Below are 55,008 nucleotides of genomic sequence, written 5' to 3' on the forward strand. Positions count from 1 at the left end.
CGAAGACATCCCACGGATCACAGCCAGCGGCTCGCCGGTCGCGGCGATCATGCACGATCAGTTCGGTCCGGTGATGGAGAGAGTGCTACTGGTTGCGATCGCCTTCGCGTTCTTCGGCGCCGGGATGGTGGTGATGACCGCGTGCTCGCGGATCGTTTTCGCGATGTCGCGCGACTCACGCTTCCCTGCCCACCGGCTGATGCGACGGGTCAACCCCCGCACGCATACACCGGTCCCGGCGACGATCCTGATCTTCGTCGTGGGAGTCGTCCTGATGGTCGCGTTGCCGGGTGCCGCACTGCTGAAGCTGATCACGGCGTCGACGATCCTCCCGGCGATCATCTACGGCGCGACGATTGTCCTCTACCTGGCGGTGCGCCGACGGCTGGACCGCAAAAAGGGCGCGTTCGACCTCGGGCGCTTCGAGTTGCCGGTCGCGATCTGCGCGCTGGTGTGGTCGGTCGTCTCGCTGTTTGTGCTGGTGGCGCCGGCGGAGGCGCTCGTCCCCGTGCTGATCGTGGTCGGTTTGCTTCTCGCGGGCGGGCTGTTCTTCCTCGGCCTGCTGATCTTCGACCGTGGGGCGCTGGAGACCGAGCCCGGCGACGTGAGCGTCTTCAGACACTGAGTTTTTCAGCGTTGCCGCTCCAGAGTGAGGCCGGCGGCATCGGCTGCTGAGAGGTGAGGCGGCTGCGCGGGCCGTCGCCCCTCGGGGCGACGGCCCCGGTCGCACCGACGCCTCCCCCAACGGTTGATTGGTGACAGCGCCGTTCGCCGCTACTTACCAGTGCGAACGTTCCTGAGTACCGCGCCCGGCCATTCGCTGCGGAGCATCCCGAACAGCACCCTGTCGTACCGCTCTCCCGCTACCAGAACCGCGTCCCGGCGTCGGCCCTCCTCGCGGAAGCCGGCGTGGGCAAAGGCACGCAGGGCGCGTTCATTGCCGCTCCAGGTGTCGAGCTCGATCCGGTGCAGCCCGAGAGTTCCGAACAAGTGGTTCACCAACAGCCGCAGTGCGTCCGAGCCGTGGCCCTTGCCCCAACGGTCACGCTCTCCGACGGTCAACCCGACCGTGGCCACCCGGGCGAACGGGTCCAGGTCGCGGTAGTCGGCCATGCCGATCGGTGTCCCGTCGGTCAGGTCCTCGATCGTGAAGACGGCCGACTCCCGCGGGTTCAGCGCCAGCATCACGTCAAATCCGAGCCCCACGGCCTCGGCCGTGACCGGCCCGAACGCCGGATCTCCCGCGGCGGCCCAGTGGGCCACCTCCAGGTCGTTACGCCATCGCACATGATGTTCCAGGTCCTGCGCGCGCAGTGCCCGCAGCCTCACCAGTTCGCCGTTGATCATGAACTGATAGTAGGCGCGGCTGTAAGCCGTCAACCGGCCGCGAGGCGGTGAAGCCGTAGTGGGCCACGGGGACGGTGCGTGGGCAGCCAGCGTGCCGGGGTGCGCTGCTGTGAACGGCCCAGCGGCAGGCCCGCACCCGGGGATCGGGGGCCGGTGTCACGGGTACGGCTACCTCGCCGCCAAGGCCACCGCGTGCCGACGCCGGCGCCGACTCCAGGAGTACGAGGACTGGCGCACCCAACCGGCCCGCGACAAGAGCCGGCCGCGACGAACGTGGAACGTTGCCCGGAGATCACTGATGCGCCACGCCGGGGCTATGGCCGGCGGCGAGGCTTGCCGCGCTTGCCTGCCTTGGGGCCGCCGGAACCGCTCCGTGGGTTCTTGCCGGCCGACTTGCCGGTTGCCGGCTTCCGCTGTGCGCCGCCCGCGTCGGGGCGCTTGCGCTTCGGCTGTGGCGGGGTCGGGGGGCGGCCCCGCGAGCTGTTGACGGTCCGCCCGCGGACAATCCCGATGAACTGCTCCACCAGGTCGGTGGTTTCGTCCTCCGGCCACGACAGTGCGATGCGCGACTCGGGGGCGTCCGAGACCGGCCGGTACGTGAGGTCCTTGCGGTGGTGCAGACGCGCGAGTGACTGCGGGACGACAAGCAGTCCCACTCCCGCTGCCACCAGCTCGACGGCATCCGCCGTCGTGGCCGGGCGCTCGTTCGCGGGCCGTCCCGGCCGACGCTCCCAGTCGAGGGTGTCGTCGAGGGGATGCAGCACGATGTCGTCGGCCAGATCCTCGGCGGACACCTCGTCGGCCGCGGCCACGAGGTGATCCTTCGGGACCACGACGACCGTCGTCTCGGTGTAGAGGGGGATCGCGCTGAGATCCGTCCGGTCGATCGGCAACCGCAGGAAACCCGCGTCGGCGCCACCGTCCCGCAGCACGTCGGATGCTTCGGCGGCGGATACCGGGATGAGGGTCAGCGGGACGTCGGGCAGGCGCTCGTTCCAGATCCGCACCCACTTGGAGGGCGTCACTCCCGGGACATACGCGAGCCGGAACGAAGGGGATACTTCCGAGCCTGTCACTGCGCCAGGCTACCCGTCGTGGTCGGAGGTAGCGCACATGCTCGATACTCTTGACACCATGACGTCGCACCAGACCACCCAGACAATGAAGCCCGCAACGGCGGCGAAGAAGCTGGGTGTGTACCTCGAGGCCACCCCCGCCGAGTTCCAGGAAGGCGTCGTCTCGCGTGCCGAGCTGAGTGCCCTGCAGGCCGATCCGCCCCAGTGGCTGCTGGAGCTGCGACGCGACGGCCCGCATCCCCGGCCGGTGGTCGCGGCGAAGCTGGGCATCTCCATCTCAGGTCTCGCACGCGGCGGAGTCACGGAGGCCCTCACCACCGAGCAGATCGACGCGTTGAAGGCCGAGAGTCCCGAGTGGCTGCAGAAGGAACGCGCCACCCAGGCCGAGGTCCGGAAAGAAGCGGTACGCATCAAGGAGAAGAACGCGGAGCAAGGCGACGAACCCCGCCGACCGCGTTCCTGACCGCTTCCCCCAGGCGATGCCGAGTCGTCGGCCGAGGCAGCCCGGACCGCCTCGCTCGCGCCGTCGACGTCACGTTCGAGGACCCGCACGCGGAGCAGCGCGGCCGGGCGTCGGTTCACTCGCGTCACCGGCCCGCCGGTCCTGTCGACACATACGTTCAGGCCCCGGGCCGGACTCCTCACGGAGCGCTCCTGCCTGCTCAGGGGGCGCGAGAACGTACACACCCGTCCTCGCGGGATTCGTCGATCGGCTCGCTGTCGAACGGGGTGCCGTGCCCCGGCCGGGCACGCCGCCCTCCCTGCCGTCTCTCACTCCCTAGCGGTGAACTGCCGGTCGACGCTGCTGCTGGCATGGCAGCCGGGGCCGCCGTTCTCCGGCGCCTCGCCGGACTGCTCCTGCTCCTGGGTGCCTGCGGACGTCCCCTGGTCGGGGGCGTTCTCATCGACCTGGGACCGAGGTGTCGATCCGGCCGGAAGCCGTTCGTATAGAGGGTGGGAGCCGGCACCGCGCCGGCCACGAACGCCAAGGGGAGACGCCATGAAGCACTACCTGCTCAGCGTGATCCAGCCGTCGTCCGCGGAGAAGCCCGCGCCCGAGGTTGCTGGCGGAGATCAGGCGCGACCTCGAGGTCTTCCATCAGGAACTGAAGGCCGCCGGCGCATGGGTCTTCGCCGGCGGGCTGCACGGCCCGAGCACAGCCACGGTGGTCCGGGTCAAGGACGGGGACACTCTCATGACCGACGGTCCGTTCGCCGAGGGCAAGGAGCACATCGGGGGGCTGTGCATCGTCAAGGCGCCCGATCTGGACTCCGCGCTCGAATGGGGCCGCAAGGCCGCCCGAGCGACCACGCTGCCGATCGAGGTACGGCCGTTCCTGGGCGAAGACGCGGAGTGACCTCCGGTATGCCTGGCGGCACCGTCGCGGAGGTCGAGCGCGTGTTCCGTGCGGAGTACGGGCGCGCGGTAGCCGTCCTGGTCCGCCGCTTCGGCGACATCGAAATCGCCGAGGAGGCGGTCCAGGACGCGTTCGCCGCGGCGGTGGAGCGGTGGCCGGCCACCGGAGTGCCGCCGAGCCCGGCCGGCTGGATCATCACCACGGCCCGCAACCGGGTGATCGACCGCCTCCGCCGGGAAGCGTCCCGCGAGGACCGGTACGCCCAGGCCGCTCTGCTGCACGCCGCCGAGGAACCGGCCGAGGAGGATCCTGTGCACGACGACCGACTGCGCCTGATCTTCACCTGCTGCCACCCCGCGCTCGCCCCTGCCTCCCAGGTCGCTCTGACGCTGCGGCTGCTGGGCGGGCTCACCACCACGGAGATCGCGGGCGCGTTCCTGGTGACCGAGCCGGCCATGGCGCAGCGGCTCGTCCGGGCCAAGGGCAAGATCCGCGACGCGCGGATCCCCTACCGGGTCCCGAAGGACGCCGATCTCCCGGACCGGCTCAAGCCGGTGCTGTCCGTCGTCTACCTCATTTTCAACGAGGGCTACACGGCCAGCTCGGGCGAGCGGCTGATACGGGAGGACCTCTGCGCGGAGGCTGTCCGGCTCGGGCGCCTCCTGGCCGAGCTCATGCCCGACGAGCCCGAGGTCAAAGGGCTGCTCGCGCTCATGCTGCTCACCGAGTCGCGCCGGGCCGCCCGCACCACGCGGGACGGCGACCTGGTGCTGCTGGCCGACCAGGACCGCGGTCTGTGGGACCACGATCTCGTCGCCGAGGGCCAGGCCCTTGTCCGGCAGTGTCTGAGGCACGGTCGGCCCGGCCCGTACCAGATCCAGGCGGCGATCAACGCAGTACACAGCGACGCACCGGTGGCGGCCGCCACGGACTGGTCGCAGATCCTGCGGTTGTACGACCAGCTGCTCGCGCTCGCCCCGAGCCCGGTCGTGGCCCTCAACCGCGCCGTCGCGGTGGCGGAGGTCGAAGGCCCGGGGGCGGGACTCGCCCTCGTCGACAGCCTCGATCTCGGCGGCTTCCATCTCTTCCACGCCGTCCGGGCCGATCTGCTGCGGCGCCTGGGTCGCGACAGCGAGGCGGCACTCGCGTACGAGGCGGCGATCGCCCGCACCGAGAACGCGGCCGAGCGTGACTTCCTGCGGCGCGGTCTCCAGTCGCTGAACCGCGCCTGACCGCCCTGCCCGGCTCGATGACTGCCCCGGAACCGGCTCGCGAGCGGGCACCTCACGTGGCTACGCTCCGGCCATGTCAGTCTCGCTCGGCGCGGCGGCGCGCAAGCTACGTGCGCGCGGCAGCGCGGCGCCGGTTCGGGGCCGTCCCCGACCCGGAGGACGCCGCGGTGCCGGCGGGGTCATGGGGGCGCCTCCAGGCGCAGGCTCCAGCGGCCCGCCAGGCCGGTCAGGGTGACGGTCGACAGCGGGCGGACGTCCACATTCCAGTACGTGGAGGGCGGCGCCTTCAGCGCGTACACCAGCGCCGCCCGTACGACGGCCGGCTCGGCGACGGCGACGATGGCGCCCACGTCCTCGGCAGGCCGGGTGTCGAGCCAGTTACCTATCCGCGAGATGAACGCGATCAGCGGCTCACCGCCGTGCGGCGCGGAGCGCGGGTCGGCGAGCCAGGCGTTCACGGCCTCCGGCTCCCTGGCGGTCACCTCCGCGAGGGTGTAACCGCGCCAGCGGCCCATGTCGCAGTCGCGCAGTGCCGGCTGGACGAGCGGCGCGAAGCCGAAGGCCTCGCCGGTCGCACGGCTGCGGGCGGTCGGCGAGCAGTAGCGCAGCTCGGCGACGTTCAGCGGCACGAGAGCGTGCGCGGCGAGCTGCATCTCGTGCCAGCCGGCCTGGTCGAGCGGCCGGTCGTCGTCGAAGCGCTCGGCAAGCAGGGCTGAGCTGCGGGCGGCAGCGACCAACGTGATCCGGACACTCATGGCGTGATCGTGGTTGCGAAAGCCGCGCAGGTCAAGAGGTCACTGAAGGCCGAGCGCCATCCACTTCCCGGGGTGCTCGAGGGTCTGGAAGCCGATCTTCTCGTAGACGCCGTGGGCATCCTCGGTGGCGAGGAGGATGCGGCGCAGCCCGCACGGGGCGAGGTGATCACGGACGGCGGCGACCAGCGCGGTGCCCAGCCCCTCGCCGCGGACGGCTCGGTCGACGTACACATCGCAGAGCCAGGCGAAGGTGGAGTGGTCGGTGACGATACGGGCGTACGCGACGAGCTCGCCCGAAGTCGTGTCGTACGCCCCGAAGTTCAGCGAACCGGCGATGGCCAGGTCCTGCTTCTCACGGCTGCGGCCGAGCGCCCAGTAGGCATCGGTGGAGAGCCAGTGGTGGATGCGGGCGGCGTCCAGCCGGGCGGGGTCGGTGGAAATCGTGTACATGCCGAAGGCCGTGTCGTTCATAGCGGGAGGTTCGCAGGCCCGGGCCGCTGGGTCGAGCCGTTTTTACGGGCGCGGCCGGGGCGTTGTCAGTGGCGGCTGCGATGCTCGGACCATGACCGGGACGACGGCAGCGACCCCGACGGCCTCCTCGGCACCATGCGGAAAGCGGGCTTCGACCTCAGCGAAGGAGGCGGCCGCGACTACGCATTGCACACCGAGGCCACGTTCGCGCCGGCCGAGCGGATCACGGGGGTGCTGCTGACGCCGGAGCTGCTTCGGACGTCGGAGTTCGTGTGCGGGACGGTGCCGATACCGGACCACTGACGGTCGCTCAGCCCCGGCCCGGCACCAGCACCTCGTCGCACGCGGCCCGCAGCCGCCGGACGCCCTCGGCGATCTCGGCCGGGCCCGCCACGCCCGCGAAGCTCAACCGCATGTGTCCCGCAGGGGGTTCGGCACAGAAGTAGGGGCGGCCGGGTGCGAGGGCGACGCCCGCGCGCAGGGCCGCTGAGAGCAGCGCCGCCTCGTCCGCGCCGTCGGGAAGCCGCAGCCAGAGGTGGTAGCCGCCGGACGGGATGTGCGGCAGGGCCAGTTCGGGCAGATCCCGCAGCAGCGCGGCGGTCATGGTGTCCCTGCGGGCTTTCAACTCCGCGGCCACGGTGCGCAGATGACGGTTCCAGGCGGGTGCGCCGACCAGTTCCAGGGCTGCTTCCTGGAGCGGGCGGGGTACGAAGAAGTTGTCGACGACATGGATGGCACGCAGCCGTTCCAGGACGGGACCGCGGGCCGCCAGCATCCCCACCCGCAGGCTCGGCGAGGTCGCCTTGGTGAGCGAGCTCACATGGACGACGACGCCGTCGTGATCGTCCGCGGCGAGCGGCCTGGGCAGCGGGCCCGCGTCCTCGTGGACCAGGCGGCGCGCGAAGTCGTCCTCGACGACGAAGGCGCCCGCCGCGCGTGCGATGCGGAGCACTTCGGGGCGGCGCTCGGGCGAGAGCACCGCTCCGGTCGGGTTCTGGAACAGCGGCTGGCACACAAAGACCCGGGCACCCGTGGCCCGGAAGGCCGCGGCGAGCAGTTCCGTGCGTACGCCCCGGGCGTCCATCGGGACCGGCACGGGCCGCAGCCCGGCGGCGCGGGCGATCGCCAGCATGCCCGGGTAGGTGGGGGACTCGACGAGAACGGGGGCTCCGGGCGGGGCGAGCGCACGCAGGGCCGTGGTCAGTGCGGACTGGCCACCCGCCGTGATCAGTACGTCGGCGGCTGCTGAGGTGTCGCCGAGACCGCGGGCGAACCACTCGCGCAGTTCGGGCAGTCCGTCGATGGGCGGCCTGCCCCAGGCCCCGGGCCGCCGCCCGGCCCGTGCCAGCGCGGCGGCCATCGCCTGCTCCGGCTGGAGGCTGGAATGCAGATAGCCGCCGTTGAACTCCACGACACCGGGCGCCGGCGCGGCGAGGGTGGCCAGGACGCCGGAGGCGTCGACGGCTCGCGGCACCGGCTCGGTGGCGGCGTCGGCGCTGAGGGCGACCTCCTGCCAGGAGGTGTCACGGGACGGCGGGGTGCCCGTGCGGGGCTCCGCACGGAAGGCTCCCGCGCCGGGCCGGGTGACGACCAGGCCCTCGGCGGCGAGCTGGGCGAGTGCGCGCGACACAGTCACCGGAGAGACCCGGTAGCGCTCCACGAGCGCCCGGCTCGATGGCAGCTTCCCACCTGGTGAGTAGCGATCGAGCTCGCTCTTCAGGGAATTCGCCAATTCGGCGACACTGCTACGCTCATTCATGACAGCACAGGATAGCGCTACTCCCGCCACCTCGATAGCGGTCAGCAGCGGCACCCTCCTCGCCGCGCTGGGCGTCCTCGCCTTCTCGCTCACCTTTCCGTCCACCGCCTGGGGCCTGGAGAGCTTCGGCCCCTGGTCCCTCGTCGCTGTACGCAGCGTGCTCGCCGCACTCGTCGCGGGAGGTTTTCTGCGGGCGATGCGCGTGCCGCTCCCCGACCGCCGCCACTGGGCGGGGCTGGCAGTGGTGGCCGGCGGTGTGGTCGTGGGCTTCCCGCTGCTGACCACGCTCGCCCTGCAGACCGCCACCACCTCGCACGCCGCCGTGGTGGTGGGACTGCTGCCGCTGACCACCGCGGCCTTCGCGGCCGTGCGCACCGGCCGCCGCCCCTCCCGCACCTTCTGGCTTGCGGCGCTCGCCGGGGCCGCCGTGGTCATCGCGTTCACCGTGCAGCAGAGCGGTGGCGCGCTCAGGACCGGCGATCTGTACCTCTTCGGCGCCCTGCTGGTCTGCGCCGCCGGTTACACCGAGGGCGGCCGCCTGGCCCGGGAGCTGCCGGGCTGGCAGGTGATCGGATGGGCGCTGATGCTCTGCCTACCGCTGACACTCACCGGATCGGCCGTCGCCCTGGCCTTCGAACCGGTGCGGCTGACGGCCCACGGTGTGATCGGGCTGCTCTGGGTTGCCGCCGGTTCGACGTTCTTCGGCCTGTACGTCTGGTACCGGGGCATGGCCTCGATCGGTATCGCCAAGGCCAGCCAGCTCCAGCTCGCGCAACCGCTTCTCACTCTGGTCTGGTCGGTGTCCCTGCTGGACGAGCGGCTCTCGCCCGCCGCCCCGGTGGCCGCGGTCGCCGTCCTGGTCTGCATCGCGGTCACCCAGCGCGCCCGCAGCTGAGAGGGTGCAACTCTCGCCGCCGGTCGTAAACTCGAAGCACCGGAAACACCGCCTTCGAGGAGGTCACTCCCGATGCAAGCGAACGTGGGCGACACCCTGCTGGTGCACGGCAGGACCGTGGGTCAGCACGACAAGCGCGCCGAAGTGGTCGAGGTGCTGGGGGCCAAGGGCACCCCGCCGTACCGCGTCCGTTTCGACGACGGGCACGAGGCGCTGATGTCTCCTGGCCCCGACACCGTTGTGCGCCACCACAAGGAGGCCTGACTCAGGCCGGCGGCCGCACCCTGGTCGGATAGTGATCGGCCACCACCCTGGCCATCGCACCGATCGGATCCGTCATGACCTCTTTCGCCGAGAAGAAGCAGTGGCCGCGGACCTCGGCGTATGCGCACGCCAGCGTGAGGTGGCGGGAGAGTTCGGCGGGGTCCTGCCAGGGCGCCGGCTGAGCTGGATCGCCCGCCTTGTAGAGAGCCTCACCGACGTAGAGATGGACGCCCGTGCCCTGTACGACGCTGTGCCACCAGGGCAGCAGCTTGGCGTAATCGGCGACGGCGAAGCCGATGTTCCAGTAGATCTGGGGGACGATGTAGTCGATCCAGCCCTGCTTCACCCATGTGCGGGTGTCGGCGTGCAGATCGTCGTAGGTCTGCACGCCGGCCCGGGTGTCGGAACCGAGCGGGTCGGTCGCGGCGTTGCGCCATACGCCGAAGGGGCTGATGCCGAAGCGGACGTTCTTCTTGGCCTTCTTGATCCTTTGGGCCATCTCGCGGACCAGCCGGTCGATGTTGTCGCGACGCCAGGCGGCCCTGTCCGGAAAACCGGCGCCGTAGCGGGCGTAGGTGGCGTCGTCGTCGAAGACCTGGCCGGCGACCGGATACGGATAGAAGTAGTCGTCGAAGTGGACGGCGTCGATGTCGTAGCGGCGGACGGCGTCCATCATCGCGCGCTGGACGAAGGCGCGGACCTCCGGGATGCCGGGGTTGTAGTAGAGCTTCCCGCCGTACGGAAGGACCCAGTCGGGGTGCACCCGGGCCGGGTGGTTCGCGACAAGCCTGGACGGATCGGTGTGATTCGCGACGCGGTACGGGTTGAACCAGGCGTGCAGCTCCAGACCGCGCCGGTGGGCTTCGCGCACGGCAGTGCCGAGCGGATCCCAGCCGGGGTCCTGTCCCTGGACGCCGGTCAGGTACTGGGCCCAGGGCTCGTACGGTGAGGGCCACAGGGCGTCAGCGGTCGGCCTGACCTGGAAGACCACGACATTCAGCCGGCGGGCCACGGCGGAGTCGAGGTGGGCGAGGAGTTCGGCGCGCTGCTCGGCTGCGGTGAGGCCCGGCCGGGAAGGCCAGTCGCGGTTGGCGACGCTCGCGAGCCACATGCCGCGGAACTCCCGGCTCGGCCCGTGCCGTCGCCTGCCCCGGCCGGAGGCCGGCGCGGCCGCCGCGTCCCCGGCCGCCGTCAGCGCGGCCAGCACTCCGGCCGCCGCCACGACGATCCCTCTTCTGCCGATCTGCCCCATTTTTCGCCCCCCGCGCCATCGGTGCCGACCGCCGTATGCGCACAGCATGCCCGCCCCTGACGGTCATGCACACCCGCATCCGGAGTAACGTCGTGGGGTCGAGGCGGTCGCCGGAATCACACGGCGGACCTGTCGCCCGGCCACCGGCCGGGAAGACCCCCGGACACAAGATCAGCGAAAGGCACGAGGTGACGGACTCAATGGCCGACATTGCACGCGTCGGAGTGGTGGGTTGCGGCCAGATGGGCGCGGGCATCGCGGAGGTGTGCGCCCGCAGCGGCCTCGAGGTGATGGTCGCCGAGACCACGGGCGAGGCTCTGGAGATCGGTCGCACCCGGCTCTACAACTCTCTCTCGAAGGCCGCCGAACGCGGCAAGATCACCGAGGAGGAGCGCGACACGACGCTGGAGCGGCTCAGCTTCACCACCGACCTCGGAGAGTTCGCCGACCGCGATCTCGTCATCGAGGCCGTCGTGGAGAACGAGCAGGTCAAGACCGAGATCTTCCAGGTGCTCGACCAGGTGGTGACCCGCCAGGACGCGATCCTCGCCTCCAACACCTCGTCCATCCCGCTGGTGAAGCTCGCCGTCGCGACCTCCCGTCCGGACCAGGTCATCGGCATCCACTTCTTCAACCCGGCTCCGGTGCAGAAGCTCGTCGAGCTGATCCCGGCACTGACCACTTCCGAGGAGACGATCAAGCGCTCCGAGGCCGTCGTCCAGAATGTGCTGGACAAGCACGCGATCCGCGCCCAGGACCGCTCGGGCTTCGTGGTGAACGCCCTCCTCATCCCGTATCTGCTCTCCGCGATCCGGATGTTCGAGTCGGGCATCGCGAGCCGTGAGGACATCGACAACGGCATGGAGCTCGGCTGCGCCCACCCGATGGGCCCGCTGAAGCTCTCCGACCTGATCGGTCTGGACACCGTCGCCTCGGTGGCGGACTCGATGTACGCCGAGTACAAGGAGCCGCTGTACGCCGCTCCCCCGCTGCTGCAGCGGATGGTGGACGCGGGGCGGCTCGGCCGCAAGACGGGCTCGGGCTTCTACCCGTACTCATGACGGGACGGCCTCGCCACACCCGTGATGGGGTCGAACTCCACATTCACACGGAGTGTGCGGGGCGTGCCCGCATATGCCGTGCGCACACGCTCCCGCCCTCCGACCAGGGAGAGTTGACTCGGTTCCGCTCAGTCAAGGGTCCGCTGCACAACTTCCCGTAGAGGAGCCGTTCCGTGACCAACGACCCTGATCATTTAGTGGTCGTCGAAGAGTTCGCCGAGATACGCCGCAGCCTCGACGTCGGCCTCGCCCGGATAGACGGACATCTGGCGCTGCTCGCGCAGCGCAACGGCCAGATCGACCGGGAGCTGACCGATCTGGCCGCGCGCGTCGGGGCACTCGAGCACGCCAGGTGGCCGTTGCCCGCCGTTGCCGCGCTGACCGCGCTCGGAGCGCTGGCGGTAACGGTGTGGCAGGCCGTGGGCCGGTAGCCGCCGGGCGTCAGCCCAGCCGCAGATGGTGAAGCATCAGCAGCCCGGCCGCCATATTGGCGGCCGGGACCTCACCGCGGGCGATCATGTCGGGCACCAGCTTCAGCGGTATCCACTCGCGGCGCGAGGACTCGAAGTCGTCCTCCGGATGCCCGATGTACGTCGCGTCCTCGGACCAGTAGAGATGATGCCGGGCGTCGGTGAGGCCGTTGGACGGTTCGACGGTCAGGAGGTGCTGGAGAGGACCCGGACGCCAGCCGGTCTCCTCCTCCATCTCCCTGGCGGCCGCGGCCGCGATGTCCTCGCCGTCCTCGACGACGCCGGCGGCGAGCTCCCAGCCCCAGCTGTTGGTGATGAAGCGGTGCCGCCAGAGCATCAGCACCTCGTTGGCCCTGTTGACCGCAGTCGCGACGGCGACCGGGCGGAGCCGGATGAGGAAGTGGTCCAGGTGCCGGCCGTCGGGGAGCTCGACATCGGCCAGGTTGACCCTGAACCAACGGTTTTCATACACAGTTTGTTCGCTTAATTTCGTCCACTGCACTTTTCTGCCACCTTCCGACAAGTAGATGGCAATATCGCAGCAGGAGCTCGGTCAGAGGGGAACGCGCAGTGCCCCGTCGATGAGTTCGGCGGCCTCGTCGGCGTTGGTGCAACCGCTCGCCACGAGATGCTCGCGTACCGCCCGCAGCCGGTCCCGGAGCCGCTGCGACTCCATCCCCTTGGCCCGCTCCACCATCTCCGCCGCCGTCTTCGCCGCCCGGTCCACCTCGCCCTGACGCAGCTCGATCTGGCTGAGCATGGCGAGCCGGTGCACCCGGCCGCGGTCGTGCGCCGGAGTGTCGACGGCCGCCGCGGCATGCTCCCGTGCCGCCGTCAGATCCCCCAGGCTGAGCAGGGCCTCCGCCACCTGGACATTCACCAGGCCCGGCTGGACATAACCGGTCTCGTCCGGCTCGCACCCCGGACGGATCCGCTCCGCCTCCAGCTCCGCGCGCCGGATGCACCGCAAGGCGCTGCGGCCGTCGCCGAGATGGGCGTACGCCTTCGCCTGCATCGCGTACAGATCGGCGGCCAGCGCCGGAGTGAGCTGCGCTCCCGCGGCACGCAGCGCCGCCTCCGCGAAGGCCACCGCCTGCCGGTGCTCCGCCATGAACAGCGACTGGTTGACCAGGAGCGCGATCACATATGCGCCAAGTCCCCGGTCCCCGCTGGCCTTTGCCAGCCGCAGCGCCTGGTGGAAGTAGCGCTGGGCGAGGCCGTGCGCGTTGGAGTCGTAGGCGCAGATGCCGGCGACGGACACCAGACCGCCCGTCGCCCGGTGCAGTTGGCGGCCGAGTGCGTCGCTGTAGCCACCGCGGAGCAGCGGCGCGGTCTCGGCGTTGAGGAAGCCGACGATGCGGGCGCGGGTCGCGATGCCGCCCGCCTTCCGGTACATCAGCTCGTAGTGCGCACGGGCGGCGCGCAGCATCTTTATGTCGGCCATGCTGACGCGCGTCTGTCCCGAGCGCGAGACATCCGAATCCTCCGGCGGGTTCTCCCACTCCCATACGGGCATGACGGCGGGGGTGCCGGTGACCGCGGGCGCCTCGATGATGTGCCGCCGCTGCTGTTCGTCGGAGCGCCACATCGCGGTGGCCCGCTCCACGAAACCGGAGAGCGGCGAGCCGAGTTGTGTCACGGACTCGCCCGGCACGCCGAGGCCGATGTCGCCGAGGACTATCGCCCGGTGCAGCCGGCCGGCGAGCACCTCGCAGATCAGGTCGGGCACCTGGCCGCGCGGGCGCTGGCCCTTCAGCCAGCGGGCCACGGCCGTGTGTTCGTAGCGCAGTTCCAGACCTCTTGCCCGGCCGGCCTGGTTGACCCTGGCGGCGAGGCCCGCGTTGGAGATGCCCGCCTCGTCGAGCAGGGCGTCGAGCAGGGTATTGGGCTGCATGTGCCCCTCCGGTGGCTCGGTGGGCTCAGCGTAGTGGAGGGCGATTCGCACGGGGTGTGAACCAAGTGCCCTCATCTGTGCCCCGCGCGCTCTGCCGCCACGCCGGCCGCGCCGGTTGACTGGGGTGCCTCTCACAGAGGCGGCCGGGCCGTCGGCTCCCCCTCGTACAGTGCGACGGCCCTAGATTGCGTCGTCTGCCCTGCTGATCTGCCCGACACTCCGCGGCAGGGCGGGCGGCGCCGGCCGCACGGCAATCCCTTGGTTGCCGATCGCTGCACATGGCCGCGGATGAAGCTAGCGATTGGAGGGTTCCGGCCGGGTACGGCGCAGGGCGGCATCTCCGGACTGCGCCGGTACCCGCGCGCGGTCGTTGCGCAGCACCAGCAGCGCCACATCGTCGGCGAGACGACCGCCGGTGTGACGCAGCAACTGCGAGCGAACGGTGGCGATCACGGCAGCGGGCGAAACCGGCGAGCCGAGCGCGGCCTCGTCGAGAACGGCCTCCAGACCGAAGAACGTCCCCGACGCGTCACGGGCGTCCGCAGCCCCGTCCGTGTGCAGGAACAGCGCCTCGCCGGAGCGCAGCCGGGCGCACCGGTGGAGGGGCAGCTCGGCCGGGAGCGGGAACAGACCGAGCGGTGGCAGCGGGTCCGCGCAGGCCAGCGGTTCGGCCCGGCGGCAGAGCCGGTACGGCCATGGATGACCGCAGTTGAGCGCCAGTACGCCGCCGTCCTGCCCGATCTCCAGCAGCAGCACGGTGACGAAATCCTCCGCCGCCGGACAGTCCGGCTCTCCCCCGCCGGCGGCCGGATGCTCCTCCCGCGCCCGCTCCCGCAGATGCCGCTGGATCGACCGGTCCAACCTCCGCAGTACGCCGTCCAGTTCGGGCTCGTCGTACGCGGCCTCCCGGAAGCTGCCGAGAACCGCGGCCGCCGCCCCTATCGCGGGCAGCCCGTGCCCGCGGGCGTCGCCGATGACAATCCGCACGCCGTACGGGGTGGCCACGGCCTCGTACAGATCGCCCCCGACCGCGGCGCCACGGCTCACCGAGAGCTGGCTCGCGGCGAGGGTGAGTCCGTCGAGACGGTCCGGCAGCGGCCGCAGCAGCACCCGATGGGCGGCTTCGGCGATTTCGCTCATCCGTCTGAGCTCACGGTTCAGCCCGTGCCGGACACCGAGGACAAGACCGGTGCCGACCGAGAGGAAAACGACGCCGGTCGCCACCCGCTGCCCGAGGCTCTCCGGCTGGGGGGACGGACAGGCGATCTTCCAGGTGATCGCGGCGGAGCCGCAGACGGCGGGAAGGACCAGAGGAAGCAGTCGCCGTACCCGCGAATGGTCGGCGCGCGCGGACCTCACCCACCGCGAGGCCGGAAAGGGACCTCCACCGGACCTGCTGATACGGATCATGCGGTGGTCCCCTCATAGGCCCTGTCCGGCACGCAGGCAGGCCCCCACGGCCAGGACGATTCTTTCGATCGACCCAGCCCGGAAGGGACAACGCCCCACGTTCTCACCCAAATGAGTGAGGGGCGCGCCCGGTGTCCGGGCGCGCCCCTCAACAGGCCGGGAGCGGTCAGGCTCCGCGCAGTACCGCCCCGGTGCGCTCGGCGGCGAGCGCCACCGCCGCGTCGCGGGCGGCCGAGGCTTCCTCGACCGTCAGCGTCCGGTCGGAGGCACGGAACCGCAGCGCGTACGCCAGCGACTTCTTGCCCTCGCCGATCTGCGACCCGACAAATACATCGAACAGCCGGATGGACTCCAGCAGTTCACCCGCGCCCTCGGTCAGCACCTGCTCGACCTCCGCGGCCGGCACCCGCTCGTCGACCACGAGCGCGACGTCCTGGGTCGCCACCGGGAACGTGGAGATCCGCGGCGCCTGAAGCGCGCCCTGCGAGGCCTGCTCCAGCAGATCCAGGTTCAGCTCCATCGCGCAGCTGCGCGCGGGCAGATGCAGTGCCTTCACCACGCGCGGGTGCAGCTCACCGGCGTATCCGACGGTCTGCTCCGCTCCGTCGATCACCACGGCGAGCTCGGCGCACCGGCCCGGGTGCCACGGTCCGTACTGGCCCTGGCGGACGATCAGTTCGGCCCCGGCCTCGCTCGCGACCGTGCGGGCGGATTCGACCGCGTCGGCCCAGTCGGCCGGCCGGTCCTTGCCCCACCAGCCGGCCTGCTCACGCGCACCGGCGAGCACGACCGCGACATGGCGTGGCTGCACCGGCAGCACCCCGGTCAGTCCGGCGATCTCCTCGTCGGTCGGACGGCGGTGGACGGGCAGCCGCACCGCGATGCCCTCCTGCGTGGGGGCCTGGAAGACCAGGCCGGTCTCGAAGAGGGCCAGGTCGTGGCTGCCGCGGCCGTCATTGCGGCGCAGCGCGCCGAGCAGTCCCGGCAGCAGCGTGGTGCGCAGCGCGGGCTCCTCGTCGGAGAGCGGGTTGACCAGCTTGACCAGCCGGCGGCTGGTGTCGTCCGCCGGGATCGCGAGCTGATCGAGGATCTGTTCGCCGATGAACGGGTAGTTCAGCGCCTCGACATAGCCGGCGCCGGCCAGCGCGCGGCCGACGCGGCGGTACAGCCGCTGCCGTGGGGTGAGCCCACGGCCGGGCGGCGGTGTGGGCAGCGTCGACGGCAGGTTCTGGTAGCCCTCGAGCCGGATGACCTCTTCGGCGAGGTCGTTCGGCTCGCTCAGGTCGGGACGCCAGGACGGGACGGCGACGACCAGTTCGTCCTGTCCGTAGACGTCCGCACCGACCTCCTGGAGGCGGCGTACGACAGTCTCGCGTCCGTAGTCGACGCCCGCGACGCGGTCCGGGTGATCCGCCGGCATCGAGATCGTACGAGGCACGGACGGCGCGACGACCTCGGTGACGCCTGCCTCGGCGGTGCCACCCGCGAGCAGCACCAGCAGGTCGACGGTCCGCTGCGCGGCGGCGGCCGCGGCCTGCGGGTCGACGCCCCGCTCGAAGCGCTTGGACGCCTCGGAGGCCAGCTTGTGGCGGCGCGCGGTACGGGCGATGGTGATCGCGTCGAAGTGCGCGGCCTCGATGACGACCTCGGTGGTGCCCCGGATCTGACCGGTCTCGGGGTCGGCCGCGGCGTCGGCGATCTCGGTGTTGGCGCCGCCCATGACACCCGCGAGGCCGATCGGCCCGCGGTTGTCGGTGATGACCAGGTCTTCGGAGTCCAGGACGCGCGTGACGCCGTCGAGGGTGGTCAGCTTCTCGCCGTGCTCGGCGCGGCGCACTCCGATCGGTCCGTCGAGACGGGAGCGGTCGTAGGCGTGCAGCGGCTGGCCGAGCTCGAGCATCACGTAGTTGGTGACGTCGACAGCGAGCGAGATCGGGCGCATCCCGGCTTTCTGCAACCGGCGCTGCAGCCAGATCGGGGAGCGGCCCTCGGGCTCCAGGCCGACGACCGTACGCGCGGTGAAGCGGTCGCAGCCCTTCGGGTCGGCGACCTTCACCACGTGGCCGAAGGAGTTCGGGGCGGGGACGTCGAGCAGCGCAGGGTCGCGCAGCGGCAGGCCGTACGCGATGGCGGTCTCGCGGGCGACGCCGCGCATCGAGAGGCAGTATCCGCGGTCCGGCGTGACGGCGATGTCGAGGACCTCGTCGACGAGCTCCAGAAGCTCGACGGCGTCGGTGCCGGCCTCGTACTCCGGCGGCAGCACGATGATGCCGTGCGAGCCGTCGTCGCCCATGCCCAGCTCATCGCCGGAGCAGATCATGCCGTGCGAGGTCTTGCCGTACGTCTCGCGCGCCGCGATCGCGAAGTCACCCGGCAGCACGGCGCCCGGCAGGACCACGACGACCTTGTCGCCGACCGAGAAGTTGCGCGCGCCGCAGACGATCTCCTGCGGCGCACCGGTGCCATTGGCCATGCCGACGTCGACGGTGCAGAAGCGGATGGGCTTCTTGAACTCCGTCAGCTCCTCGATGGTCAGCACCTGTCCGACGACGAGGGGGCCCTTGAGCCCGGCGCCGAGCTGCTCGACGGTCTCGACCTCGAGGCCGGCGGAAACGAGCTTGGCCTGGACGTCACGGCCGGTCTCCGTCGCCGGCAGGTCGACGTACTCCCGCAGCCAGGAAAGCGGGACCCGCATCAGATCTCCATCCCGAACGGCCGGGTGAACCGGACGTCACCCTCGACCATGTCTCGCATGTCTTCGACGTTGTGGCGGAACATCAGCATCCGTTCGATGCCGAACCCGAAGGCGAATCCGCTGTACTTCTCGGGGTCGACGCCGCAGGCGATGAGCACCTTGGGGTTGACCATGCCGCAGCCGCCGAGCTCGATCCAGCCCTCGCTGCCGCAGGTGCGGCACGGCCGGTCCGGATTGCCGACGGACTCGCCGCGGCACACGTAGCAGACCATGTCCATCTCGGCGGACGGCTCGGTGAACGGGAAGAAGTTCGGGCGCAGCCGGGTCTTCATGTCCCGGCCGAAGAGTGCCTGGACCATGTGGTCCAGGGTGCCCTTCAGGTCGGCCATGGTCAGGCCCTCGTCAACGGCGAGCAGCTCGATCTGGTGGAAGACCGGGGTGTGCGTCGCGTCCAGTTCGTCGGTGCGGTACACGCGGCCGGGCACGACGACATAGACAGGCGGCTCGCGGTCGAGCAGGGTGCGGGCCTGGACCGGCGAGGTGTGCGTACGCAGCACGATGCCGGACTCGTCGTCCGTGGTGCCCTTGGGCCCCTGGACGAAGAAGGTGTCCTGCATCTGGCGCGCCGGGTGGTCGGGCACGAAGTTCAGGGCGTCGAAGTTGAACCACTCCGCCTCGACCTCGGGGCCCTCGGCGACCTCGTACCCCATGGATACGAAGATGTCCTCGAGCCGCTCCATGAGCGTGGTGAGCGGGTGGCGGGCGCCGGCCGGGATCCGGTCGTGGGGCAGCGTGACATCCACTGCCTCCTCGACGAGCACCCGGGCGTCGCGCTCGGCCTCGAGCTCGGTCTGGCGGGCGGCGAGGGCCTTGCTCACGGCGCCGCGGGCCTGGCCCACGCGCTTGCCGGCCTCGGCCTTTGCCTGCGGCGGCAGCGCGCCGATCTCCCGGTTGGCAAGCGCGAGCGGCGAGGCGCCACCGGTGTGCGCGACCTTCGCGTGGGCGAGAGCCTCGAGGTCGCCCGCGGCGGCGAAGGCGGCGAGCGCCTCGTCCCGCATGCGCTCGATCTCTTCCGGTTTCAGTGCCTCGACCTCAACAGGGTCGTACGACTTATTGGGTGCGGACATCTCTTCCCGTACTTCCGATGGGCTGGCTGGGGCCCCCGCTCGACGACCGAGGACGCAAAGGTGCCAAAGGACGAGTCTAACGGGGTATGGAGAGGCGAATGAGCCCGCGGGCTGCTCAGGCCAGGTAGGCCGGGGCGCCGACGGGCAGAATAAATCGGAACTCGGCGCCGCCGCCGGGTCCGCGGCCGACGGTGATCGTGCCACCGTGCGCCTCGACGATGCCCTTGACGATGTAGAGACCGAGCCCGGTACCACCGCGCTTGCTTCCCCGCCAGAAGCGGGTGAAGACACGGCCCATCGACTCCTCGGGGATGCCGGGGCCTTCGTCGCTCACGGTGACGGCCGTTCCCTTCTCGTCGTCCTTCGCGGATGCCGGTGCCACCTCGATGGTGACGGTTCCCTCGCCGTGGCGCACGGCATTTTCCAGCAGATTGCCGAGCACCTGGTCGATCTTGTCAGGATCGGCCCACATGTCGGGCAGCTGCCGCTGGATACGTACGAAGAACCGGTCCGGCCGCTGGCCGCTGGCTATGTGTGCCTGGATGTGCCGCCCGACGGCCGCCGCGATGTCGACGGGCTGGCGGCGCACTTCGAGCCGCCCGGAGTCGATACGGGAGATGTCGAGCAGCTCGGCGATCAACCGGGTGACGCGGTTCGCGTCGGCGTCGACGGTCTCGAGCATCAGCCGCTTCTGGTCGTCGGTGAAGCGCTCCCACTTGGCGAGCAGCGTCGCCGTGAAGCCCTTGACGGAGGTGAGCGGGGAGCGCAGTTCATGGGCGACGGTGGCGATCAGCTCGGCATGGCTGCGTTCGGTACGGCGCCGTGCCTCGGTGCCGCGCAGGCTGATGACCAGCCTGCGCAGGGGACCGGTCGGGCGCTCGCGCACATAGCGGGCGGAGACGAGGACTTCACGGCCGCCGGGGAGCAGGAGATTGCGCTCGGGCTGGCCGACGCGGGTGGCGAGTCCGCCGTACGGATCGGTCAGCGTCCACCAGCGGCGGCCCTTGAGGTCCTCCAGCGGCAGCGCGCGCTCCAGCGGCAGGCCCAGCGCATCGGCCTTGGACACGGCGGTGATCCGTACGGCCGCGTCGTTGAAGCAGATCACCCGGCCGGTCTCGTCGGCGACGACCAGTCCGTCGGGAAGATCGTCGGGGTCGATTCCGAACATGTCGGGGCCCTCGGAATGACACAGCAACGCCCCGTGTGTCCCCGCGGGCCTGCTCGTCCCGACAGCCATCCCCGTACCCCACCTCTCCGCCGGTGCAGTGGGCCCCCGAGCCCGTCACCCTACTAGCTGGAAGTGACGGAGCGGACCCCCTGAGCGAGTACTCCTGGTCAGCGAGCACTGCCTGTGCGCTGTGCACGCGCCGAGGCATAGAGACATACGGCTGCGGCGGTCGCGAGGTTCAGGCTCTCGGCCTTTCCATGGATCGGGACGCGCACCACCGCGTCCGCGAGCGCTCGGGTCTCCTCCGGCAGGCCCCAGGCCTCATTGCCGAAGATCCAGGCGGTGGGGCCGCCCATGGTGCCCGCGTCGAGTTCGTCGTCCAGGTCGTCGTCGCCCGCGCCGTCGGCGGCCAGTACGCGCACTCCGGCGTCGCGCAGCCCCTGGACGGCCTGCTCTACAGGCACGCCGACCGCGACGGGCAGGTGGAAGTGCGAACCGACCGACGCCCGTACCGACTTGGGGTTGTAGAGGTCCACGGAGGCATCGGTGAGGACGACGGCGTCGGCGCCCGCGGCGTCCGCGCAGCGCAGTACCGTGCCGGCGTTGCCCGGGTCGCGTACGTGCGCGAGGACCGCGACGAGCCTGGGCCGGGCCGCGAGGATGTCCTCGAACGGCGAGTCCAGGAAGCGGCAGACCCCGACCAGGCCTTGCGGGGTGACGGTCTGGGACACCTCGGCGAGCACCGCGTCGGAGGCGTGGTGCACCCGGACCCCGGCGGCACGGGCGGCGCCGACGATGTCCGCGTACCGCTCGGCGGCATCGACGGTGGTGAAGAGCTCGACCAGGGTGGGCTCACCGCCGGGGCCGCGGTGGGCGACGGCCTCGCGCACGGCCTGCGGCCCCTCGGCGATGAACAGCCGCTCCTTGCCGCGGAAGGCGCGCTTGGCAAGCCGCCGGGCGGCGGTGACGCGCGGGGAACGCGGGGAGATCAGCTCGGGGGTGCCCATGTCGCCTGCGGCTCTCTGATTCGGGTTCCGGGGTCGGCCCGGACGGACCTGTGCGATGTCCCCGCCCGGGAGCCGGCGGGGGTTCGGGGCCACCCCCGAAACAACTCCAAACACACCGGACCCGCAGGCCAAAGGCCTGCGGGTCCGGTCGGCTCGACGGGGCCGTCAGGCCGCCGACTCGGCCTTCGGGGCGTTGACGTCGCTCGGAAGCGCCTTCTGGGCGACCTCGACGAGCGCGGCGAACGCGTTGGCGTCGTTGACCGCGAGCTCGGCCAGGATCTTGCGGTCCACCTCGATGTTGGCGGCCTTCAGACCCTGGATGAGGCGGTTGTACGTCATGCCGTTCTGGCGGGCAGCGGCGTTGATGCGCTGGATCCACAGCTGACGGAAGTCGCCCTTGCGCTTCTTGCGGTCGTTGTAGTTGTAGACCAGGGAGTGGGTGACCTGCTCCTTGGCCTTGCGGTACAGGCGGGAACGCTGACCGCGGTAACCGCTGGCGGCCTCGAGAATTGCCCGGCGCTTCTTGTGGGCGTTGACTGCCCGCTTGACGCGTGCCACTTGTTAACTCCTTGTAGCGGGGCTGGGATTGAGAGTTCGACTCACCCCGGCCCGGAAACGAATTGGTCCCGGTCTCGGCTCGTGTCCCCGGGGACCGGGGACACGAGCGTCACTTGCCGAGAAGCTTCTTGATGGTCTTCGAGTCACCCGGGGCCATCTCGGCGTTGCCGGTGAGGCGACGCGTCAGCCTCGACGACTTGTGCTCGAGCAGGTGGCGCTTGCCGGCACGCTCACGGAGCACCTTGCCGGAGCCGGTGATCTTGAAGCGCTTCTTGGCACCGCTGTGCGTCTTGTTCTTCGGCATCGCGCCGTTATCTCCTCGTCAGTGGCGCTCCCCCGGTGCGGACACCGGACAACAGGAGCGTCAGATCTTGGTTTGTGGGTTTCCGGGCGGGACCCGGGGCCGCCTGGGTGGCAGCCCCCTGGATCACGCCTCGGAGGGCGTCTCGGAAGGCGTCTCGGAGGGTGCTTCGGCCGGAGCCTTCGCAGCCTCGTCCGCCGACTCCTCGTGCGTGTAACCCTGACGCTCCGCCTTGCGGGCGGCCTGGGCCTCACGCGCCTCGGCCATGGCCTCGGTCTTCTTCTTGTGCGGGCCGAGAACCATGATCATGTTCCGGCCGTCCTGCTTCGGGTTGGACTCGATGAAGCCGAGGTCCTCGACGTCCGAAGCGAGACGCTGCAGCAGGCGGAAGCCAAGCTCGGGGCGGGACTGCTCACGACCACGGAACATGATCGTGATCTTGACCTTGTCACCCTGCTTGAGGAACCGGACGACGTGACCCTTCTTGGTGTCATAGTCGTGCGGGTCGATCTTCGGCCGGAGCTTCATCTCCTTGATGACCGTGTGCGCCTGGTTCTTGCGCGCCTCACGGGCCTTCATGGCCGACTCGTACTTGAACTTCCCGTAGTCCATGAGCTTGCACACGGGCGGCCGGGCGGTTGCCGCGACCTCGACCAGGTCGAGGTCGTATTCCTGCGCAAGCTCGAGGGCCTTGGCAAGCGGAACAATCCCGACCTGCTCGCCGCTGGGACCGACAAGTCGCACTTCGGGAACGCGAATCCGGTCGTTGATGCGGGGCTCGGCGCTGATGGATCCTCCTAGGTAGCACCACACGGATGTCTGGCAGGCAGCCGCGTAACGTCTGTTTTGTAAGACCAACCGCACCGGGTCATCAAAAACGCCCCGGACGGGACACAGGCGGCAGCTCCTCGAATACCGGAGCACCGCCGCGGTCAACCGCGGGGCGCACATCGGGCGACTTCCATCGTCCGTACGGAACGATGGGCGCCACCTGACCGGTGACCCGCCGCCCAGAAGGGCGGCCAGGTGGGAGATCGGAGCCTCCACTTGTGGGCCGGGCACACACGTGTCCGGCCGGTCGTTACACAAGGTTAGCAGCTTCGGCCGAACACGGCTAATTGGGGTCAGCGGCCGGACGCGGCCGGCCGGGGCCTATCGTGTGCGTCATGAGTGACGCGACCCCCAATGAATCTCCCGGCTTCGACGACATGACCCGCGACATCGCGGAGGTCCCCGCCGTCGAGGTGATCGTCACGGTCGCGGTGAACCTGATGAGCGCCGCCGCCGTCAAGCTCGGTCTGACCGAGGACGGCGCGGACCACAAGGACCTGGACGAGGCCCGCAAGCTGGTGCATGCGCTGGCCGGTCTGATGGACGCGAGCGCGACCGAGATCAGCTCCTTCCACGCGGCACCGCTGCGTGACGGGCTGAAGTCGCTGCAGCTGGCGTTCCGCGAGGCGTCGCTGGTGCCGGACGAGCCCGGCCAGGGCCCGGGAGAGAAGTACACCGGACCCGTTTACGGCTAGCCGCTACTCACGTACGAACAGGGGCTCGCCCGAAGGCGTGGCCTCGGCCGGCAGCAGCGCCAGGTCGAGGCCCCGCACCAGGCGGGCCCTCAGTGCGTCGTCCGCCGCCAGTGCCTCGGCGACGCGCCGGGCCGTCTCGGCGGGGGCCGCGTCCCGGGCGAGGATCAGGGCCAGGGTGCCGTCCGCGCCGCCCGGGCCGAGATGGGCCCGGAGCACCGCGGGCTCGGCGGCGACCGCGGCCGTCACCGCGGCGATGACCGTGGGGTCCTGGAGCGGGTCGGGATTCGTACGCCCCTCGGCGAGGGCGAGCAGTGCAGGGCCGGTCAGCTGGTACGGGACGGGGCCCGCCAGATCGAGCACCACCGTGTCGGCCTTTTCGTGGGCCGCCGCCTGCAGCGCCTGGTGGAGCGGTACGGCGACGGGACGGGCCTCGGGGTTCCAGCGGGCGAGCGACGCGATCGAGGTGAAGGCCGGCAGGGCGCGGCGGTCGCCCGCGGTCAGCGTCGGCACCGCCATATCGCTGGTCTTCTCGCGGCGCAGTCCCTTCTCGTCCTCCTCGACCTCGCCCAGCACGGCGACGACGGGGACCAGCAGCCGGGCGGTGCGGAGGGCTTCGAGGACCGGCCGTACGGCGGTTCCGTCGTCCGCCCAGGCGGCGAGGGCCGCCGTCAGCGCGGGATCGGCCGCGCCGTCGTCGTCGGAGAATCCGGGGTCCGGGATGTTCTTGAGCGCCACAGGTCGACCCTAACCTCCCTGGTATGAGTGCCAGTGTCCCGGTAGCCGTCTCGGTCGCCCTGCCAGGCCGCTCCTACGGCGAGCAGCGGACCTATCCCTCGGCGAGCATCGTGAAGGTCTCGATCCTGGCCGCGCTGCTGCAGCGGGGGCGTGCGCTGACCACGCGGGAGCGGGCGCTCGCCCGCGCCATGATCGTGCGGAGCGACAACGACGCGGCGTCGGTGCTGTGGGAGACGATCGGCGGCGCGGCCGGGCTGGACGTCGCACACGAACGGCTCGGGCTCACCGGGACCCGGGCGGAGTCGGCGTGGGGGCTGACCCGGACCACCGCACGGGATCAGCTCACCCTGATGCGGGCTGTGTTCGGCGGGCCCTACGCGTGTCTGCGCTCCTTGATGGAGCAGGTGGTCGACGGCCAGAACTGGGGGGTGTCGGCCGCGGGCGGTGAGTGGGCGCTGAAGAACGGCTGGATGCCGATGCGCGACACCGGGCTGTGGGTCGTCCACTCCGTCGGGCGGGCCGGTGGCCGTCCGATCGCGGTGCTCTCCGACGGGCATCCGACGATGGAGGCGGGTATCGCGCGCGTCGAGGAAGCCGTGCGGGAGGCGGTCAGTCCCTGCTGACCCGGCCGCCGCGCCAGAGCACCACGGCTCCCGCCAGAAGCAGGGCGCCGACTCCGCCGGCCAGCGGGGCGAGCCAGCCCGCCGGTTCCGCGTCCTCCTTCACGGCGACGGGACCGGAGCCGAAGTACTGCTTGCCGTAGCCGGCAGTGGCCGCCTTCGGATCCGCGGGGCGCAGCTTCGCCGCCGCCTTGATCGCGGCGACCGGATCGACCATGCCGTAGCCCTTGGAGTCGTCGCGGGCGCTCTTGTGCCCGCTCCGGGCCGTGTCGGTGAGGAGCTTCTTGATCTGGGCGGGAGCCAGGCCCGGGTGGGCGGCCCGCACCAGGGCGACCGCGCCGGAGACGAACGCGGACGCGGCGCTGGTGCCCCAGCCCTGGTAGTACTTCCGGTCGGGATCGGCGATGACGATGTCGACGCCGGGGGCGCTGACGGTGGCGTACCAGCGGCGGGTGGAGAAGGCGGCGTGGGTGCCGAAGCGGTCGACGGCCGTCACGGCGATCACGCCGGGGTAGGCGGCGGGGTACGAGATGTGATCGCCCTTCTCGCCGCCGTTGCCCGCCGAGGCGACGACGACGGAGCCTTTGGCGAGTGCGTACTGCACTGCGGCGTCCTCGCCCGCCTCGGGGTGCGCGGACTCGCTGTCGTCGCCGAGGGAGAGGTTGATGACGTCGGCGCCCTGGTCGGCGGCCCAGCGGATGCCCTGGGCGAGCGCGGTGCCGCGGGAGCTGCGGGCCTTGTCGCGGGCCTTGTCGGTGCCTTCGAGGATGACCCGGACCGGGAGGATCTTCGCCTCGGGAGCGATGCCGATGACGCCGTCCTCGCGGCCGGAACCATGGCCATGAGCGGCGATGATGCCGGCCATCGCGGTGCCGTGGCGGGCCCAGGCCCGTGAGCCGTGCTGCGCGCCGAAGCCGATGAAGTCCTTGCCGGGGAGAACGGTGCCCGCGAGGTCCGGGTGGCTGTCGTCCACGCCGGTGTCTAGGACGGCGACCGTGATGCCGCTTCCCTTGGTGATGTCCCAGGCCTGGTCGGTCTTCATGGCGTCGAGCGCCCACTGCTGGGCCCGTATGGCATCCGCGTGCGCGGGAGTCGCCGGCAGCAGTACGAAGGCGGCGGCCGCGCAGGCGGCGCCGAGGCGATGGCGGCGGCGTGTCATTCGGGCTTCTCCGTGGCCGTGCGGACGGTCTTGCGCAGACCGGCCTCTATACGGTCGGCGATCCCCTTGGCCTCGTGACCGAGGCCGGCCTGGGCCGGCGCGGAGGTCGCGCCTTCGGCCCTCGCCTCGTCGGCGGGCTGGGGGTCGGTGACGGCACGCCCGTCGGCGAAGCCGGACACGGCGTAGACGATGACGGGCGCGTCGGTCAGCACGCTCACGGTCCAGCTCGCGCGCTGGCCGTTGCCGAACCCGGCGGCGACGGTGTTCTTGGCCGGGAGGGTGCGGGGCATCAGATCGGGGCGCTCGTCGAGCCCCTCCGAGGTGAAGCGGGCGTCCAGCGCGCTCATCGCATCCACGTCGGCCTCGGTGAAGATCATGCCGACGGTGGTGACGCTGCTGGTGGTGGCGTCGGTGTAGGTGGCGCGCAGCACCCGCACGCAGCCGACCGGCCGGAGGGTCTTGAGCAGCAGCGGATCGAGGGCGATCGCGCAGGCGCCGTCCGGCGCGAGGGCGATCCGGGTCCACACCCGGTCCGCGCGGCCGGGCCCGGCGCCGACGCCGTTGAGGGTGCGCGGGAACAGCGTGTCCACGGGGACGCTGTGCCAGAGGGTGCGCGCCTCGGTGTAGCCGGTACGGGCGGTGGGGTCCGCGCTCGAGTCGCCGGTGAGCCAGGTGCCGGTGGCCGCACCGCCGATCAGTCCGAGCCCGAGTACGACACACGCGAGGGCGCCGAGGGTGCGGCCCGGGCGCCGGGTGCGCACCGGGCGCAGCCGGGTGGTCATCTCGACGGGCGTCTCCGGTGGTGCCCAGGAGCGGGGGCCGGGAACCGCGTGGCCCCCGGGCTGCCCGGCACCGTGCCGCGGCGTGAGGTCGACCGCCCCGACGGGCCTGCGCCGGGTGGGGGCGGCGGTGGGCCGGGGCGGCGCCTGGGGCGGCAGGGGCGCGGAGACGGGCGGGGGCACGGGCGCGCGTCGGGGCGCGGAGACGGCCCGCAGCCTGGTGGTGGTCTCGACGGCGGGGACGCCGGTCTCGTCCGGGGCCGCAGCGGGGCTCGGCGGCATGTGTCGCTCGGCGGAGGCGGCTGTTCCGGGCCGGGGCGTACCAGGGCGCGGCGGGAGACCGGGCAGCGGCGGCCCGGCGGCGGGCGCGCGCGGCGTGGGCGGGGAGGCGAACGGCCGGCCGCTGCCACCTGGGGCAGGACGGCCCGCGGCGGCTCCACCGGACGGCTCCGGGACGGTGGCACCCTCGCCGCCGGGCCGGGCGGCGGGCCCGGCCGTCGTGGACGGATGCCGGTCCGGCCCGCCGGGGGCACCGTGACGCTCGGGTTCCGTCGCCGAAGAGGCATCGGAACGGGCGGGCGGCGGATCCGCCGGCAGGAATTGCGTGATGCCGGAGGCGCGCAGCGCCCTCGGCGCCGTCTCCGGCGGAACCAGGGCATCAGTGATACGCGAGGTGCCGGGCGCCGTCTCCCCGTCGTCCGGCCGGGGCGAGTGCGGGCCGGGAGGTCGCTGCGCCTCCGTGCTCATCCCGCCCCCTGTTTCTCGTCCACGGACACCGACGGTTCGCCTTTCCGGGCAGGCCCGTTCGTCACCGCGTGTCCGTCACTCTACGGGCTGGAACGAGCCCGGCGGCAACGAGGCCGGGGGTCCGGGGGGATCTGCCCAGAACATCCCCCTACCCTGCGGTAATCCGGTCTGGCAAGCTCGGGCCATGACTCCCCGAGCCGCTGACCGGGCCCGCTACGACAGGGCCACCGCCCAGCTCGACGCACCGCTCGCCGTCGTCGATCTCGACGCGTTCGACGCCAACGCCGACGATCTGGTGCGCAGAGCGGGCGGCAAGCCGATCCGGGTGGCGAGCAAGTCCGTACGCTGCCGGGCGCTGCTGGAGCGGGTGCTGGAGCGGGACGGGTTCGCCGGGATCATGTCCTTCACGCTGGCCGAGTCCCTGTGGCTGGCCAGGTCGGGCTTCGACGATGTGCTGCTCGCGTACCCGTCCGCGGACCGGGCCGGTTTCGCGGAGCTGGCCGCTGACCCGAAGCTCGCCGCCGCGGTGACCGTGATGGTCGACGATCCGGCTCAGCTGGAGCTGATCGACCGCGCCCGTGACGGCGGCACGGAGGAGGTCCGGATCTGTCTGGAGCTGGACACGTCGTTGAAGTTGCTCGGCGGGCGGGTGCGGATCGGCGCGCTGCGCTCCCCGCTGCGCGATCCGGTCCAGCTGGCCGAGCTGGCCCGGACGATCGCGCGTCGCCCCGGCTTCCGGCTGGTGGGGCTGATGGCGTACGAGGGGCATGTCGCGGGTGTGGGCGACTCCCTCGCCGGGCGCCCGGTGCGCTCCCGCGCCATCCGGCTGATGCAGGGCGCCGCGCGCCGGGAGCTGGCGGCACGGCGGGCTGCGGTGGTGCGCGCGGTACGGGCGGTGACCCCGGACCTGGAATTCGTCAATGGCGGCGGCACCGGCAGTGTCCAGCACACCGCGGCCGAGGAGGCGGTCACGGAGATCGCCGCCGGTTCCGGGCTGTACGTACCGCGGCTGTTCGACAACTACACGTCGTTCACGGGGCGTCCGGCCGCACTCTTCGCCCAGCCGGTGGTGCGCAGGCCGGGCGTGGGCGTGGTCACGGTGCTCGGCGGCGGCTACCCGGCCTCCGGCGCGGCGGGTGCGGACCGGCTGCCGGTGCCGTATCTCCCGGAAGGTCTTCGCTACGACCCGCAGGAGGGGCCGGGCGAGGTGCAGACCCCGCTGCTCGGCGCGCCCGCCGACGATCTGCTGATCGGCGACAAGGTGTGGTTCCGGCATGCCAAGGCCGGGGAGATGTGTGAGCGCTTCGACACTCTGCAGTTGATCGAGGGGGACCGGGTGACCGGCACGGCGCCGACGTACCGGGGCGAGGGTCGCACCTTCCTCTAGGGCCGCACGTCCCTCTGAGCAGGGGGAAGACATTCGGCCGGGTACGAGGCGTTCAGCGAGGGCCGCCCCGGCCGCCGGTTTCGTCATCGATCGCCGGACGGCCCGATGTGCTCGACCGCCGGGCGGCCCGATGTGCTCGACCGCCGGAGGGCCCGATGTCCTGGGTCGCCGGAGGGCCTGATGACCTAGCCCGGGCCGATGCTGCTGCCGACTCCGCCGCTCGTGGAGTCGCCGATCGGGCGGATGCTCGCGGCGATCCTGTCCATGTCGGTGAGCTTGGGCCCCTGCGGACCCGCGTCGAAGGCGAAGCGCACGACGACCATTGCCTCGCTTCCCACGGTCGAGGGGAAGACCAGCGACTGGACGTAGCCGCCGGGACCGGCTCCGGTGGTGACCCGCCAGCGCACGAGGTAGCCGGCCCGTCCGGCGACCGCGACGGACTGCGACTTGAGCACCGTATGGGACTTGATGCCGCCGTGGATCCGGCTGCCGACGGCGTCCTCCTCGTACGCGTCGTCCGCCGCCGTCACGATGTCCTTCCTGGCCAGCGCCGCCACGGAGGTCTCACCGGTCTGCGTGGCCGTGATGGACGAGACCCGGCCGTGCCGGCAGAGCGACGAGCCGCCGGCGGGGCACTCGTACGTCTCGTCGGTCACCATCGTCGTGCCCTCGTCGAGGGAGCTGTCGGACTTCTCCCAGCCGGCCGGGATGGGCATGGAGATGCCGTTGAGCTGGTCGGTCAGAAGGGCGGAGTCGTCGGAGCCGGCGGTCGCCGACGGGGCGGCGGCGGGGCTGTTGCCGGGGCCGGTCGTGGTGGGGACCGGTTCGCTGACGGTCGGCGCGGACTCGGGCTTCGCGGACCCGTCGTCCCTGCCGAGCAGTACGGCGCCGGTGGCGACCGCGCCGACGAGCACGAGGCCCGCGGTGACAAGTGCGACGACACGGCCCCTGCCGCCGCCGTTCCCGCCGCGTGTGAGGGACGGCTGATGCATCGGCACGGTCTGCGGGCCGAAGCCCGGAACCGGGGCGGCCGTGGCCTGCGCCTGGACCGTGCGTGTGTGCGCGGTCCAGGCGGTCCCGTCCCACCAGCGTTCGGTGCCGGGCGCGTTCGGGTCCGGGTACCAGCCAGCGGGTGTCGTCATGCTCATCCGGCCACCCTAGGGGGCCGGTTCAGGCCGGGTACAGCGCGGGCCACCACCCGGCGGCCGTGCTCCGGGCCGGGCTACAGAGGCGTGACGTACGCGCCCGAGATTCCGCCGTCGACCAGGAAGTCGGTGGCGTTGATGAACGACGAGTCGTCGCTGGCGAGGAAGGCCACGGCGGCGGCGAGCTCGTCCGCCTCCGCGAACCGTCCGGCCGGGATGTGGACGAGCCGGCGCGCGGCGCGCTCCGGGTCCTTGGCGAACAGCTCCTGCAGAAGCGGGGTGTTGACCGGCCCCGGACAGAGCGCGTTCACCCGGATTCCCTCCCGGGCGAACTGCACGCCGAGCTCGCGCGACATGGCGAGCACACCGCCCTTGGACGCGGTGTAGGAGATCTGGGAGGTCGCCGCGCCCATGATCGCCACGAACGACGCGGTGTTGATGATGGAGCCGCGGCCCTGGCGCTGCATATAGGGGATGACGGCCTTGCAGCAGAGGTACACGGAGGTGAGGTTGACCTCCTGGACGCGCCGCCAGGCCTCGAGTCCGGTGGTGAGGATGGAGTCGTCGTCGGGCGGTGAGATGCCCGCGTTGTTGAAGGCGATGTCGACGCTGCCGTAGGTGTCGTACGCGGTCTTGAAGAGGGCATCGACCTGCTCGGCATTGGTGACGTCGACCCGTACGAAGGTGCCGCCGACCTCTTCGGCCGCCGCCTTGCCCGCGATCTCGTCGATGTCGCCGCAGACGACGTTGGCTCCCTCGGAGGCCAGCCGGCGCGCGGTGGCCCGGCCGATGCCGCTGCCCGCGCCGGTGATGACGGCGGTACGGCCGATCAGGCGGCGGCAGATGGGGGTTGCGTCGGTCATGGTGCTCAGGCCTCCGTGCTGATGAAGACGTTCTTGGTTTCGGTGAAAGCGGTGAGGGCGTCCGGGCCCAGTTCGCGGCCGACTCCGGACTGCTTGTAGCCGCCGAACGGGGTCCAGTAGCGGACACTGCTGTGGGAGTTGACCGAGAGGTTGCCGGCGGCGACGGCACGCGAGACGCGGATCGCGCGGCCGACGTCGCGGGTCCAGATCGAGCCGGACAGGCCGTACTCGGTGGCGTTGGCGAGCCGGATCGCGTCGGCCTCGTCCTCGAAGGGGAGGACGACGGCGACCGGGCCGAAGACTTCCTCGCAGGCGGCCGGGGCGTCCGGGTCGAGGTCGGTGAGGACCGTCGGCGGGAACCAGAAGCCGGGGCCTTCGGGGGCGGTGCCGCGGATCCCCTTCAGCTCTTCGGGTGCGTAACCACGCACCCTCTCCAGCTGAGCCTGCGAAATCAGTGGACCCATCTGGGTCTTCTCGTCGAACGGATCACCAACGACGACGGACTCGATCCCGGGGGTGAGGAGTTCGAGGAAGCGGTCGTACACGGAACGCTGCACCAGCACACGGCTGCGTGCGCAGCAGTCCTGTCCCGAGTTGTCCAGAAAGGACATGGGGGTTGCGGCGACCGCGGCCTCGAGGTCGGAGTCGGCGAAGACGATGTTGGGGCTCTTACCGCCGAGTTCGAGCGTCACGCGCTTCAGGCGATCGGCGCTCTTGGCCATGATCTGCTTGCCGACCCGGGTGGACCCGGTGAAGACGATCTTCGCGACGCCGGGGTGTTCGACCAACGCGTTGCCCGTGACATCGCCCGCGCCCGGGAGCACCTGGAAGAGATGCTCCGGAAGGCCCGCCTCCAGGGCGAGTTCGGCGAGCCGCAGCGCGGTCAGCGGGGTCGTCTCGGCCGGCTTGAGAAGGACGGCGTTGCCCGCGGCGAGGGCCGGGGCCGTACCCCAGGCGGCGATCGGCATGGGGAAGTTCCAGGGCGCGATCACGCCGATGACGCCGAGAGGTTCGAGGATCGTGATGTCGAGTCCGCCGGCGACAGGGATCTGGCGGCCGTTGAGCCGCTCCACTCCCCCGGCCGCGAAGTCGAGGAGATCGCGGACGTTACCGGCCTCCCAGCGGGCGTTGCCGATCGTGTGCCCGGCCTCGCGGACCTCCAACCGGGCCAGTTCCTCTAGGTGTTCGTCGACGACCGCGGCGAACCGGCGCAGCGCTCTGGCCCGGTCCGCGGGGGCTGCGGCCGCCCAGCCCTGCTGGGCCTTCGCCGCCCGCGCGACGGCGGCGTCGACCTCGGCCGCCGTCGTCGCCGGGACGGTCTCGATGACCTGCCCGGTGGCGGGGTTGAGCACCTCGTGGTGCGTGTACGACACAGCGTGCCTCACAGACGTTCGAAGGAGCGGCGGAGCTCCCAGTCGGTCACCGCGGCATCGAAGGCTTCCAGCTCGACCCGCGCCATGTTGCGGTAGTGCGCGACGACCTCGTCGCCGAAGGCCGCCTTGGCGATGGGGCTGTTCTCCCAGAGCTCGGCGGCTTCGCGCAGTGTGGTGGGGACCTGCGCGTATCCGGCGGTGTACGCGTTGCCCGTGCACTCCTGCGGCAGTTCCAGCTGCTGCTCGATGCCGTACAGACCGGCGGCGACCAGACCTGCGACGGCCAGGTGCGGGTTGACGTCGCCGCCCGGCAGCCGGTTCTCGAAGCGCATCGAGCGGCCGTGACCGACCACGCGGAGCGCGCAGGTGCGGTTGTCGTAGCCCCAGGCGACGGCGGTCGGCGCGAAGGAGCCTGGCTGGAAGCGCTTGTACGAGTTGATGTTGGGCGCGTACAACAGCGAGAACTCACGCAGCGCAGCCAGCTGCCCGGCCAGGAAGTACCGCATGACCTGCGACATTCCGCCGGGGCCATCGCCCGCCATGACATTGGTGCCGTGCTCGTCCTGGAGCGAGAGGTGGATATGACAGGAGTTGCCCTCGCGCTCGTTGTACTTGGCCATGAAGGTGAGCGAGACACCTTCCTGGGAGGCGATCTCCTTCGCGCCGGTCTTGTAGACGGCGTGCTGGTCGCAAGTGACCACGGCCTCGTCGTACTTGAAGGCGATCTCGTGCTGGCCGGGGTTGCACTCACCCTTGGCGGACTCGACGGTCAGGCCGGCCGCGGCCATCTCGTTGCGGATCCGGCGCAGCAGCGGTTCGATACGGCCGGTACCGAGAACCGAGTAGTCGATGTTGTACTGGTTGGCCGGGACGAGGTCGCGGTAGTCGCGGTCCCAGGCCTCCTCGTAGGTGTCCCTGAAGACGATGAACTCGAGCTCGGTGCCCACATGCGCGGTGAAGCCGTGCTCGGCGAGGCGGTCCAGCTGACGGCGGAGCACCTGGCGGGGTGCGGCGACAACGGGTGAGCCGTCGTTCCAGGCGAGGTCGGCGACGAGCAGCGCCGTGCCCTCGTTCCAGGGGATGTGGCGCAGTGTGGTGAGGTCGGGGTGCATGGCGAAGTCGCCGTAACCCCGCTCCCAGGAGGACATCTCGTAGCCGTCGACGGTGTTCATCTCGGTGTCGACGGCGAGGAGGTAGTTGCAGCCCTCGGTGCCGTGTTCCAGAACCTCGTCGAGGAAGAAAGGCGCGGCGAACCGCTTGCCCTGGAGCCGTCCTTGCATATCGGGGAAGGCCAGGACGACTGTGTCGATCTCACCGCTCGCGACGAGGGCACGAAGCTCCTCGACCCCGAGCGGGGCTTTGCGGTCTGCCACGGGATTACGCCTCCTTGGGTCAGCCGGAAGCCTTAAGGTATTACCGAGGACCATTATCTGGGAAGAGGAAACGGCGACGTGGTGAAGATGAGTGAACCGGCCGACCGGCTGACACCCGTGCTGCGTCCCGTGCGCGCGGGCAACGGCTTCGAGGAAGCGCTGGAACAGATTCTTCAGCTGCTGCGGCTCGGACTGGTCCCCGGCGGCGGGCGGCTGCCCGCGGAGCGCGAGCTCGCGGAGCGGATGGGGATCAGCCGGGTCACGCTGCGCGAGGTGCTGAAGGTCCTGGGCGACCAGGGGCTGGTGGAGAGCCGGCGCGGCCGGTACGGCGGAACGTTTGTGCTGCAGCGGCCCGACAGCCAGGGCGAGGACGAGCTGCGCCGGCGCGTGGCGGCCGTGGACGTCGAGGACACGCTGCGTTTCCGGGAGGTGCTCGAGGTGGGGGCGGCCGGTCTCTGCGCCGCTCACGGCCTGACCGACGAGGGCGCGGACCGGCTGCGTACGGCACTGTCCGCGACGCACGACGCCCCGCTCGCCGAGTACCGGAGGCAGGACACGCTGCTGCATCTCACCCTCGCCGAGCTCTCCGGCTCCCCCACGCTGACCGCGCAGTACGCCGCGGTGCGGGCGACGCTGAACGATCTGCTGGACTGCATTCCGCTGCTCGTACGCAATCTCGAGCACTCGCAGCATCAGCACACAGCCCTGGTCGAGGCGGTGCTGGACGCGGACTCGGATGCGGCCCGCGAGGTGATGCGGGAGCACTGCGAGGGGACGGCGGCGCTGCTGCGCGGCTTCCTGTCCTGACCCCTCACCTCAACCTCACGTCAACCGATCCGTAACCACGGCTTTACGCGCGGGGCTTGCGCATCCATGACGGCGACCGCAAAGGTGTGCGCACAAACCTTTGACTCAGCCAGGAGCGACTCATGGCCGAAGACACCACCACGCGCCCGCCATCACCGGCCGACGACACCTATCTGAACCGGCGCACCCTGCGCAGGGGCAGCGCCGGCTGGCTGCTGCTCACCGGCCTCGGCGTCGCGTACGTCGTCTCCGGGGACTTCTCCGGCTGGAACATCGGCCTGTCCAAGGGCGGCTTCGGAGGACTCGCGATAGCCACGCTGCTGATGGGCGCGATGTACGCCTGCCTGGTCTTCGCGCTCGCCGAACTGTCCGCGATCCTGCCGACGGCGGGCGGCGGCTACGGCTTCGCCCGCCGCGCGCTCGGGACCTGGGGCGGGTTCCTGACCGGTACCGCGATCCTCATCGAGTACATTCTCGCGCCGGCCGCGATCTCCATCTTCATCGGCGACTACGTCGAATCGCTCGGCCTCTTCGGCCTGGAGTCCGGCTGGCCGGTCTATCTCGCCTGCTTCGCGATCTTCATCGGCATCCATCTGTGGGGCGTCGGCGAGGCGCTGCGCTTCAGCCTGGTGGTGACGGCGATCGCGGTCGCGGCACTGCTGATCTTCGCGGTCGGCGCGCTCACCGACTTCAGCGTGGGCGGGCTCGACGACATCCCCGTCGACAAGGACGCGCTCGGCTCGGGCTCCTGGCTGCCGTTCGGACTGCTGGGCATCTGGGCGGCGTTCCCGTTCGGCATGTGGTTCTTCCTCGGCGTCGAGGGCGTACCGCTGGCGGCGGAGGAGGCGAAGGACCCGGTGCGCTCCATGCCGCGGGCGCTCTCGATCTCCATGGGCATCCTGGTGCTGCTGGCCGTGCTGACCTTCTTCGCCTCGACCGGCGCGCGCGGCTCGAACGCCATCCAGGAGGCCGGAAACCCGTTGGTGGTGGCGTTGCAGGGAGACGGCGACCCGACGCCGCTGAGCCGCTTCGTCAACTACGCGGGTCTGGCCGGCCTGGTCGCGTCCTTCTTCTCCCTCATCTACGCGGGCTCGCGCCAGCTCTTCGCGCTCTCGCGGGCCGGCTATCTGCCGCGCTTCCTCTCGCTGACCAGCCGCCGGAAGTCGCCGTATCTCGGACTCCTGATCCCGGGAGCGATCGGCTTCGCACTGGCGGCGGGGACGGGCAACGGGGCGCGGATGCTGAACATCGCGGTCTTCGGCGCGACGATCTCGTACGCGCTGATGGCTCTCTCCCACATTGTGCTGAGGCGCCGCGAGCCCGAACTCCACCGCCCGTACCGCACGCCCGGCGGCATCCTCACCTCGTCCGTCGCCTTCGTGCTCGCGCTGTCCGCGCTGGTGGCGACGTTCCTGGTGGACAAGGACGCGGCGTTCATCGCGCTCGGCGTCTACGCCGTCGCTCTCGCCTACTTCGCGATCTACAGTCGGCACCATCTGGTCGCGCGGGCGCCGGAGGAGGAGTTCGCGGCACTGGCGGCGGCCGAGGCCGAACTCGAACGGGACTGAGCAGAACGCGCACGAGGCGGAGCGAAAGCCGAACAAAGCTGAAGGGAGTCACTGTGTCCAAGCCGCTGATCGGCGTCACGACCTATCTGGAACCCGCCAAATGGGGCGTGTGGGAGATGCCCGCGGCGCTGGTGCCCGCCGGATATCCGCGCCTGGTCCAGTCGGCGGGCGGCCTCGCCGCGCTGCTCCCACCGGATGACCCGGCCCTGGCCGAGTCGGTCGTGTCCCGCCTGGACGGGCTCGTCATCGCGGGCGGCGCGGATGTCGAGCCCGTACGGTACGGGGCCGAACCCGATCCCCGCACCGGCCCGCCGGCGCGGGACCGGGACGCGTGGGAACTCGCCCTGATCCGGGCGGCGTTGGAGTCCGGCACACCCCTGCTGGGGATCTGCCGGGGCCTGCAGCTGCTGAACGTGGCGCTCGGCGGGACGCTGGTCCAGCACCTGGACGGGCATGTCGGAGGTGTGGGTGTCTTCGGCCGGCACACGGTGAAGCCCGTGCCCGGGACGCGGTACGCGGAGATCGTGCCGGAGGAGTCGTCGGTCCCGACGTACCACCACCAGTCGGTGGACCGCCTGGCGGACGCGCTGGTGGCGAGCGCGCACGCGGAGGACGGCACGGTGGAGGCGGTGGAACTGCCGGGTGCGGGGTGGGCGCTGGCGGTGCAGTGGCATCCGGAGGCGGGCGAGGACGAGAGGGTGATGTCGGCGCTGGTACGTGCGGCGGGCTGAGGGGACGGGGTCCTGACCTGGGCAGCTCTCCCGGTCCGGGCTTGCCCCGGACCGGGGCACCACCGGGCCGGGCCGGGCCGGAACGGGGCACTCCTGGTGAGCGCCCCCGCGCAAGTCCTCGTCACCCCGCCGCCGGGCCCCTCCGGGTCAGCGTCAGCAAATCGCGGGCCGGGCCCGCCGGACGGTGGGAGGTGGGCCAGACAGCGCGGAGGTCGCGGTGCAGCTGGACCTTCTCCACCGGGATCTCCACCAGGCGGCGCGACGTCAGCTCGTCCGTCAAAGCCAGTTCGCTCAGGACCGCCGGGCCCGCCCCGCTCAGCGCCGCCGCCTTCACCGCCGTCGTCGACGCGAGCTCCAGGAGCGGGTCCGCGAGGCCCCCGTACTCGCTGAGCGCCGAGTCGAGGACCTGGCGCGTGCCCGAGCCCCGTTCGCGCAGGATCAGCGGTGTGGCCGCGAGTTCCGCCGACGACAGCGGCGTACGGCGGCGGGCCCACGCATGGCTCGGGGCCGCGACCACGACGAGCCGGTCGTGGCCGATGGCCGTCCCGTCCAGCCCCTCGGGGACGGCCAGGCCCTCCACGAAGCCCAGATCCGCCTCGCCCGCGAGCAGACGCCGGGCCACCATCGCCGAGTTTCCGGCCAGCAGCGAGACCGCCGTACCGGGGCGCTCGGCACGGAGCGCGATCAGCCAGCCCGGCAGCAGGTACTCCGCGATGGTCATCGAAGCCGCCACCCGCAGCCGTGAGTCACGCCGCCCCCGCAGCGCCTGCGCCCCGGCGTCGAATGCCTCCGCCGCCTCCACCACCCGTCGCGCCCAGTCCGTGACGAGCGCACCCGCGTCGGTGAGCCGGGAGCCGCGCGGCGACCGGTCGACGAGGGCCACGCCCAGCTGCCGTTCCATCGAGCGGATCCGGCTGCTCGCGGCCGGCTGCGTGATCCCGAGCTCGCGCGCCGCACGCCCCAGGCTGCCGTGCCGGGCGACGGCGAGCAGCAGCTCCAGCGCACCCAGGTCCGGCACCCGGTGCGCGAGCGGCACCCGGCCCTCGTCCTCCTCGCTCATAGATCCAGCTTATGGGGCCATAGGGCAGTGGTCCCTGGTGGGGCTCCGCATTCCGCGTGAGAGTGAAGACATGGTCATCGCCGTGCAGCCCCGTTCCCGCACCGCCGCCGACGCGCTCGGTGCCGTACGGCTGTACTCGTTCCGCCACTTCGGCCCCAACTGGTACGCGACCGTCATGGGCACGGCCATCGTCGCGAACGCCGGAGTCGCCCTCCCTGTCGACGTCCCGGGGCTGCGGACGGCCTGCGTCGCCGTGTGGGCGCTCTCCGCCGTGCTGCTGGCCCTCGTCCTGGCAGCGCGCGCCACGCACTGGATCCACCACCGCGACCAGGCCCGCGCCCACCTCGTCGACCCGGCGATCGCGCCCTTCTACGGCTGTCTGTCCATGGCGCTGCTGGCCGTCGGAATCGGCACGCTGACCGTGGGCCGGGACGTCATCGGCGAGAGCGCGGCCGTCGCGGCCGCAGCCGTGCTCTTCGGCATCGGCACCCTCATCGGACTCTGCGCCGCCGTCGTCGTCCCGTACCTGATGGTCGTCCGCCATCTGGTGACGCCCGGCACCGCCTCACCGGTCTGGCTGCTCCCCGTCGTCTCCCCCATGGTCTCCGCGTCGCTCGGTCCCCTGCTGGTACCTCATCTGCCGGCCGGTCAGTGGCGGGAGGCCATGCTCCTCGGGAGCTATGCGATGTTCGGGATCAGTCTGCTGGCGACCTTCGTCATCCTGCCGACGGTCTTCGCCCGGCTCCTGCACCATGGCCCGCTGCCGCTCGCGCTCACCCCCGCCCTCCTCCTGGTCCTCGGCCCGCTCGGCCAGTCGACCACCGCCGTCAGCAAGCTCGCGGACGTGGCTCCCGGCGCGATCGCGGCTCCGTACGCCACCGGCCTCGGCGCCTTCGCGGTGATCTATGGCGTCCCTGTGATGGGTTTCGCGCTGATGTGGCTGGCGCTCGCGGGCTCGATGGTGGTGCGCGCCGCACGCCAGGGCATGCCCTTCACGATGACCTGGTGGGCCTTCACCTTCCCGCTCGGCACCTGTGTCACCGGCGCGGAGGGGCTGGCGGGCCGTACGGGGCTGGTCGCGCTCGAGTGGCTGGCGGTCGGCCTGTTCGCCGTCCTTGTCACGGCGTGGGCCGTGACCGGAGTGCGTACCCTGCGGGGTCTGTTCAACGGAGCGCTGCTCGCAGCGCCTCTGCAGAAGTAGCCTTTCCGCGCCGATCAGCGCTACGCGCCTCACAAGGCCCAACAAGGCCCAAGGCGGGAAGCGATCTCCCTGCGCCCAAGTACACGGCACCGGATTCCATAAATGGGCCGCGTCCCGTCACCACAACTACGGCGGGCGAGCATTTCACGAGCAACGCCATTGTGGTTTCGGATCGTCGCGCTGCGCGGGGCGTTCTGATGGTCAGGAAGAATTCGCGGCGGGCCGGACAATTCCCGCACCCGCGGATTGCCGGCCGGAACCGGGCCCACTTGACACCCCATGACAACGCGGAGACAGGCCGATCCCCTGATCAACGGGCCGCCTGTGCCCTCCCGAAGGGCTAGCTTGCGAGACGTCGGAGATAGGCGGAAGCTGGACTTGTGGGTAACCAGCCCATGGGCGTCAAGCCGCTCACACCCTGAAGTCCGCTCAGGACTCATAGGACGCCGGACATCCACAGATGAGGAATCATCATGTCCAGAATATTCGGACGTCGAATCCCCGGCTTCGTAGGTGCATCTCTCCTGGCCTCCGCGCTTGCCTTTTCAGCCGCAGCCCCAATTGCCGCCGCAGCGCCCAAGGCCTCCGCCGTGACCGCATCAGCGGAATCTGCCATGACGCAGTCGCAGAAACAAACCCTGCCGACCAATAGCAGGTCGTGCGATCCATTCTCGAACCGCTACGGCTACTACGGCTACTCGTCGGATTGTTTCAGGGACAATAGGGGTTACCGCGACTGCTTCCCCTTCTACGGGCTGGTGTACGACCCGTTTATCGGTGCGTACGTTCAGACCAACGTAGGAAGGTGCCGCTAGGAGCAGGTGCCGATGCGCCGCTCGACGCCGACACCGTGAGTTCTTGCGGTAAGCCACTGACAGGGTTTGGCAGTTGGCGCCGGTCCCAGGTCCACACCCAACTGCTTGAAGACTGCCCACGTCTTAGGCCAGTCGCTGCCGCGCCGCTCGTCGCAGCGACTGGCCGAGCACCGTCGGCGCCTCGGCCAGTGAGGGCCCGTACCACGTCAGATGACGACCGCTGACCAGCGCGGCGGGCAGTCCGGGAAAGGCCTCGGGCCCGTCGTCGGCCGCGAAGCGGTACGGCTCGTCGGGCAGGACCACCATCTGGGCGCCGCCTTCCCGCAGCTCCTCCAGCGGGATACGCGGATAGCGCTCGGCGTGCCCCGCGTACACATTCCTGACGCCGAGCCGGGCCAGCAGATCACCGGCGAAGGTGTCGCGGCCGAGCACCATCCACGGCCGCCGCCAGACCGGCACCACCGCCCGCCACGCCATCGTGGGCGCGACCGCGGCCCATGCCGACTCCGCCTCGTCCAGCCAGCGCGGCCGTGCCACGCCGCACCCGGACACGAGCACCCGCTGCAGCTCGCGGAACGCCTGCTCCAGGTTGCGCACCTCGGTGACGAGGACCTCGATTCCCGCCGCCCGCAGTGCGGCCAGATCGGGCTCCCGGTTCTCCTCCTCGTTCGCGATCACGAGATCGGGGCGGAGCCCGGCCACGGCCCCCACATCCGGGTTCTTGGTACCCCCGACCCGTGCGACATCGAGGTCCGCGGGATGGCTGCACCAGTCCGTCGCCCCGACCAGCAGCCCGGGTGCGCTGACGGCCACAGCCTCGGTCAGCGACGGCACCAGCGAGACGACGCGCACCGGGTCGCCCTCAGCGCCGCTGATCGGCGGGCGCGTCGATGTGGTCGGAGACGGTGACGACCAGGATCCGGGTGTCGGGTGAGGTGGCACGCCAGCGATGCCGGACGCCGCCGGAGAGGAAGAGGGTGTCGCCGCGCGCGAGCCGGTAGGCGCGTCCTTCCGCCTCGACCTCCGCCGTACCCTCGGCGACGTACATCAGCTCGTCGTTGCGGTGCTCGAACTCGCGTCCCGCGTCATTCTCACCGGTGAATTCCAGGGCTTGCAGCTGATGGTGTCCCCGCACGAGGCGACGCGTCGTGACGGCGTGCGCAGGCGCGGCGGCGTCCGGGGCGCGTACGACATTGATGGTGCGGGCGGCGTCGGACGCGGCGATCAGCCGGCCCACCGTGGTCTCCAGCGCGTCGGCGACCCGCTGGAGCGAACGCATGCTGGGACGGGCACGCTCGTTCTCGATCTGGCTGAGGAAGGGCACGGAGAGACCGCTGCGCTCCGCCACTGCCGCCAGCGTGAGGTCAAGGGCCCGGCGGCGCCTGCGGACGGCCGCGCCCACCCGAAGGGGTTCGGTCTCCTTCGGGTCCTTCGCGTCCTTCGCGTCCATCGCGTCCATCAGCCGGGCTCCCCTCCCTGGTCCTGTATCACCTTACGCAGCTTCCGACCGCCGGTGCTCAGGGAGCAGGCCAGTACTGTGGCCGGCCCGGCCCGGACAGCCGGAAAGGGTGGGCCCCGCCAAATGCGGGGCCCACCCTTTCGTGCGACGCTCGACCGCCGCTAGGGAGCCGTCGTGCTCGCGGCCCTGCCCGCCTTGCCGAGGGGGGTCCACTTCGCGGCGAGGTCCGGGTTCTCCTTGAGCCAGGCGCGTACCGCGTCCTGCTCCTTGCCCTTGCCCGTCGTCTGGATCTTGGCTTCAAGCTCCGTGAGCTGCTTCTCGGTCATCTTGAAGTTCTTGAGCCACTTGCCGACCTGCGGGTTGTCGGCGGCGAAGCCCTTGCGGGCCAGGGTGTGCACGCCGTCGCCCTTGCCCCAGGAGCCCTTGGGGTCCTTGAGCTTCTTCAGGTCGTAGGTGCTGTACGCCCAGTGCGGAGACCACAGCGTGGTGACGATGGGTTCCTTCTTGTCGTACGCGCGCTTCAGCTCGGCGAGCATGCCGGGCGTCGAGCCGTCGACGACCTTGTACTCGCCCTCGAGACCGTAGTCCTTCAGGACCTTGTCCTTGAGGATGCCCATCATTCCGGCGCTCGGCTCGATGCCGATGATCCGGCCCTTGAACTGACCCGACTTGCTCTTGAGGTCCTCGAGGGAGTCGATGCCCTTCATGTACGAGGGGACGGAGAGCTCCAGCGAGGTGGGGCCGTACCAGGAGCCCAGGTCCTCGAGCTTGTTCCGGTACTTCTTCCAGTACTGGGCGTGCGTGACCGGGAGCCAGGAATCGGTCTCCATGTCGACCTGGCCGCCGGCCAGACCGGTGTAGAGCGCTCCGGCCTCCAGCTGCTTGGTCTCCACCTCGAAGCCGCGCTTCTCCAGCAGCTCCTTCCAGAGGAAGGTGGAGGCGATGCCCTCGTCCCACGGGATGTATCCGATGGAGACCTTCTTGCCCTGGCCGACGTTGCCGGCGGCCGAGGCGTCGGCGGACTTGGCCCCGCCGAACAGGCTCATGCTGCCCGCGACGAGCGCGAGGATGACGACACCGGCGACCGCGACGACCGGCTGCGGACGGTAGCTCCAGATCTTCGGTCCGGCCGTCATCGACTTCGCCCTGGCGAGGGCGCGACGGCCGAGCGGCGAGACCTGACGGCCCAGCGCGCTCGTCATCCGGTCCAGGTACATCGCGAGGATGACGATGGAGATGCCCGCCTCGAAGCCGAGGCCGATGTCGACATTGCCGATGGCGCGGTAGACCGCGCCACCGAGACCGCCGCCGCCGACCATGCCGGCGATGACGACCATGGACAGGCCCAGCATGATCACCTGGTTGATGCCGGCCATGATCGTGGGCAGGGCGAGCGGGAGCTGGACGCGCAGCAGGGTGTTGCGCGGCGTGGTACCGAAGGCCTCGGCGGCCTCGACGAGCTCCTCGTCGACCTGCCGGATGCCGAGCTCGGTCATCCGTACACCGGGCGGCAGGGCGAAGACGATGGTGGCGATGATGCCGGGGACCACGCCGACGCCGAAGAAGATGATGCCGGGGATCAGGTAGACCATCGCCGGCATGGTCTGCATGAAGTCCAGGACCGGCCGGGTGACGGCACTGACGGACTTGGAGCGCGAGGCCCAGATACCGAGCGGTACGGCGATCGCCAGGGTGACGATCGTGGCGACGAGCACCAGGGAGAGGGTCGACATCGCGTCGTCCCACAGTTCGATGGAGTCGATCAGCGCGAAGCCGGCGAAGGCCAGCACGCCGCCGAGCAGACCCCGCAGCCACCAGGCGAGGACGGCGAGGATGCCCGCGAAGAGCAGCGGCTGGGGCGCCGAGAGCGCCGCGTCGATGCCGTCGTACATACCGGTGACGACCGACGTGATGGCGTCGAACAGCCAGGAGAGATGGGACTGGAGCCAGTTGACACCGGCGTCGACCCAGTCGCCGAGGTGGAGCCTAGGCACTGGCCACCTCCTTGGTCACGCCCCGCTGCGGGACCTGTCGCTGTCCCGCGTCCTGCGGCGGAATCGCTGCCGGGGTCATCGGCTCGCCGAGGACAGCGAGCAGCCGGGCGCGCGGTACGACGCCGATCAGCTCCCCCTCGTCGTCGATGACGGCTACGGCGACGCCGCTGGTGGAGCAGGGGGTGAACAGCTCGATGATCGGTGTGTCGGCCGTGACCGTGGCGGGCGCCGCGGCGAGCACGTCCTTGGCGTTGCGCAGCTCCTTGCCGCTGTCCGTCTTGCGGCCGAACGACGTCTGCGGATCGGCCATGATCGCACCGGCGGTCAGCACCCGCGAGCGGTCGACGTCCTGGGTGAAGGAGGCGACATAGTCGTTGGCCGGGGTGACGAGGATGTCCTCGGCGGTGCCGAGCTGAACGATCCTGCCGTCCCGCATCACCGCGATCCGGTCGCCGAGGCGCATGGCCTCGTTGAGGTCGTGAGTGATGAAGACGATCGTCTTCTTGAGCCTTTTCTGCAGCTCGAGGAGCTGGTCCTGCATATCGCGGCGGATCAGCGGGTCGAGCGCGCTGAAGGACTCGTCCATCAGCAGCAGATCGGCGTCGGTGGCGAGCGCGCGGGCCAGGCCCACGCGCTGCTGCATACCGCCGGAGAGCTCGTCGGGCCAGGAGTTCTCCCAGCCGGCGAGCCCGGCAAGCTCCAGGGCCTCGGCGGCGCGCTTGTCGCGCTCGGCGCGCCGGACGCCCTGCACCTCGAGGCCGTAGCCGGCGTTCTCCAGCACGCTTCGGTGCGGGAAGAGCGCGAAGTGCTGGAACACCATGCTGATCTTGGCCGAGCGTACGGAGCGCAGCTCCCGAGGGCTCAGGGCGGTCAGGTCCTCGCCGTCGAAGAGCACGCGTCCGGCAGTGGGCTCCAGCAGTCCGTTCAGCATGCGCAGCAGCGTGGACTTGCCGGACCCGGACAGACCCATGACGACGAATATCTGACCCGGCTCGACGGCGAACGATGCGTCGATCACCGCCGCGGTCGTTCCGTCGGCGCGCAGCTCGTCGCGGTCGCTGCCGCTTTCGAGCTTGCGTACCGCTTCATCGGGTCGTCTGCCGAACACTTTGTACAAGTGCTCGGCTTGCAGCCTGGACACATACACCTCACGCGTAGAACCGAAAACGGCTCGCCAACCCCCGCAGGCGAGCCGTGGAACAGGACGGGTTCTGCCCGCTTGCCCGTGACATGTGCCGGTCTTCTTGATCCAAAACCGTGCCAGGGGGTCCGCTCCGGGTCCCCGCCTGCCCTGGCCCTTTCGGGCCAAACGCAACAGTGACCCACCTCACCCGGGCGGTGCGGGGGGGCAGCTACAGGCGGTGCGAATGGTCGCTGTCGGCGGCGAGCGGGTGGCTGTCAGTGGGGTGCGGCATCATCAGTGTTGTGACGCGACGCCTGATGCTCCTCGACACCGCTTCCCTGTACTTCCGGGCCTATTTCGGGGTCCCCGATTCGGTACGGGCCCCCGACGGCACTCCGGTCAACGCCGTGCGGGGACTGCTCGATTTCATCGCCCGGCTGGTCCAGGACCACCGCCCCGACGACCTCGTGGCCTGCTGGGACAACGACTGGCGGCCGCACTGGCGGGTCGAGCTGATTCCTTCGTACAAGGCGCACCGCGTCGCCGTCGAGACGGAGACGGGGCCGGACGAGGAAGAGACCCCGGACACCCTCGCGCCCCAGGTTCCGGTGATTGCGGACGTGCTCGACGCGCTCGGCATCGCCCGTGTCGGCGTGGACGGGTACGAGGCGGACGACATCATCGGCACGCTCACGGGGCGCGCCACCGGGCCCGTCGACATCGTCACCGGCGACCGCGACCTCTTCCAGCTGGTCGACGACGCCCGTGGCCGGTGCGTGCTGTATCCGCTGAAGGGCGTCGGGACGCTGCAGGTCACGGACGAGGCCTGGCTGCGCGAGAAGTACGGCGTCGACGGACCCGGCTACGTCGACCTGGCGCTGCTGCGCGGCGACCCGAGCGACGGGCTGCCGGGGGTGCCCGGGATCGGCGAGAAGACCGCGGCCAAGCTGCTGGACTCGTTCGGCGACCTGGCCGGGATCATGGCCGCCGTCGACGATCCGCTCGCCAGGCTGACACCTTCGCAGCGCAAGCGGCTCGACGAGGCGCGGGACTATGTCGCGGTCGCGCCCAAGGTGGTACGAGTGGCCTCGGACGTACCGCTGCCGGACTTCGACCCCGCACTGCCCTCCGAGCCGCGGGATCCGGCGTCGCTGGACGAGCTCGCGGCCCAGTGGGGGCTCGGTGGCGCACTCAAGCGTTTGCTGTCCACACTCCAGGACTGAGGTGTTAACTTAGGCAAGCCTAAGCACTGCACGAGTTCAGGGAGACCGCCGTGGCAGAACGACCGGCCCGCAAGGCAACGAAGGCCCATGAGGCGCAGGTGGTGCGCGCGGAGCGGATCACGCCGCACATGGTGCGCGTCGTACTGGGCGGTGAGGGGCTTGCCGGGTTCGCCATCGACGAATACACCGACCACTACATCAAGCTGCTGTTCGCGCCCGAGGGTGTGACGTATCCGGAGCCGTTCGACATCGAGCGGATCCGCGAGGAGTTCCCGCGCGATCAGTGGCCCACCAACCGCACATACACGGTACGGAGCTGGGACCCGGCCCAGCGTGAGCTGACGGTCGACTTCGTGGTCCACGGCGACGAGGGCCTGGCCGGGCCGTGGGCGGCCCGGGCCCGGGTGGGCGAGACGATGCGCTTCCTCGGACCGGGCGGCGGCTATGCCCCGGCTCCGGCGGCGGACTGGCATCTGCTGGTGGGCGACGAGAGCGCGCTGCCGGCGATCGCCGCGTCGATGGAGGCGATGCCGGCGGACGCTCGGGTCCATGCCTTCGTCGAGGTCGACGGCCCCGGGGACGAGCAGAAGGTGGCCACGCCGGACGGAGTCGAGATCAACTGGCTGCACCGAGGTGCCCGGCCGGTCGGCGAGGCACTGGTCGCGGCGGTCACCACGCTGGAGTTCCCGGCGGGCGACGTCTGCGCGTTCGTGCACGGCGAGGCGGCGTTCGTACGGGAGCTGCGGCGCCATCTTCGGCTGGACCGGCAGATTCCGCGCGAGCAGCTGTCGATCTCGGGGTACTGGCGACTGGGCCAGAACGACGAGGCGTGGCGCGCGGCGAAGCGCGAATGGAACGATCAGGTGGAACGGGAGCAGGAGACGGCTGCCTGACGCAGGCGCCGCCCGGCCCTCGACCGCGGATGCGGCCGGGGGCGTTTTCGTCCCTGGGGCAGAGGGATCGCGGTCGGACCTGGCCGGCGCGCGGCCGAGGGATCCCGCTTCCTACGACAGGGCCCCTTTGCCCTCGCTCCGGCCTCCGCCCTCGCGGCCCGGCCGTGCCGAGACTTCCACGTGTGCGAGCCGGCGCAGCGAGACCAGCACCGCGTCACCCCAGCACCGTACCGATCACCGCGCTCTCCACCAGGTCGCCGAGGCCCGCCCGGCGCGCCCGACATACGCGAGGTCCGCCCGCGCCACCTGTTCCGCCGCGGACGCGTAGTCGTCCAGCCCTTCGATGAAGGCTCCGTGCCCGGTGCCCCACACGGTCCAGCGCGGCCGGCGCAGCCGCGAGCGCCTCGACGGCCGGGGTGCCGTCGTCCACCCGCCGGCCGCGCCGCGCGATCAGCTCCCGGACCTCCTCGCGCGCCCCCTCCGGCTCCGCGTCCGGCTCGCTGTCGGCGTACCGCGGGACGATGGGGGTCCGTGGCCGCGCCCAGCATCTTGTGCAGGACCGGCCGGGGTCGTCGATCGCCGCGAGGACCTCCGCGATCGCGGCCACCTTCAGCCCGCCCACATCGAGCAGCGCGCGGATCAGTCGCGGTCTGCGCTCGTGCGCGTCGTCGTAGCCCGCCTGGTTCGGGCTGCTCAGCTGCCCGGCGGGGAGCAGGCCCTCACGGACGTAGTACTTGATCGTCGGCACCGGGACCCCGGTCCTGCGACTCAACTCTCCTCTGCGCACCGCGCGTTCGCCTCTTCGCTCTTGCCACCCACGGCCCTCATCATAGATAGTTTCACTATCGGATAGCAGATAGTTGCGCTATCTACTTGGGGAATCCGACGGAGGGGATACCTATGTCTTCATGGCGTTCGTGGCACCGGCCACTCATGGTCTTCGCCGCTTCGATGGCGGTGACATTCGCAGTGTCCGGCGTGGGCATGGTCGTCGACGACCGTGTCCTAGTGGGCTCGCCGATCTGGTTCAAGCCCCTCAAGTTCTCGGCCTCACTGATGATCTACGCGCTGACCCTGGCCTGGATGCTCTCGCTGGCCGGCCGCGGCCGCCGGGTGGGCTGGTGGGCCGGCACCGTTGTCGCGCTGACCGGCGCGATCGAGATGGCGATCATCACCGGGCAGGTGATCCGCGGCAAGCGCAGCCACTTCAACTTCGAAACCGCCTTCGACGGGATGCTGTTCAACATCATGGGGGCGACCATCGTCACCCTCTGGATCAGCTCTCTGATCATCGTGATCCTGCTGTTCCGCTCGCCGATGGCCGATCGCGCGGCCGCCTGGGCGATGCGGCTCGGCGCGGCCGTCGCACTCGTGGGCGCCGCCCTGGGAAATCTGATGACACAGGCAACGCCCGAGCAGGAGGCGGCCGGTGGCCGCAGCGTCGCCCAGGTGGTCGGCTCCCACAGCGTCGGAGTACCGGAAGGCGGTCCCGCCATGCCGCTCACCGGCTGGTCGACCACCGGCGGCGATCTGCGCATCCCGCACTTCGTCGGTATGCACGCCCTTCAACTGATCCCGCTCTTCCTGCTCGGGCTCATCGTCCTGGCCCCGCGTTTCGCCCGGCTGCGGGACGAGCGCGTACGGCTGCGGCTCGTACTGGTCGCCTCGGGCACGTATGCGGCCGTGCTCGCCCTCGTCACCTGGCAGGCGCTGCGCGGACAGCCGCTGATCCACCCGGACGGTGCGACGCTCGGCGCCGCGGCCCTGATCGTCGTCGCCGCCGCACTGGGGGCGCTCGTATCGCTGCGGAGCACAACTCCCGTACAGAACACCGCGGATGACACCGAGAAGGAGCTTGTGGCATGACCGGAGCGCTCTTTGAAATCACTTTCTGGCTGGCCGCCCCGTTCTGGCTGCTGATGATCTTCGCGCCCACCTGGCGGCCGACCGCGCGGCTGGCCGCGTCGCCCTGGACGATCTCGGGTGTCCTGGTCATCTATGCCGTCATGGCGGTGCCGGTCTTCCCGGAGCTCTGGACCGCGGTGAGCAGCCCCGATATCGACACCTTCCGGGAGCTGACGGTACGGGCCAACGGCGCCGGCGCTCTCTGGGCGCAGGTCATCGCCTGGGATCTGCTCATCGGCCAGTGGATGTTCCTCGAGGCGCGGCGACTCGGTATCCGGCCCCTGGTGATGGGGCCGCTGCTGGCGCTGACCATCCTGCTCTCGCCGTTCGCCCTGCCCGTCTTCCTGGTGCTGCGCGCGGTGAAGGCCCGGGCCGCGACCACAGCCACGGACCGTGCCGTACACCCACTCTCGTACTGAGGCCTGTCCGAGGCCGTCGTCGGCCCCCGGTGTGCGGGACCGGATCCCGCGTCGCCGTCGGCGCCGGCGGCGACGCGGAGGGGCGGATTGACTCAGGCCCTCGGCTGGGTGAAACGGATGCTGTTGCCGAAGGGGTCGCGGAGGCCGCAGTCGGTTCCGTACGGACGATCGGTGGGTTCCTCGGTGAACTCGACGCCCCGGCCCAGCAGCGTCTCGTACGTCTTGCGGCAGTCGTCCGTGCTGAAGATGAGCGAGCCGCCCGTCGCGCCCTTCGTCACCAGCTCGCGGACCTGCTGCGCCGTCTCCTCGGACATCGCCGGAGGACCCGGCTTCTCCAGCAGGATCTGACGCTCCGGGTGACCGGGGATGCTGACGGTCAGCCAGCGCATGAAGCCCAGGTCGACGTCGGCATTGACCTCCAGGCCCAGCTTGCCGACGTAGAAGTCGAGGGCTTCGTCCTGGTCGAGGACGTAAATCTGTGAGTGCGTGATGGCGTTGAACATGTCCATCACGCTACTGGGCAGGCCGGACGAAAACTTATCCAGAACTGCTCGGTCGTAGGGACGCCACGGGGGTACGGACGGTCAGGCGCTCGGCCGCGTCCACGCCATCGTGAAGCACGTCGGTACGTCCGTGGCCGCCGCTTCCTTGCGGTACGTCCTCGGCGACCGGCCGACGATGTCGCGGAACGTCCGGCTGAACGTTCCCGGGCTGCCGAAGCCGACCTGGAAGCAGATGTCCGTCACACTGCGGTCGGTCTCCCGCAGCAGGAACATCGCACGCTCGACACGACGGCGCTGCAGGTAGCGGTGCGGCGTCTCACCGAACGTGGCCCGGAAGGTGCGCGTGAAGTGCGCCGGTGACACATGGGCGATCCGGGCCAGGGCCGGGACGTCCAGCGGCTGCGCGTAGGCGCGGTCCATCGCGTCCCGTGCCCGAAGCATGCGGCGGTTGTTCTCCTCTGCGGCACGGCTCACGCCCCCATCACACCACGGTTCTCCGCCGCGACAGATCCGGTGGCCGATCCGCTCCGCCCCCTCCGGCGCAGGGCGGTGGACCACGACGGCGCGCGCCCAGCCGTACTGCCGTCCAGGACGTGTCCGGTGAGTCGGCCACGACCCACCGGACAGCCCCCGGAAGGCTCTAGACGGACTTCTGGTAGAGGCGGAAGGTGCGGGTCGACAGCCACACCGCCACCACGGTGAGGACGGCGAGCGCTCCCCCGCGGCTGAGTACATCCCCCCAGTCCGGATCGGCTGCCATCGCCGAACGGCCCGCCACCATCGCCCAGTTGGCCGGATTGAAGTCCGCGATGTGCCCCATCCAGGACGGCATCTGGGACGGGGCCATGAACGCCGAGGAGAGAAACGTCAGCGGCAGCAGCAGGAAGGTGTTGATGCCGATGATCGACTCACGCTCGCGCACCAGCATGCCGACGGCGTTGGAGAACGCACCGAAGACCGCACCCAGCAGTACCGAGGCGAGGACGAGGATCGCGATACCCCTCACGCCGCCGGGGTACTCCGCCCCGCCCGCCATACCCAGCAGCACGATGATGACGGACTGGACGGCGGTGCTGATGCCGTTCTGCGCCACATTGCCGTTCATCAGCGCGCCGCGGCCGACGGGAGTGGTCAGGAAGCGGTTCAGGGTGCCGCGCTCGATCTCCTCCAGGGTCCCCATCCCGGCCCACATGCTGGAGTTGAGCGCACTCATCACCACGATGCCGGGGACGAGATAGTCGAGATAGGTCATGGTGCCGAAGCCGCCCAGTTCCACGACCTTCTTGAAAAGATTGCCGAAGAGGAACAGCCAGATCGCCGGCTGGATCAGCATCATCAGCAGATACGCGGGCTGGCGGACCACGGCCACCAGCCGGCGCTGCGTCATGTACCAGGTCTGGGTGAGGGAGTCGGCGCTCATCGGGTGCCCCCCGCGGCGGCGAGTGCGGGCGCATCCTGAGCGTCGGCCGGTCCGGAGCCGGACTCGGCCTCGGAGAAGCGGCGTCCCGCGTACCGCAGATAGACGTCGTCGAGGGAGGGGCGTGCGACGGTGGCGGCGGCGACCGCGGCTCCCGTCCGCTCCAGCGCGGCCAGCAGCAGGGGCACGGCGGCCGCGCCGTCGTCGGCGCGCACGCTGACACGGCGGCCGTCGACGAGCACATCGTGGATCCCGGGCAGCGCGGCGATGGCCTCGCCGAGTACCGCACGGTCGCCGTCCGCCCGCAGCTCGAGGTGCACGGCATCGCCGCGCAGTTCGCCTTTGAGCTCGTCGGGTGTGCCTTCGACGACGACCCGGCCGCGGTCGACGATCGCGATCCGCCCGGCCAGCCGGTCGGCCTCCTCCAGATAGTGCGTGGTGAGGAGAATGGTCAGCCCTTCCTCTCCGGCGAGGCGGCTGATCTCCTCCCACATGGCCGTACGGGACTCGGGGTCGAGGCCGGTCGTCGGCTCGTCCAGAAAGAGCACCTCGGGCCGGTGGACCAGGCCGAGTGCCACGTCCAGACGTCGCTGCATCCCGCCGGAGTACCCCTTGACCTGGCGCTTCGCGGCACCTGTGAGGTCGAAGCGGGCCAGCAGTTCATCGACGCGCCGGCCGAGTGCGGCGCCTTTGAGCCCGTACAGCCTGCCCTGCAGCAGGAGGTTCTCGCGGCCGGTGGCAACGGGGTCCGCGCCGGACTTCTGGGCGACGACCCCGATGGCGCGGCGCACCCGGCCGGGGTGCCGCAGGACGTCGTGGCCGGCGACCACGGCGGTGCCGCTGTCGGGCCTGGCCAGGGTGGTGAGGATCTTGACGGTGGTGGACTTGCCGGCGCCGTTGGGGCCGAGCAGTCCGAAGACCGTGCCGGTCCGGACGGTCAGGTCCATGCCGCTGAGGGCGGTGACATCGCCGGGGTAGGTCTTGATCAGCTGCCGCGCCTCGACGGCGGGCGCACGGGTGCTCATGACGGAGCTCTCCTCGGGTGAGCGGTTCTCGGGTATGCCGAGCCGATCCGCGTGAAGAGCGCCGGGCTATCCTGGGTGTGCCGCACCTCGATCGCCCGGTCCGCCTCCACGGCGGCTCCGGTCCGGGGTTCGAGACCCCGGCGGGAGCTGCTCCAACAGCATCCGCCGGGGTCTTCTCTGTTTACGTCTGCGTGGGGCGGCCCTCGGCTCTCTCCTGAGGTTCCCTGAATTCCGGCGGCAGTTCACCGGTCTCGTGGAAGATCCGCCACCCCTCGACTCCCTCGTACGTGCCCTGCTCGACCTCATCGAGGAAGCCGCGGAGCCACTCCGCCTCCGCCTCGATCATGTGGAGCTGGTACTCGTTCTCCACGACGAAGATCCGCGGCAACGTGCCGTGGAGCATCTGCAGCGCGCCGCGAGCACTGGCGATCCGGACCTTCAGCGCCGCCAGTCGGTCCGCGAGCAGCGCCATGACCTCCTCCGGCGGCAGGATGCCCATGAGCGAGAGCGCGGTCTCGAACAACGGGTACTCACGGGCGGGTACGGCGAGCAGATCGGACAGCCACTCCGCCATCTCCGCGCGTCCGGCCTCGGTGATGCCGTAGAGGGTGCGCTCCGGCCGGTTGCCCTGCCGCTGCACATCGGTGACCTCGACCAGGCCGTGCTTCTCGAGGTTCTGCACAACGGTGTAGAGCGAGCCGAAGTTGACCTTGACGCTGTTCTCCTTGCCGCGCTGACGGATCGTCTGCGCGATCTCGTACGGATGCATGGTCTTCTCGGCCAGCAGCACCATGACCACAAGCGCCAGCGGGTTGCTGAGCCTGCGCCGTTTCGCCGCCATCCCGAACACCTCGTCTCCGAATACTCGTTGCCGAACATATCGCGAGTTCACACCGCAGTCAACCACGACATATCGCGAGAATCGGTGGTGCGGGCGTGACGCCAGGAACCCGCTGCGAACCCTGTACCAATCCGCCTGGCCATCGGCTCCGAATGCCTGATGAAATCTGTCCGTCCACTCATCCACACCGTGGAGGAAAGTGCGCGTGAAAGAAGCCGTACACATCGGCGGCCCGACCTCGGCGGGTCCCGATCTGCAGCAACTGCTCGGCCTGGTGGCCAGAGGCGACCAGGAGGCCTTCTCCCGTGTCTACGACAGTGTCAGCGGACCTGTACTCGGGCTGGTGCGCGCCGTGTTGCGCGACCCCGCCCAGTCGGAGGAGGTGACCCAGGAGGTGCTGATCGAGGTCTGGCGTACGGCAGCCCGCTTCCAGCCGTCCCGCGGGTCGGCCATGACCTGGATTCTCACGCTCGCCCACCGGCGCGCCGTGGACCGGGTCCGGTCGGCACAGTCCGCGAGCGACCGGGAGCGGCGAGCGGCGCTGCTCGAACGGACGCCGGCCTACGACGACGTCACCGAGCAGGTCGAGGCCCGCCTCGAACGCGAGCAGGTACGGCGCTGTCTGCGCAGCCTGACCGAGCTGCAGCGCCAATCGGTGACGCTCGCGTACTACCGGGGGCTCGCCTACCGGGAAGTGGCCGAACTGCTCTCCGTGCCGCTCGGCACGGTCAAGACACGACTGCGCGACGGGCTCATCCGGCTGCGCGACTGCCTGGGGGTGAGCGCATGACCACCGCTGATCTGCACACGCTGACCGGCGCCTATGTGCTGCACGCGCTGGCGCCCGACGAGCGTGCCGAGTTCGAGCGGCATCTGCAGATGTGTCCGGCCTGCGTGCAGGAAGTACAGGAACTGGCCGCCACGGTGGGGAAGCTGGGGCTCGCTGTGGCCGTGACGCCGCCGCCCGCGCTCAAGCAGCGGGTCATGCGGCAGGTCTCCGCGGAGCGCCAGGATCCGCCGCGGATCTCACGCCGGGCCCGCCCCGGCGCCAACCGCGGCCGGGCACTGTCCCGCTTCGCACTGGCGGCCTGTCTCGCCGCTGCCGCCGCCTTCGGCGGAGTGGCGGTCTGGCAGCACCAGGAGGCGCGGGACGCACACGACCTGGCGCAGCGCTCTCAGCAGCATGCCGAGGAGCTGGCCTCGGTGCTCGCCGCGCCGGACGCGAGGGTCGCCGCCGTGAAGCTCAAGGACGGGGCGACCGGCACGGTGGTCGTCTCACGCGACAGGAACAAGGCGGCCTTCCTCTCCGCCGGCCTGCCGAAGCCGCCGCAGGGCAAGGTCTACCAACTCTGGTTCAGCGACGGCGGAAAGATGCGTTCGGCGGGGCTCATGGACCCCGCGACCACCACCAACGCCGTCCTGATGGACGGACCGGTGAACACCGCCTCGGGCATGGGCATCACCGTCGAACCGGCGGGCGGCTCCCCCGAGCCGACCTCCGACCCCCTTGCCCTGACGAGCTTCCCCGCCTGAGGAAGGACGGCGCATGAGCGTTGCGGTCATGCTCTTCACCTCCGATCTACGGCTGCACGACCAGCCGGCGCTGCAAGCGGCACTGCGCGGCGCCGACGAGGTCGTACCGCTGTTCGTGCTGGATCCGGGCATCCGGAAAGCGGGCTTCGACGCGCCCAACCGCCGCGCCTTCCTCGCCGATTGCCTGGTCTCGCTCGATGCCGGGCTGCACGAACGCGGCGGGCGGCTGGTGATCCGTACCGGCCATGTCACCGAGCAGGTCTGCCGGGTCGTCGCCGAGACCGGGGCCCGCGCAGTGCATATCGCTGCCGGGGTCAGCGGCTATGCCGTACGCAGGGAGGATCAGCTGCGCAGTGCGCTGGCGGCGGTGCGCTGTGCCCTGCACGTCCATGACGGGGTGGTCACCGCGCTGCCGCCGGGGCGGGTCACGCCTGGTGGCCGCGACCATTTCGCGGTGTTCTCGGCGTACTTCCGCAGGTGGGAGGCGGCCGGGCTGCGCGGGGCCATGGCGGCGCCGCGGTCGTTGCGGGTCCCCGAGCTCGCCGGCCATCCGCTGCCGCGCCGCACCGCGGTGACCGGTGTGTCGCCCGGCCTCGCCAAGGGCGGGGAAATGGAAGGCCGTCGGCGGCTGAGCGCCTGGCTGGCCGACAAGAAGGCGGGCATCGCGGCGTACGCGGAGCGGCA

The 55,008-nt window shown here is 70.7% G+C and carries 56 protein-coding genes and 1 pseudogene (2 of these 57 cut by a window edge); 23 read left to right on the forward strand and 34 right to left on the reverse strand.

Annotated elements, in window-relative coordinates; translation table 11 throughout:
• Positions 1-625, forward strand: partial view of an APC family permease gene (locus tag ACWDZ6_RS23860; RefSeq protein WP_451504432.1) — the 3' portion only. It extends 842 nt beyond the left edge of the window; the window shows 625 of its 1,467 coding nt (coding positions 843-1,467); the start codon falls outside the window, past its left edge; it ends in the stop codon at positions 623-625.
• A gap of 149 nt (positions 626-774) precedes the next feature.
• Here ACWDZ6_RS23860 and ACWDZ6_RS23865 read toward each other — a convergent pair whose 3' ends face one another.
• A complete protein-coding gene (locus ACWDZ6_RS23865) occupies positions 775-1,347 on the reverse strand; it encodes a GNAT family N-acetyltransferase (RefSeq protein ID WP_451504433.1) in 573 nt (190 codons plus the stop codon).
• Between the two features lie 314 nt (positions 1,348-1,661).
• Complete coding sequence (locus ACWDZ6_RS23870; RefSeq protein WP_451504434.1) at positions 1,662-2,423, reverse strand: LysR family substrate-binding domain-containing protein; 762 nt, start codon at positions 2,421-2,423, stop codon at positions 1,662-1,664.
• Between the two features lie 58 nt (positions 2,424-2,481).
• Between ACWDZ6_RS23870 and ACWDZ6_RS23875 the strand changes: the two genes are divergently transcribed.
• From ACWDZ6_RS23875 to ACWDZ6_RS23885, 3 genes and pseudogenes are all read left to right on the forward strand, one after another.
• Positions 2,482-2,886, forward strand: a complete 405-nt coding sequence (locus ACWDZ6_RS23875) for a DUF5997 family protein (RefSeq protein WP_451504435.1) — start codon at positions 2,482-2,484, stop codon at positions 2,884-2,886.
• Between the two features lie 537 nt (positions 2,887-3,423).
• A pseudogene (locus ACWDZ6_RS23880) lies at positions 3,424-3,781 on the forward strand (YciI family protein).
• Between the two features lie 8 nt (positions 3,782-3,789).
• Complete coding sequence (locus tag ACWDZ6_RS23885) at positions 3,790-5,013, forward strand: RNA polymerase sigma factor (RefSeq protein WP_451504436.1); 1,224 nt, start codon at positions 3,790-3,792, stop codon at positions 5,011-5,013.
• Positions 5,014-5,192: 179 nt separating this feature from the next.
• Here ACWDZ6_RS23885 and ACWDZ6_RS23890 read toward each other — a convergent pair whose 3' ends face one another.
• On the reverse strand, positions 5,193-5,768 hold the full coding sequence (locus ACWDZ6_RS23890; protein ID WP_451504437.1) for a histidine phosphatase family protein: 576 nt from the start codon (positions 5,766-5,768) through the stop codon (positions 5,193-5,195).
• Between the two features lie 39 nt (positions 5,769-5,807).
• Positions 5,808-6,239: a GNAT family N-acetyltransferase gene (locus ACWDZ6_RS23895; RefSeq protein ID WP_366735975.1), complete on the reverse strand. Its 432-nt coding sequence runs from the start codon at positions 6,237-6,239 to the stop codon at positions 5,808-5,810.
• Here ACWDZ6_RS23895 and ACWDZ6_RS23900 point away from each other — a divergent pair.
• On the forward strand, positions 6,168-6,542 hold the full coding sequence (locus ACWDZ6_RS23900; protein WP_451504438.1) for a DUF6461 domain-containing protein: 375 nt from the start codon (positions 6,168-6,170) through the stop codon (positions 6,540-6,542). The two genes, ACWDZ6_RS23895 and ACWDZ6_RS23900, sit on opposite strands and share 72 nt — an antisense overlap.
• Before the next feature lie 7 nt (positions 6,543-6,549).
• Here the strand turns inward: ACWDZ6_RS23900 and ACWDZ6_RS23905 are convergent, their stop codons facing one another.
• Entirely contained in the window at positions 6,550-7,998 is a 1,449-nt protein-coding gene (locus ACWDZ6_RS23905) for an aminotransferase-like domain-containing protein (RefSeq protein WP_451504439.1), read from the reverse strand.
• On the opposite strand from ACWDZ6_RS23905, the gene ACWDZ6_RS23910 reads away from it, so the two are divergent.
• Both ACWDZ6_RS23910 and ACWDZ6_RS23915 read left to right on the forward strand, forming a co-directional pair.
• The gene (locus ACWDZ6_RS23910) at positions 7,997-8,893 is read left to right on the forward strand and encodes a DMT family transporter (protein WP_451504440.1); all 897 of its coding nucleotides are present in this window, start codon (positions 7,997-7,999) and stop codon (positions 8,891-8,893) included. The two genes, ACWDZ6_RS23905 and ACWDZ6_RS23910, sit on opposite strands and share 2 nt — an antisense overlap.
• Before the next feature lie 72 nt (positions 8,894-8,965).
• Positions 8,966-9,157 (forward strand): DUF1918 domain-containing protein, encoded by a 192-nt coding sequence (locus ACWDZ6_RS23915; RefSeq protein WP_366735979.1) that lies wholly within the window; start codon positions 8,966-8,968, stop codon positions 9,155-9,157.
• 1 nt (position 9,158) lies between these two features.
• Here the strand turns inward: ACWDZ6_RS23915 and ACWDZ6_RS23920 are convergent, their stop codons facing one another.
• The gene (locus ACWDZ6_RS23920) at positions 9,159-10,409 is read right to left on the reverse strand and encodes a glycoside hydrolase family 10 protein (protein WP_451504441.1); all 1,251 of its coding nucleotides are present in this window, start codon (positions 10,407-10,409) and stop codon (positions 9,159-9,161) included.
• 200 nt (positions 10,410-10,609) lie between these two features.
• On the opposite strand from ACWDZ6_RS23920, the gene ACWDZ6_RS23925 reads away from it, so the two are divergent.
• Both ACWDZ6_RS23925 and ACWDZ6_RS23930 read left to right on the forward strand, forming a co-directional pair.
• Positions 10,610-11,470, forward strand: coding sequence for a 3-hydroxybutyryl-CoA dehydrogenase (locus ACWDZ6_RS23925; RefSeq protein ID WP_351456459.1), 861 nt, complete (start codon positions 10,610-10,612; stop codon positions 11,468-11,470).
• Positions 11,471-11,643: 173 nt separating this feature from the next.
• On the forward strand, positions 11,644-11,901 hold the full coding sequence (locus ACWDZ6_RS23930) for a hypothetical protein (protein ID WP_451504442.1): 258 nt from the start codon (positions 11,644-11,646) through the stop codon (positions 11,899-11,901).
• Between the two features lie 10 nt (positions 11,902-11,911).
• Here ACWDZ6_RS23930 and ACWDZ6_RS23935 read toward each other — a convergent pair whose 3' ends face one another.
• The 10 genes from ACWDZ6_RS23935 to infC form a co-directional block, all read right to left on the reverse strand.
• Positions 11,912-12,442 (reverse strand): NUDIX hydrolase, encoded by a 531-nt coding sequence (locus tag ACWDZ6_RS23935; protein ID WP_326648690.1) that lies wholly within the window; start codon positions 12,440-12,442, stop codon positions 11,912-11,914.
• Positions 12,443-12,493: 51 nt separating this feature from the next.
• Positions 12,494-13,834 carry a transcriptional regulator gene (locus ACWDZ6_RS23940; RefSeq protein ID WP_451504443.1) on the reverse strand — a complete coding sequence of 447 codons (1,341 nt, stop codon included), beginning with the start codon at positions 13,832-13,834 and terminating at the stop codon, positions 12,494-12,496.
• 294 nt (positions 13,835-14,128) lie between these two features.
• On the reverse strand, positions 14,129-15,244 hold the full coding sequence (locus ACWDZ6_RS23945) for a PP2C family protein-serine/threonine phosphatase (protein ID WP_451504444.1): 1,116 nt from the start codon (positions 15,242-15,244) through the stop codon (positions 14,129-14,131).
• Between the two features lie 166 nt (positions 15,245-15,410).
• Positions 15,411-17,939, reverse strand: a complete 2,529-nt coding sequence (gene pheT / locus ACWDZ6_RS23950; protein ID WP_451504445.1) for a phenylalanine--tRNA ligase subunit beta — start codon at positions 17,937-17,939, stop codon at positions 15,411-15,413.
• Complete coding sequence (gene pheS / locus ACWDZ6_RS23955; protein WP_366736216.1) at positions 17,939-19,066, reverse strand: phenylalanine--tRNA ligase subunit alpha; 1,128 nt, start codon at positions 19,064-19,066, stop codon at positions 17,939-17,941. The genes pheT and pheS overlap by 1 nt, the downstream gene beginning before the upstream one ends.
• 115 nt (positions 19,067-19,181) lie before the next feature.
• Complete coding sequence (locus tag ACWDZ6_RS23960) at positions 19,182-20,303, reverse strand: ATP-binding protein (RefSeq protein WP_451504446.1); 1,122 nt, start codon at positions 20,301-20,303, stop codon at positions 19,182-19,184.
• A gap of 98 nt (positions 20,304-20,401) precedes the next feature.
• A complete protein-coding gene (locus tag ACWDZ6_RS23965) occupies positions 20,402-21,241 on the reverse strand; it encodes a TrmH family RNA methyltransferase (RefSeq protein ID WP_451504447.1) in 840 nt (279 codons plus the stop codon).
• Positions 21,242-21,406: 165 nt separating this feature from the next.
• Positions 21,407-21,799, reverse strand: a complete 393-nt coding sequence (rplT, locus tag ACWDZ6_RS23970) for a 50S ribosomal protein L20 (RefSeq protein WP_326648697.1) — start codon at positions 21,797-21,799, stop codon at positions 21,407-21,409.
• Between the two features lie 109 nt (positions 21,800-21,908).
• A complete protein-coding gene (rpmI, locus tag ACWDZ6_RS23975) occupies positions 21,909-22,103 on the reverse strand; it encodes a 50S ribosomal protein L35 (protein WP_326648698.1) in 195 nt (64 codons plus the stop codon).
• A gap of 123 nt (positions 22,104-22,226) precedes the next feature.
• Positions 22,227-22,913 carry a translation initiation factor IF-3 gene (gene infC, locus ACWDZ6_RS23980; RefSeq protein ID WP_326648699.1) on the reverse strand — a complete coding sequence of 229 codons (687 nt, stop codon included), beginning with the start codon at positions 22,911-22,913 and terminating at the stop codon, positions 22,227-22,229.
• Between the two features lie 353 nt (positions 22,914-23,266).
• On the opposite strand from infC, the gene ACWDZ6_RS23985 reads away from it, so the two are divergent.
• Positions 23,267-23,626 (forward strand): DUF1844 domain-containing protein, encoded by a 360-nt coding sequence (locus tag ACWDZ6_RS23985; protein WP_326648700.1) that lies wholly within the window; start codon positions 23,267-23,269, stop codon positions 23,624-23,626.
• A gap of 3 nt (positions 23,627-23,629) precedes the next feature.
• Here ACWDZ6_RS23985 and ACWDZ6_RS23990 read toward each other — a convergent pair whose 3' ends face one another.
• Complete coding sequence (locus tag ACWDZ6_RS23990) at positions 23,630-24,361, reverse strand: SseB family protein (RefSeq protein ID WP_451504448.1); 732 nt, start codon at positions 24,359-24,361, stop codon at positions 23,630-23,632.
• Between the two features lie 23 nt (positions 24,362-24,384).
• Here ACWDZ6_RS23990 and ACWDZ6_RS23995 point away from each other — a divergent pair, with 23 nt between their 5' ends.
• Entirely contained in the window at positions 24,385-24,984 is a 600-nt protein-coding gene (locus ACWDZ6_RS23995) for a serine hydrolase (protein ID WP_451504449.1), read from the forward strand.
• Here ACWDZ6_RS23995 and mycP read toward each other — a convergent pair.
• Together mycP and ACWDZ6_RS24005 are read right to left on the reverse strand one after the other, a co-directional pair.
• Positions 24,971-26,140 carry a type VII secretion-associated serine protease mycosin gene (gene mycP / locus ACWDZ6_RS24000; RefSeq protein WP_451504450.1) on the reverse strand — a complete coding sequence of 390 codons (1,170 nt, stop codon included), beginning with the start codon at positions 26,138-26,140 and terminating at the stop codon, positions 24,971-24,973. The genes ACWDZ6_RS23995 and mycP overlap by 14 nt on opposite strands.
• Positions 26,137-26,922, reverse strand: coding sequence for a hypothetical protein (locus tag ACWDZ6_RS24005; protein ID WP_451504474.1), 786 nt, complete (start codon positions 26,920-26,922; stop codon positions 26,137-26,139). Before ACWDZ6_RS24005 ends, mycP begins: the two co-directional genes overlap by 4 nt.
• A gap of 928 nt (positions 26,923-27,850) precedes the next feature.
• On the opposite strand from ACWDZ6_RS24005, the gene ACWDZ6_RS24010 reads away from it, so the two are divergent.
• Positions 27,851-29,053, forward strand: a complete 1,203-nt coding sequence (locus ACWDZ6_RS24010; RefSeq protein WP_366735391.1) for an amino acid deaminase/aldolase — start codon at positions 27,851-27,853, stop codon at positions 29,051-29,053.
• Positions 29,054-29,238: 185 nt separating this feature from the next.
• On the opposite strand, the gene ACWDZ6_RS24015 is transcribed toward ACWDZ6_RS24010, so the two are convergent.
• The 4 genes from ACWDZ6_RS24015 to ACWDZ6_RS24030 all read right to left on the reverse strand — a co-directional run bounded on the left by ACWDZ6_RS24015 (position 29,239) and on the right by ACWDZ6_RS24030 (position 33,807).
• A complete protein-coding gene (locus ACWDZ6_RS24015) occupies positions 29,239-30,201 on the reverse strand; it encodes a DUF2510 domain-containing protein (RefSeq protein ID WP_451504451.1) in 963 nt (320 codons plus the stop codon).
• Positions 30,202-30,275: 74 nt separating this feature from the next.
• Positions 30,276-31,061 (reverse strand): 3-oxoacyl-ACP reductase, encoded by a 786-nt coding sequence (locus ACWDZ6_RS24020; protein WP_451504452.1) that lies wholly within the window; start codon positions 31,059-31,061, stop codon positions 30,276-30,278.
• A 5-nt stretch (positions 31,062-31,066) separates the two neighbouring features.
• A complete protein-coding gene (locus ACWDZ6_RS24025) occupies positions 31,067-32,446 on the reverse strand; it encodes an aldehyde dehydrogenase family protein (protein WP_451504453.1) in 1,380 nt (459 codons plus the stop codon).
• A complete protein-coding gene (locus ACWDZ6_RS24030; protein WP_366735387.1) occupies positions 32,443-33,807 on the reverse strand; it encodes a glutamine synthetase family protein in 1,365 nt (454 codons plus the stop codon). Before ACWDZ6_RS24030 ends, ACWDZ6_RS24025 begins: the two co-directional genes overlap by 4 nt.
• An 87-nt stretch (positions 33,808-33,894) precedes the next feature.
• Between ACWDZ6_RS24030 and ACWDZ6_RS24035 the strand changes: the two genes are divergently transcribed.
• The 3 genes from ACWDZ6_RS24035 to ACWDZ6_RS24045 all read left to right on the forward strand — a co-directional run bounded on the left by ACWDZ6_RS24035 (position 33,895) and on the right by ACWDZ6_RS24045 (position 36,913).
• Complete coding sequence (locus tag ACWDZ6_RS24035) at positions 33,895-34,614, forward strand: FadR/GntR family transcriptional regulator (RefSeq protein ID WP_451504475.1); 720 nt, start codon at positions 33,895-33,897, stop codon at positions 34,612-34,614.
• Between the two features lie 122 nt (positions 34,615-34,736).
• On the forward strand, positions 34,737-36,182 hold the full coding sequence (gene eat / locus ACWDZ6_RS24040; RefSeq protein WP_326648708.1) for an ethanolamine permease: 1,446 nt from the start codon (positions 34,737-34,739) through the stop codon (positions 36,180-36,182).
• Positions 36,183-36,235: 53 nt separating this feature from the next.
• On the forward strand, positions 36,236-36,913 hold the full coding sequence (locus tag ACWDZ6_RS24045; protein WP_451504454.1) for a gamma-glutamyl-gamma-aminobutyrate hydrolase family protein: 678 nt from the start codon (positions 36,236-36,238) through the stop codon (positions 36,911-36,913).
• Between the two features lie 121 nt (positions 36,914-37,034).
• Here the strand turns inward: ACWDZ6_RS24045 and ACWDZ6_RS24050 are convergent, their stop codons facing one another.
• Complete coding sequence (locus ACWDZ6_RS24050; protein ID WP_451504455.1) at positions 37,035-37,973, reverse strand: LysR family transcriptional regulator; 939 nt, start codon at positions 37,971-37,973, stop codon at positions 37,035-37,037.
• A 70-nt stretch (positions 37,974-38,043) separates the two neighbouring features.
• Between ACWDZ6_RS24050 and ACWDZ6_RS24055 the strand changes: the two genes are divergently transcribed.
• Positions 38,044-39,174 (forward strand): TDT family transporter, encoded by a 1,131-nt coding sequence (locus tag ACWDZ6_RS24055; protein WP_451504456.1) that lies wholly within the window; start codon positions 38,044-38,046, stop codon positions 39,172-39,174.
• Between the two features lie 938 nt (positions 39,175-40,112).
• Here the strand turns inward: ACWDZ6_RS24055 and ACWDZ6_RS24060 are convergent.
• The 4 genes from ACWDZ6_RS24060 to ACWDZ6_RS24075 all read right to left on the reverse strand — a co-directional run bounded on the left by ACWDZ6_RS24060 (position 40,113) and on the right by ACWDZ6_RS24075 (position 44,583).
• Positions 40,113-40,841: a helical backbone metal receptor gene (locus tag ACWDZ6_RS24060; protein WP_451504457.1), complete on the reverse strand. Its 729-nt coding sequence runs from the start codon at positions 40,839-40,841 to the stop codon at positions 40,113-40,115.
• Positions 40,842-40,851: 10 nt separating this feature from the next.
• Positions 40,852-41,439: a helix-turn-helix domain-containing protein gene (locus ACWDZ6_RS24065; RefSeq protein ID WP_389187118.1), complete on the reverse strand. Its 588-nt coding sequence runs from the start codon at positions 41,437-41,439 to the stop codon at positions 40,852-40,854.
• Positions 41,440-41,609: 170 nt separating this feature from the next.
• Entirely contained in the window at positions 41,610-43,442 is a 1,833-nt protein-coding gene (locus tag ACWDZ6_RS24070) for an ABC transporter permease/substrate binding protein (protein WP_451504458.1), read from the reverse strand.
• Positions 43,435-44,583 (reverse strand): quaternary amine ABC transporter ATP-binding protein, encoded by a 1,149-nt coding sequence (locus ACWDZ6_RS24075; RefSeq protein ID WP_451504459.1) that lies wholly within the window; start codon positions 44,581-44,583, stop codon positions 43,435-43,437. Before ACWDZ6_RS24075 ends, ACWDZ6_RS24070 begins: the two co-directional genes overlap by 8 nt.
• A 299-nt stretch (positions 44,584-44,882) precedes the next feature.
• Between ACWDZ6_RS24075 and ACWDZ6_RS24080 the strand changes: the two genes are divergently transcribed.
• Both ACWDZ6_RS24080 and ACWDZ6_RS24085 read left to right on the forward strand, forming a co-directional pair.
• A complete protein-coding gene (locus ACWDZ6_RS24080) occupies positions 44,883-45,788 on the forward strand; it encodes a 5'-3' exonuclease (RefSeq protein WP_451504476.1) in 906 nt (301 codons plus the stop codon).
• Between the two features lie 50 nt (positions 45,789-45,838).
• The gene (locus tag ACWDZ6_RS24085; protein WP_451504460.1) at positions 45,839-46,681 is read left to right on the forward strand and encodes a siderophore-interacting protein; all 843 of its coding nucleotides are present in this window, start codon (positions 45,839-45,841) and stop codon (positions 46,679-46,681) included.
• A 214-nt stretch (positions 46,682-46,895) separates the two neighbouring features.
• Here the strand turns inward: ACWDZ6_RS24085 and ACWDZ6_RS24090 are convergent, their stop codons facing one another.
• Positions 46,896-47,429 carry a MerR family transcriptional regulator gene (locus tag ACWDZ6_RS24090; RefSeq protein WP_451504461.1) on the reverse strand — a complete coding sequence of 178 codons (534 nt, stop codon included), beginning with the start codon at positions 47,427-47,429 and terminating at the stop codon, positions 46,896-46,898.
• 152 nt (positions 47,430-47,581) lie between these two features.
• Here ACWDZ6_RS24090 and ACWDZ6_RS24095 point away from each other — a divergent pair, with 152 nt between their 5' ends.
• Together ACWDZ6_RS24095 and ACWDZ6_RS24100 are read left to right on the forward strand one after the other, a co-directional pair.
• Positions 47,582-48,547 carry a hypothetical protein gene (locus ACWDZ6_RS24095; RefSeq protein ID WP_451504462.1) on the forward strand — a complete coding sequence of 322 codons (966 nt, stop codon included), beginning with the start codon at positions 47,582-47,584 and terminating at the stop codon, positions 48,545-48,547.
• Positions 48,544-49,005, forward strand: a complete 462-nt coding sequence (locus ACWDZ6_RS24100; RefSeq protein WP_451504463.1) for an ABA4-like family protein — start codon at positions 48,544-48,546, stop codon at positions 49,003-49,005. The genes ACWDZ6_RS24095 and ACWDZ6_RS24100 overlap by 4 nt, the downstream gene beginning before the upstream one ends.
• A gap of 92 nt (positions 49,006-49,097) precedes the next feature.
• On the opposite strand, the gene ACWDZ6_RS24105 is transcribed toward ACWDZ6_RS24100, so the two are convergent.
• From ACWDZ6_RS24105 to ACWDZ6_RS24125, 5 genes are all read right to left on the reverse strand, one after another.
• Positions 49,098-49,508 (reverse strand): VOC family protein, encoded by a 411-nt coding sequence (locus ACWDZ6_RS24105; RefSeq protein ID WP_351458718.1) that lies wholly within the window; start codon positions 49,506-49,508, stop codon positions 49,098-49,100.
• Positions 49,509-49,589: 81 nt separating this feature from the next.
• Positions 49,590-49,982, reverse strand: a complete 393-nt coding sequence (locus tag ACWDZ6_RS24110; RefSeq protein WP_451504464.1) for a helix-turn-helix domain-containing protein — start codon at positions 49,980-49,982, stop codon at positions 49,590-49,592.
• A 166-nt stretch (positions 49,983-50,148) separates the two neighbouring features.
• Complete coding sequence (locus tag ACWDZ6_RS24115) at positions 50,149-50,928, reverse strand: ABC transporter permease (protein WP_451504465.1); 780 nt, start codon at positions 50,926-50,928, stop codon at positions 50,149-50,151.
• Positions 50,925-51,950: an ATP-binding cassette domain-containing protein gene (locus tag ACWDZ6_RS24120; protein WP_451504466.1), complete on the reverse strand. Its 1,026-nt coding sequence runs from the start codon at positions 51,948-51,950 to the stop codon at positions 50,925-50,927. The genes ACWDZ6_RS24115 and ACWDZ6_RS24120 overlap by 4 nt, the downstream gene beginning before the upstream one ends.
• A gap of 181 nt (positions 51,951-52,131) precedes the next feature.
• Positions 52,132-52,791, reverse strand: coding sequence for a PadR family transcriptional regulator (locus ACWDZ6_RS24125; protein WP_389187053.1), 660 nt, complete (start codon positions 52,789-52,791; stop codon positions 52,132-52,134).
• 205 nt (positions 52,792-52,996) lie between these two features.
• Here ACWDZ6_RS24125 and ACWDZ6_RS24130 point away from each other — a divergent pair, with 205 nt between their 5' ends.
• The 3 genes in view from ACWDZ6_RS24130 to ACWDZ6_RS24140 are tightly spaced (at most 13 nt apart) and all read left to right on the forward strand, a layout consistent with a single transcriptional unit that may run on beyond the window.
• The gene (locus tag ACWDZ6_RS24130) at positions 52,997-53,581 is read left to right on the forward strand and encodes a sigma-70 family RNA polymerase sigma factor (protein ID WP_326648725.1); all 585 of its coding nucleotides are present in this window, start codon (positions 52,997-52,999) and stop codon (positions 53,579-53,581) included.
• Positions 53,578-54,324 carry an anti-sigma factor gene (locus ACWDZ6_RS24135; RefSeq protein ID WP_451504467.1) on the forward strand — a complete coding sequence of 249 codons (747 nt, stop codon included), beginning with the start codon at positions 53,578-53,580 and terminating at the stop codon, positions 54,322-54,324. Before ACWDZ6_RS24130 ends, ACWDZ6_RS24135 begins: the two co-directional genes overlap by 4 nt.
• A 13-nt stretch (positions 54,325-54,337) precedes the next feature.
• A protein-coding gene (locus ACWDZ6_RS24140) for a cryptochrome/photolyase family protein (RefSeq protein WP_451504468.1) crosses the window boundary here: on the forward strand, positions 54,338-55,008 show its start. It continues 700 nt past the right edge of the window; only the first 671 of its 1,371 coding nucleotides appear in the window; it begins with the start codon at positions 54,338-54,340; the stop codon falls past the right edge of the window.

This window comes from Streptomyces sp. NPDC002926 (assembly GCF_053591755.1).

Bases quoted from the DNA above. Each gene is read 5' to 3' on its own strand.
- ACWDZ6_RS23915 (WP_366735979.1), top strand. From the start codon at position 8,966: ATGCAAGCGAACGTGGGCGACACCCTGCTGGTGCACGGCAGGACCGTG.
- mycP (WP_451504450.1), bottom strand. From the start codon at position 26,140: ATGACACGCCGCCGCCATCGCCTCGGCGCCGCCTGCGCGGCCGCCGCC.
- ACWDZ6_RS24115 (WP_451504465.1), bottom strand. From the start codon at position 50,928: ATGAGCGCCGACTCCCTCACCCAGACCTGGTACATGACGCAGCGCCGG.
- ACWDZ6_RS24065 (WP_389187118.1), bottom strand. From the start codon at position 41,439: ATGGACGCGAAGGACGCGAAGGACCCGAAGGAGACCGAACCCCTTCGG.
- ACWDZ6_RS24015 (WP_451504451.1), bottom strand. From the start codon at position 30,201: ATGAGCATGACGACACCCGCTGGCTGGTACCCGGACCCGAACGCGCCC.
- ACWDZ6_RS24135 (WP_451504467.1), top strand. From the start codon at position 53,578: ATGACCACCGCTGATCTGCACACGCTGACCGGCGCCTATGTGCTGCAC.
- ACWDZ6_RS24050 (WP_451504455.1), bottom strand. From the start codon at position 37,973: ATGAGCGAGGAGGACGAGGGCCGGGTGCCGCTCGCGCACCGGGTGCCG.
- ACWDZ6_RS24105 (WP_351458718.1), bottom strand. From the start codon at position 49,508: ATGTTCAACGCCATCACGCACTCACAGATTTACGTCCTCGACCAGGAC.
- ACWDZ6_RS23890 (WP_451504437.1), bottom strand. From the start codon at position 5,768: ATGAGTGTCCGGATCACGTTGGTCGCTGCCGCCCGCAGCTCAGCCCTG.
- pheS (WP_366736216.1), bottom strand. From the start codon at position 19,066: ATGTCCGCACCCAATAAGTCGTACGACCCTGTTGAGGTCGAGGCACTG.
- ACWDZ6_RS24035 (WP_451504475.1), top strand. From the start codon at position 33,895: ATGAGTGAACCGGCCGACCGGCTGACACCCGTGCTGCGTCCCGTGCGC.
- eat (WP_326648708.1), top strand. From the start codon at position 34,737: ATGGCCGAAGACACCACCACGCGCCCGCCATCACCGGCCGACGACACC.
- ACWDZ6_RS24095 (WP_451504462.1), top strand. From the start codon at position 47,582: ATGTCTTCATGGCGTTCGTGGCACCGGCCACTCATGGTCTTCGCCGCT.
- pheT (WP_451504445.1), bottom strand. From the start codon at position 17,939: ATGCGGGTCCCGCTTTCCTGGCTGCGGGAGTACGTCGACCTGCCGGCG.
- ACWDZ6_RS24080 (WP_451504476.1), top strand. From the start codon at position 44,883: ATGCTCCTCGACACCGCTTCCCTGTACTTCCGGGCCTATTTCGGGGTC.
- ACWDZ6_RS23940 (WP_451504443.1), bottom strand. From the start codon at position 13,834: ATGCAGCCCAATACCCTGCTCGACGCCCTGCTCGACGAGGCGGGCATC.
- ACWDZ6_RS23945 (WP_451504444.1), bottom strand. From the start codon at position 15,244: ATGATCCGTATCAGCAGGTCCGGTGGAGGTCCCTTTCCGGCCTCGCGG.
- ACWDZ6_RS23960 (WP_451504446.1), bottom strand. From the start codon at position 20,303: ATGGCTGTCGGGACGAGCAGGCCCGCGGGGACACACGGGGCGTTGCTG.
- ACWDZ6_RS24020 (WP_451504452.1), bottom strand. From the start codon at position 31,061: ATGACCGACGCAACCCCCATCTGCCGCCGCCTGATCGGCCGTACCGCC.
- ACWDZ6_RS23905 (WP_451504439.1), bottom strand. From the start codon at position 7,998: ATGAATGAGCGTAGCAGTGTCGCCGAATTGGCGAATTCCCTGAAGAGC.
- ACWDZ6_RS23875 (WP_451504435.1), top strand. From the start codon at position 2,482: ATGACGTCGCACCAGACCACCCAGACAATGAAGCCCGCAACGGCGGCG.
- ACWDZ6_RS24125 (WP_389187053.1), bottom strand. From the start codon at position 52,791: ATGGCGGCGAAACGGCGCAGGCTCAGCAACCCGCTGGCGCTTGTGGTC.
- ACWDZ6_RS24010 (WP_366735391.1), top strand. From the start codon at position 27,851: ATGACTCCCCGAGCCGCTGACCGGGCCCGCTACGACAGGGCCACCGCC.
- ACWDZ6_RS23965 (WP_451504447.1), bottom strand. From the start codon at position 21,241: ATGGGCACCCCCGAGCTGATCTCCCCGCGTTCCCCGCGCGTCACCGCC.
- ACWDZ6_RS24055 (WP_451504456.1), top strand. From the start codon at position 38,044: ATGGTCATCGCCGTGCAGCCCCGTTCCCGCACCGCCGCCGACGCGCTC.
- ACWDZ6_RS23995 (WP_451504449.1), top strand. From the start codon at position 24,385: ATGAGTGCCAGTGTCCCGGTAGCCGTCTCGGTCGCCCTGCCAGGCCGC.
- ACWDZ6_RS23910 (WP_451504440.1), top strand. From the start codon at position 7,997: ATGACAGCACAGGATAGCGCTACTCCCGCCACCTCGATAGCGGTCAGC.
- ACWDZ6_RS23895 (WP_366735975.1), bottom strand. From the start codon at position 6,239: ATGAACGACACGGCCTTCGGCATGTACACGATTTCCACCGACCCCGCC.
- ACWDZ6_RS23885 (WP_451504436.1), top strand. From the start codon at position 3,790: ATGCCTGGCGGCACCGTCGCGGAGGTCGAGCGCGTGTTCCGTGCGGAG.
- ACWDZ6_RS23920 (WP_451504441.1), bottom strand. From the start codon at position 10,409: ATGGGGCAGATCGGCAGAAGAGGGATCGTCGTGGCGGCGGCCGGAGTG.
- ACWDZ6_RS24005 (WP_451504474.1), bottom strand. From the start codon at position 26,922: ATGACCACCCGGCTGCGCCCGGTGCGCACCCGGCGCCCGGGCCGCACC.
- ACWDZ6_RS24120 (WP_451504466.1), bottom strand. From the start codon at position 51,950: ATGAGCACCCGTGCGCCCGCCGTCGAGGCGCGGCAGCTGATCAAGACC.
- ACWDZ6_RS24100 (WP_451504463.1), top strand. From the start codon at position 48,544: ATGACCGGAGCGCTCTTTGAAATCACTTTCTGGCTGGCCGCCCCGTTC.
- ACWDZ6_RS23865 (WP_451504433.1), bottom strand. From the start codon at position 1,347: ATGATCAACGGCGAACTGGTGAGGCTGCGGGCACTGCGCGCGCAGGAC.
- ACWDZ6_RS23985 (WP_326648700.1), top strand. From the start codon at position 23,267: ATGAGTGACGCGACCCCCAATGAATCTCCCGGCTTCGACGACATGACC.
- rpmI (WP_326648698.1), bottom strand. From the start codon at position 22,103: ATGCCGAAGAACAAGACGCACAGCGGTGCCAAGAAGCGCTTCAAGATC.
- ACWDZ6_RS23925 (WP_351456459.1), top strand. From the start codon at position 10,610: ATGGCCGACATTGCACGCGTCGGAGTGGTGGGTTGCGGCCAGATGGGC.